This window comes from Pseudoclavibacter sp. CFCC 11306 (genome assembly GCF_008831235.1).
Taxonomy (GTDB): Bacteria; Actinomycetota; Actinomycetes; order Actinomycetales; family Microbacteriaceae; genus Pseudoclavibacter_A.
Genome location: NZ_WBKF01000001.1, coordinates 518,496 through 575,629, shown reverse-complemented (window position 1 = coordinate 575,629; position 57,134 = coordinate 518,496). Strand labels below are relative to the sequence as shown.

Annotated in this window: 49 protein-coding genes and 2 riboswitches (2 of these 51 cut by a window edge); of the genes, 26 read left to right on the top strand and 23 right to left on the bottom strand. The window is 66.9% G+C overall.

Annotated elements, in window-relative coordinates; all coding sequences use genetic code 11:
* Nucleotides 1–1,016: the 3' portion of a polysaccharide deacetylase family protein gene (locus F8O09_RS02535; RefSeq protein ID WP_158053826.1), read on the top strand. Its footprint begins 160 nt before the window's first position; only the last 1,016 of its 1,176 coding nucleotides appear in the window; its start codon lies beyond the left edge, outside the window; the stop codon is at nt 1,014–1,016.
* Between the two features lie 66 nt (nt 1,017–1,082).
* On the opposite strand, the gene F8O09_RS02530 is transcribed toward F8O09_RS02535, so the two are convergent.
* Nucleotides 1,083–2,135: a zinc-dependent alcohol dehydrogenase family protein gene (locus F8O09_RS02530; protein WP_158031153.1), complete on the bottom strand. Its 1,053-nt coding sequence runs from the start codon at nt 2,133–2,135 to the stop codon at nt 1,083–1,085.
* Between the two features lie 356 nt (nt 2,136–2,491).
* Here F8O09_RS02530 and F8O09_RS02525 point away from each other — a divergent pair, with 356 nt between their 5' ends.
* The 4 genes from F8O09_RS02525 (at nt 2,492) to F8O09_RS02510 (ending at nt 5,962) form a co-directional block, all read left to right on the top strand.
* Nucleotides 2,492–3,661 (top strand): LLM class flavin-dependent oxidoreductase, encoded by a 1,170-nt coding sequence (locus F8O09_RS02525; RefSeq protein WP_158053825.1) that lies wholly within the window; start codon nt 2,492–2,494, stop codon nt 3,659–3,661.
* Nucleotides 3,648–4,190, top strand: a complete 543-nt coding sequence (locus tag F8O09_RS02520; RefSeq protein WP_225732819.1) for a MarR family winged helix-turn-helix transcriptional regulator — start codon at nt 3,648–3,650, stop codon at nt 4,188–4,190. The genes F8O09_RS02525 and F8O09_RS02520 overlap by 14 nt, the downstream gene beginning before the upstream one ends.
* A 15-nt stretch (nt 4,191–4,205) precedes the next feature.
* Nucleotides 4,206–4,997, top strand: a complete 792-nt coding sequence (locus tag F8O09_RS02515; RefSeq protein ID WP_225732818.1) for a CE1759 family FMN reductase — start codon at nt 4,206–4,208, stop codon at nt 4,995–4,997.
* Nucleotides 4,998–5,173: 176 nt separating this feature from the next.
* Nucleotides 5,174–5,962, top strand: a complete 789-nt coding sequence (locus F8O09_RS02510) for an isocitrate lyase/PEP mutase family protein (RefSeq protein WP_158053823.1) — start codon at nt 5,174–5,176, stop codon at nt 5,960–5,962.
* An 82-nt stretch (nt 5,963–6,044) separates the two neighbouring features.
* Here the strand turns inward: F8O09_RS02510 and F8O09_RS02505 are convergent, their stop codons facing one another.
* From F8O09_RS02505 to F8O09_RS02480, 6 genes are all read right to left on the bottom strand, one after another.
* A complete protein-coding gene (locus F8O09_RS02505; protein ID WP_158042590.1) occupies nt 6,045–6,890 on the bottom strand; it encodes a GTP pyrophosphokinase family protein in 846 nt (281 codons plus the stop codon).
* A 10-nt stretch (nt 6,891–6,900) separates the two neighbouring features.
* The gene (gene dnaE / locus F8O09_RS02500; RefSeq protein ID WP_158053822.1) at nt 6,901–10,263 is read right to left on the bottom strand and encodes a DNA polymerase III subunit alpha; all 3,363 of its coding nucleotides are present in this window, start codon (nt 10,261–10,263) and stop codon (nt 6,901–6,903) included.
* Between the two features lie 5 nt (nt 10,264–10,268).
* Nucleotides 10,269–10,610 (bottom strand): DUF6504 family protein, encoded by a 342-nt coding sequence (locus tag F8O09_RS02495; RefSeq protein WP_158053821.1) that lies wholly within the window; start codon nt 10,608–10,610, stop codon nt 10,269–10,271.
* A gap of 43 nt (nt 10,611–10,653) precedes the next feature.
* On the bottom strand, nt 10,654–11,373 hold the full coding sequence (locus F8O09_RS02490) for a DUF6226 family protein (RefSeq protein WP_158053820.1): 720 nt from the start codon (nt 11,371–11,373) through the stop codon (nt 10,654–10,656).
* 89 nt (nt 11,374–11,462) lie between these two features.
* Complete coding sequence (locus tag F8O09_RS02485; RefSeq protein WP_158053819.1) at nt 11,463–12,317, bottom strand: aldo/keto reductase; 855 nt, start codon at nt 12,315–12,317, stop codon at nt 11,463–11,465.
* A 10-nt stretch (nt 12,318–12,327) separates the two neighbouring features.
* A complete protein-coding gene (locus tag F8O09_RS02480; RefSeq protein ID WP_225732817.1) occupies nt 12,328–15,135 on the bottom strand; it encodes an ATP-dependent Clp protease ATP-binding subunit in 2,808 nt (935 codons plus the stop codon).
* A gap of 172 nt (nt 15,136–15,307) precedes the next feature.
* On the opposite strand from F8O09_RS02480, the gene F8O09_RS02475 reads away from it, so the two are divergent.
* The 6 genes from F8O09_RS02475 (at nt 15,308) to F8O09_RS10385 (ending at nt 22,681) form a co-directional block, all read left to right on the top strand.
* Nucleotides 15,308–16,516, top strand: coding sequence for a glycosyltransferase (locus F8O09_RS02475; protein ID WP_158053817.1), 1,209 nt, complete (start codon nt 15,308–15,310; stop codon nt 16,514–16,516).
* Nucleotides 16,513–17,469, top strand: a complete 957-nt coding sequence (locus F8O09_RS02470; protein ID WP_158053816.1) for an exopolyphosphatase — start codon at nt 16,513–16,515, stop codon at nt 17,467–17,469. The genes F8O09_RS02475 and F8O09_RS02470 overlap by 4 nt, the downstream gene beginning before the upstream one ends.
* A 95-nt stretch (nt 17,470–17,564) precedes the next feature.
* The gene (locus F8O09_RS02465; RefSeq protein ID WP_263971098.1) at nt 17,565–18,929 is read left to right on the top strand and encodes a sugar porter family MFS transporter; all 1,365 of its coding nucleotides are present in this window, start codon (nt 17,565–17,567) and stop codon (nt 18,927–18,929) included.
* Nucleotides 18,930–18,955: 26 nt separating this feature from the next.
* Complete coding sequence (locus F8O09_RS02460) at nt 18,956–19,981, top strand: magnesium transporter CorA family protein (protein ID WP_158053814.1); 1,026 nt, start codon at nt 18,956–18,958, stop codon at nt 19,979–19,981.
* A 23-nt stretch (nt 19,982–20,004) separates the two neighbouring features.
* Nucleotides 20,005–20,664, top strand: coding sequence for a LysE family transporter (locus tag F8O09_RS02455; protein ID WP_318655741.1), 660 nt, complete (start codon nt 20,005–20,007; stop codon nt 20,662–20,664).
* A gap of 148 nt (nt 20,665–20,812) precedes the next feature.
* Complete coding sequence (locus tag F8O09_RS10385; protein ID WP_192497524.1) at nt 20,813–22,681, top strand: DUF2207 domain-containing protein; 1,869 nt, start codon at nt 20,813–20,815, stop codon at nt 22,679–22,681.
* A gap of 10 nt (nt 22,682–22,691) precedes the next feature.
* Here the strand turns inward: F8O09_RS10385 and F8O09_RS02445 are convergent, their stop codons facing one another.
* The 4 genes from F8O09_RS02445 to F8O09_RS02430 form a co-directional block, all read right to left on the bottom strand.
* Nucleotides 22,692–23,927 (bottom strand): acetyl-CoA C-acyltransferase, encoded by a 1,236-nt coding sequence (locus tag F8O09_RS02445; protein ID WP_158053813.1) that lies wholly within the window; start codon nt 23,925–23,927, stop codon nt 22,692–22,694.
* 61 nt (nt 23,928–23,988) lie between these two features.
* Nucleotides 23,989–25,227 (bottom strand): acyl-CoA dehydrogenase family protein, encoded by a 1,239-nt coding sequence (locus F8O09_RS02440; protein ID WP_158053812.1) that lies wholly within the window; start codon nt 25,225–25,227, stop codon nt 23,989–23,991.
* 71 nt (nt 25,228–25,298) lie between these two features.
* Nucleotides 25,299–27,581: a 3-hydroxyacyl-CoA dehydrogenase NAD-binding domain-containing protein gene (locus F8O09_RS02435; RefSeq protein ID WP_192497523.1), complete on the bottom strand. Its 2,283-nt coding sequence runs from the start codon at nt 27,579–27,581 to the stop codon at nt 25,299–25,301.
* 82 nt (nt 27,582–27,663) lie between these two features.
* Nucleotides 27,664–28,437: a TetR/AcrR family transcriptional regulator gene (locus tag F8O09_RS02430; RefSeq protein WP_158053810.1), complete on the bottom strand. Its 774-nt coding sequence runs from the start codon at nt 28,435–28,437 to the stop codon at nt 27,664–27,666.
* A gap of 116 nt (nt 28,438–28,553) precedes the next feature.
* On the opposite strand from F8O09_RS02430, the gene F8O09_RS02425 reads away from it, so the two are divergent.
* The 7 genes from F8O09_RS02425 (at nt 28,554) to F8O09_RS02395 (ending at nt 38,394) form a co-directional block, all read left to right on the top strand.
* Entirely contained in the window at nt 28,554–30,113 is a 1,560-nt protein-coding gene (locus F8O09_RS02425) for a succinate CoA transferase (protein ID WP_158053809.1), read from the top strand.
* A gap of 77 nt (nt 30,114–30,190) precedes the next feature.
* Nucleotides 30,191–31,267 carry an AI-2E family transporter gene (locus tag F8O09_RS02420; protein WP_192497522.1) on the top strand — a complete coding sequence of 359 codons (1,077 nt, stop codon included), beginning with the start codon at nt 30,191–30,193 and terminating at the stop codon, nt 31,265–31,267.
* 105 nt (nt 31,268–31,372) lie between these two features.
* The gene (locus F8O09_RS02415) at nt 31,373–32,692 is read left to right on the top strand and encodes a uracil-xanthine permease family protein (protein WP_158031177.1); all 1,320 of its coding nucleotides are present in this window, start codon (nt 31,373–31,375) and stop codon (nt 32,690–32,692) included.
* A gap of 69 nt (nt 32,693–32,761) precedes the next feature.
* Entirely contained in the window at nt 32,762–33,397 is a 636-nt protein-coding gene (gene upp, locus F8O09_RS02410; protein ID WP_158031178.1) for a uracil phosphoribosyltransferase, read from the top strand.
* 120 nt (nt 33,398–33,517) lie between these two features.
* Nucleotides 33,518–35,743 carry an NADP-dependent isocitrate dehydrogenase gene (locus F8O09_RS02405; protein ID WP_158053807.1) on the top strand — a complete coding sequence of 742 codons (2,226 nt, stop codon included), beginning with the start codon at nt 33,518–33,520 and terminating at the stop codon, nt 35,741–35,743.
* A 342-nt stretch (nt 35,744–36,085) separates the two neighbouring features.
* The gene (locus tag F8O09_RS02400) at nt 36,086–37,609 is read left to right on the top strand and encodes an aldehyde dehydrogenase family protein (protein WP_158053806.1); all 1,524 of its coding nucleotides are present in this window, start codon (nt 36,086–36,088) and stop codon (nt 37,607–37,609) included.
* Nucleotides 37,610–37,848: 239 nt separating this feature from the next.
* Nucleotides 37,849–38,394, top strand: a complete 546-nt coding sequence (locus tag F8O09_RS02395; RefSeq protein WP_158031181.1) for a DUF779 domain-containing protein — start codon at nt 37,849–37,851, stop codon at nt 38,392–38,394.
* On the opposite strand, the gene F8O09_RS02390 is transcribed toward F8O09_RS02395, so the two are convergent.
* Nucleotides 38,395–40,236 carry a sigma-54-dependent Fis family transcriptional regulator gene (locus F8O09_RS02390; RefSeq protein ID WP_158053805.1) on the bottom strand — a complete coding sequence of 614 codons (1,842 nt, stop codon included), beginning with the start codon at nt 40,234–40,236 and terminating at the stop codon, nt 38,395–38,397.
* Between the two features lie 25 nt (nt 40,237–40,261).
* The gene (locus tag F8O09_RS02385) at nt 40,262–41,065 is read right to left on the bottom strand and encodes an alpha/beta fold hydrolase (RefSeq protein WP_192497521.1); all 804 of its coding nucleotides are present in this window, start codon (nt 41,063–41,065) and stop codon (nt 40,262–40,264) included.
* Between the two features lie 100 nt (nt 41,066–41,165).
* Here F8O09_RS02385 and F8O09_RS02380 point away from each other — a divergent pair, with 100 nt between their 5' ends.
* Nucleotides 41,166–41,369, top strand: coding sequence for a hypothetical protein (locus F8O09_RS02380; protein WP_158053803.1), 204 nt, complete (start codon nt 41,166–41,168; stop codon nt 41,367–41,369).
* Nucleotides 41,370–41,441: 72 nt separating this feature from the next.
* Here the strand turns inward: F8O09_RS02380 and ybaK are convergent, their stop codons facing one another.
* Genes ybaK through thiE form a run of 3 tightly spaced genes read right to left on the bottom strand, consistent with a single transcriptional unit; the run spans nt 41,442 to nt 43,589 of the window.
* On the bottom strand, nt 41,442–41,957 hold the full coding sequence (gene ybaK / locus F8O09_RS02375; protein ID WP_158053802.1) for a Cys-tRNA(Pro) deacylase: 516 nt from the start codon (nt 41,955–41,957) through the stop codon (nt 41,442–41,444).
* Nucleotides 41,958–41,981: 24 nt separating this feature from the next.
* Nucleotides 41,982–42,881, bottom strand: a complete 900-nt coding sequence (locus F8O09_RS02370; RefSeq protein ID WP_158031827.1) for a fructose bisphosphate aldolase — start codon at nt 42,879–42,881, stop codon at nt 41,982–41,984.
* 60 nt (nt 42,882–42,941) lie between these two features.
* Nucleotides 42,942–43,589, bottom strand: a complete 648-nt coding sequence (gene thiE, locus F8O09_RS02365) for a thiamine phosphate synthase (protein WP_158054421.1) — start codon at nt 43,587–43,589, stop codon at nt 42,942–42,944.
* 112 nt (nt 43,590–43,701) lie between these two features.
* Nucleotides 43,702–43,835, top strand: a riboswitch (TPP riboswitch).
* Here thiE and F8O09_RS02360 point away from each other — a divergent pair.
* The 4 genes from F8O09_RS02360 (at nt 43,828) to moeB (ending at nt 47,312) form a co-directional block, all read left to right on the top strand.
* Nucleotides 43,828–45,105: an FAD-dependent oxidoreductase gene (locus F8O09_RS02360; protein WP_158053801.1), complete on the top strand. Its 1,278-nt coding sequence runs from the start codon at nt 43,828–43,830 to the stop codon at nt 45,103–45,105. Its footprint overlaps the riboswitch before it by 8 nt.
* Nucleotides 45,102–45,338 (top strand): sulfur carrier protein ThiS, encoded by a 237-nt coding sequence (gene thiS, locus F8O09_RS02355; RefSeq protein ID WP_158037698.1) that lies wholly within the window; start codon nt 45,102–45,104, stop codon nt 45,336–45,338. Before F8O09_RS02360 ends, thiS begins: the two co-directional genes overlap by 4 nt.
* Nucleotide 45,339: 1 nt before the next feature.
* On the top strand, nt 45,340–46,125 hold the full coding sequence (locus tag F8O09_RS02350; RefSeq protein ID WP_158053800.1) for a thiazole synthase: 786 nt from the start codon (nt 45,340–45,342) through the stop codon (nt 46,123–46,125).
* The gene (gene moeB / locus F8O09_RS02345; protein WP_158053799.1) at nt 46,122–47,312 is read left to right on the top strand and encodes a molybdopterin-synthase adenylyltransferase MoeB; all 1,191 of its coding nucleotides are present in this window, start codon (nt 46,122–46,124) and stop codon (nt 47,310–47,312) included. Before F8O09_RS02350 ends, moeB begins: the two co-directional genes overlap by 4 nt.
* A 71-nt stretch (nt 47,313–47,383) precedes the next feature.
* On the opposite strand, the gene thiD is transcribed toward moeB, so the two are convergent.
* The 3 genes from thiD to F8O09_RS02330 all read right to left on the bottom strand — a co-directional run bounded on the left by thiD (nt 47,384) and on the right by F8O09_RS02330 (nt 50,462).
* Complete coding sequence (gene thiD, locus F8O09_RS02340; RefSeq protein WP_225732816.1) at nt 47,384–48,247, bottom strand: bifunctional hydroxymethylpyrimidine kinase/phosphomethylpyrimidine kinase; 864 nt, start codon at nt 48,245–48,247, stop codon at nt 47,384–47,386.
* Nucleotides 48,238–48,333, bottom strand: a riboswitch (TPP riboswitch). (Overlaps the previous gene by 10 nt.)
* Nucleotides 48,334–48,368: 35 nt before the next feature.
* A complete protein-coding gene (locus tag F8O09_RS02335) occupies nt 48,369–49,094 on the bottom strand; it encodes a DsbA family protein (protein ID WP_192497520.1) in 726 nt (241 codons plus the stop codon).
* Nucleotides 49,095–49,202: 108 nt separating this feature from the next.
* Nucleotides 49,203–50,462 (bottom strand): MFS transporter, encoded by a 1,260-nt coding sequence (locus tag F8O09_RS02330; protein ID WP_158053797.1) that lies wholly within the window; start codon nt 50,460–50,462, stop codon nt 49,203–49,205.
* A gap of 142 nt (nt 50,463–50,604) precedes the next feature.
* Here F8O09_RS02330 and F8O09_RS02325 point away from each other — a divergent pair, with 142 nt between their 5' ends.
* Nucleotides 50,605–51,264, top strand: a complete 660-nt coding sequence (locus tag F8O09_RS02325; protein ID WP_192497519.1) for a M48 family metallopeptidase — start codon at nt 50,605–50,607, stop codon at nt 51,262–51,264.
* Nucleotides 51,265–51,299: 35 nt separating this feature from the next.
* On the opposite strand, the gene F8O09_RS02320 is transcribed toward F8O09_RS02325, so the two are convergent.
* Both F8O09_RS02320 and F8O09_RS02315 read right to left on the bottom strand, forming a co-directional pair.
* Nucleotides 51,300–52,097, bottom strand: a complete 798-nt coding sequence (locus tag F8O09_RS02320) for an SGNH/GDSL hydrolase family protein (protein WP_158031192.1) — start codon at nt 52,095–52,097, stop codon at nt 51,300–51,302.
* Nucleotides 52,090–52,809, bottom strand: coding sequence for a DedA family protein (locus F8O09_RS02315; RefSeq protein WP_225732815.1), 720 nt, complete (start codon nt 52,807–52,809; stop codon nt 52,090–52,092). Before F8O09_RS02315 ends, F8O09_RS02320 begins: the two co-directional genes overlap by 8 nt.
* Before the next feature lie 154 nt (nt 52,810–52,963).
* Between F8O09_RS02315 and F8O09_RS02310 the strand changes: the two genes are divergently transcribed.
* Nucleotides 52,964–53,752 carry a sulfite exporter TauE/SafE family protein gene (locus tag F8O09_RS02310; protein WP_158053795.1) on the top strand — a complete coding sequence of 263 codons (789 nt, stop codon included), beginning with the start codon at nt 52,964–52,966 and terminating at the stop codon, nt 53,750–53,752.
* A 46-nt stretch (nt 53,753–53,798) separates the two neighbouring features.
* On the opposite strand, the gene F8O09_RS02305 is transcribed toward F8O09_RS02310, so the two are convergent.
* Complete coding sequence (locus F8O09_RS02305; RefSeq protein ID WP_158031194.1) at nt 53,799–55,358, bottom strand: helix-turn-helix domain-containing protein; 1,560 nt, start codon at nt 55,356–55,358, stop codon at nt 53,799–53,801.
* A 134-nt stretch (nt 55,359–55,492) separates the two neighbouring features.
* Between F8O09_RS02305 and F8O09_RS02300 the strand changes: the two genes are divergently transcribed.
* Entirely contained in the window at nt 55,493–55,903 is a 411-nt protein-coding gene (locus tag F8O09_RS02300; protein WP_158037705.1) for a hypothetical protein, read from the top strand.
* A 242-nt stretch (nt 55,904–56,145) separates the two neighbouring features.
* Here F8O09_RS02300 and F8O09_RS02295 read toward each other — a convergent pair whose 3' ends face one another.
* Nucleotides 56,146–57,134, bottom strand: partial view of an L-lactate permease gene (locus tag F8O09_RS02295; protein WP_158031196.1) — the 3' portion only. 718 nt of this gene lie beyond the right edge of the window; 989 of the gene's 1,707 nt are visible here — the last part of the coding sequence; the start codon falls outside the window, past its right edge; it ends in the stop codon at nt 56,146–56,148.

Genomic DNA, 57,134 nt, shown 5'->3' with positions numbered 1-57,134 from the left:
CGCAGGGCGGCCTGCCTGCGGGCGCCAGAGCTGATGGAGCCGACGGAGCGGGTGGAGCCGATGCGCCGAACTCAGCGGCGTCACGGGGCAGCAGCGCCGCTGGTGCCGATCGCTGCGAGATCTCATTCGTCGGCGACGACGTGCAGGAGCCTGCGGTCACCGAGGCCGCCGGCGAGCTCTATCATGATCTGCCGGTGCCGGATCGAACCGGCTGGGTGTTCGCCGGCTGGTATGCAGATGCCGCGAGCGCCGCATCCGCCGATCAGCGCGCCCGAATCAACGGAGCGCATCTGGTCGACTGCGCTGACGGCGAGCGCACGCTGCATGCGGCGTGGCAGACGCCGGATGCGGTGCGTGCGGCCGACGTGCGGGTGCCGATTCTGATGTATCACCAGTTCACGGCGAAGCCGGAGGGCGAGCGCGGTTGGCTGCGCCTGAACTATGCGTACATCGGTGACTTCGAGGATCACATCCGCTATATCGCCGAGAACGAGTACTACCTGCCGACCTGGGATGAGCTCGAGGCGTTCATCGACGGGCGTCTGGCGCTGCCGCGCAAGTCGGTGATCGTCACCGACGACGACGCAGACTCATCGTGGCTCGAACTCGCCGCGCCGATCGTCGAGCGGTATCAGGTTCTGGCGACGTCGTTCGTGATCACGAGCGCGCGCACCGAGGCAACGCCGAACCGCTTCGTGCTGCAGCGCTCGCACACGCACGATATGCACCGTGCCGGGGCGAACGGCAAGGGGCGCATGGTGAACGAGTCGGCCCAAGTCGTGGCGCAGGATCTGCAGACCTCAGCCGACATTCTTGGTGCGAAGGAGGTCATCGCCTATCCCTTCGGCCATCACAACGCCGTCGCAGAGCAGGGCGTACGGCAGGCAGGATTCGACCTCGCGGTCACCGTCGCCGGCGGCACGGTGCATCAGGGCAGCGACAAGCTCGCACTGCCGCGTGTGCGCATCGACTACGGCATGAAGCTCGCGACGGTGAAAGCCGTGCTGGCCCAGTGACGACTCGGGGCGTGCACGCCATATGTGGCTGTGCACGCCCCGAGCCTCGTGATGCGTGAAATCTACCTACTTCGAAAAGTCGGTGATGACGGTGACGCCGTTCACCTTGAATTCGTCCATGTCGTGATAGATCTTCTCGATGCCGTGCAGGTCGGTCTCGCCGGTGACGAGGTCGCCGGGGCGCAGCTTACCGGTGGCCACCTGGCTGAGCAGCAGGGGGAATTCCGAGCGTGGCATACCGAAAGATCCGAGGTACGAGACCTCATTGGCGATGATGTCGTTGACGGTGATCGGGATGTCTCCGGCTTTGCCCATGGCAGTCATGCCAATCTGCACGGCGCGGCCTTTGCGCTGCACACTGCGCAGTGAACTCTGCAGCGTGGCATTGATGCCGAGGGCGTCGATGCTGACGTGTGCGCCACCGTGCGTGAGCTCGCGCACAGCCTCGGCAGGGTCGGTCTCCAAGCTGTTGATGGTGTGCACGGCGCCGACCTTGCGGGCGAACTCGAGTTTGTCGGCGGCGATGTCAACGGCGATGACGTTGGCACCGGCCGCAGTGGCGATCTGGATGGCCGACAGGCCGACGCCTCCGGCTCCGTAGACCGAGACCCACTCGCCGGGCTTGACTTTGCCGACGCTGAGCACGCCGTGGTAGGCGGTCATGAAGCGGCATCCCATGCCGCTGGCCTGAGTGAACTCGACCTCGTCGGGCAGCGGGATCAGATTGAAGTCTGCGGTCGGCACGTGCGCGAACTGCGCGAAGCCGCCGTTGTAGGTGAATCCGGGCATGGTCTGATGGTCGCAGACGTTCGAGTCGCCCTCGAGGCAGTGCTGGCATGTGCCGTCACCACACGTGAACGGCACGATCACGCGATCGCCGACCTTGACCCGCGAGACGTTCTTGCCGATCTCGGTGACGATGCCGCTCATTTCGTGCCCGCCGATCATAGGCAGCGGAGCGAGAAAGCCCGTCCACTCGCCGCGCCAGCCGTGCCAGTCGGAGCGGCAGATGCCGCATGCCTGCACGTCGATGATCGCACCGTCATCGGTGAGCGTGGGCTCTGGGACGTCGGTGATGTTCAGCGGAGCGTTGAACTCCTCGAGTACTGCTGCTTTCATAATGTCCTCCCTGATTCTGCGTGCGTCGCTCGCGCGCCACTGGCGAATGTATCGAGTGGATGCATCGGCCGGGCGAGTGCGAAAGAGTCGCAATTGAGGTGGTTTCGGTTCATTCGGGCGGCAGGACATGCGCGACCAGAGCAGCTCGGTGTCTCAAAGTGAAACATCTGATGTGTCGTCTGAGGATCGACTGTGCTCCGCCCCAGTCATATCTATCCACTTGCATAAGTTGCAGATACAAGTAGAATGGCACCAAGCCGATAACCCGAGACATGCCGCCCAGATATGCCGCACCGATCACCGAGATCGCTGCAGCACCACGGCATCCCTCGGCCACACGATGAGAGGCGGCAGTCATGCAGTTCGGAATCTTCTCGGTCAGCGACATCACCCGCGACCCGGTCAGCGGCGAGACACCCAGCGAGGCGCAGCGCATCAAAGCGGCGGTCGCCATTGCGAAGAAGACTGAAGAGGTCGGCATGGACGTCTTCGCCATCGGCGAGCACCACAACCCGCCGTTCTTCTCGTCGGCGCCGACCACGCTGCTCGCCAGCATCGCCGCACAGACCGAGCGCATCGTGCTGAGCACGTCGACCACGCTGATCACCACGAACGATCCGGTGCGGCTGGCCGAAGAGTACGCCATGCTGCAGCACCTCTCAGACGGACGCATGGATCTGATGCTCGGACGCGGCAACACCGCGCCGGTCTACCCCTGGTTCGGCAAAGACATTCGCGAGTCGCTGCCGATGGCCCTCGAGAACTACAACCTGCTGCATCGGCTGTGGCGAGAGGACGTCGTCGACTGGCAGGGCAGGTACCGCACGCCGCTGCAGGGATTCACCTCGACACCGCGGCCGCTCGACGACGTGCCGCCCTTCGTCTGGCACGGCTCGATCCGCACACCTGAGATCGCCGAGCAGGCGGCCTACTACGGTGACGGCTTTTTCGCCAATAACATCTTCTGGCCCAAAGAGCACTACATGCGGCTGATCCGCATGTACCGGCAGCGCTTCGAGCACTACGGGCACGGCACGGCGGCCCAGGCGATCGTCGGCCTCGGCGGGCAGGCCTACATCGCGAAGCGCTCGCAGGATGCCGTGCGCGAATTCCGCCCGTACTTCGACAATGCGCCGGTCTACGGCAACGGGCCGACGATGGAGGACTTCACCCGCCAGACGCCGCTCAGCGTGGGCAGCCCGCAGGAGGTCATCGACAAGACGCTCACCTTCCGGGAGTCGTTCGGCGACTACCAGCGGCAGATGTTCCTGATGGATCACGCCGGCCTGCCTCTGACGACGGTGCTCGACCAGATCGAGCTGTTGGGCAGCGAGGTCGTGCCGGTGCTGCGGCGCGAGCTGGCCGCACGTCGGGCGCCCGACGTACCTGATGCCCCGACGCACGCCTCGCTGGTGCGGGCGAAGTACGGCGACGCCGAACCGCGCCAGCCTCGCCCGAATGCCAACCGCGGCGATAACGTCACCGGCGGCTCGCCTTACCAGGACACCGAAGATGCGCGCCGCTGAGCCGCTCGCGACCGGCGCCGATGCGATGGCCGACGCCGGGGCATCCACCGACAGCCGAGATGACGGCCGAAGCACGGCGCACGGGTCGGCGCGCATCGCGAACGAGGCGTGGGAGGCGCTGTTCCGCGCACAGGGCCGGCTGTTGCGCGTCTTCGAGGCCGACGACATCTGGCAGCAGGCGTCGCTCAACGAATACGACGTGCTCTACACACTCGCGAAGCAGCCGCACGGGCTCAGCATGGGCAGGCTGAACGCCAGCGTGATGCTCACACAGCCGACCCTCTCACGTCTCGTCGACCGTCTGGTCGGTCGTGGTCTGGTGAGTCGGCAGCGGATGCCGGACGACAGCCGGCGGGTCTGCGTCACGCTGACCGAGGAGGGACGCCGTGTGCAGCGGGCGGTCGGCCGGAGACATGGGCGGCTGGTGGCCGAACGTCTGAGTGCGGCGCTGAGCGACGTGGAGCTGGAGCAGCTGCGCGATCTGACGCGGCGGCTGATTCGATCGGTCGACGAAGACGACGAGAGATGAGTCGAGGCGAGTGAGGTGACTGCAGTGGACGAGACGAGCGAGCAGAGCGATGCAGGGCAGATGAGAACGACTGGTCGGTGCGTGGACGCGGCCGCCGAGCAGACACGACAGATCGTGGTGATCAGCGCAGGGGTGTCGCAGCCGTCGTCGACGCACCTGCTGGTCGATCAGTTCGTGCGGCGTGTGCTGCAGCGTGCCGAGGCAGCGCAGGCGGCCGTCGAGGTGCGTCAGGTGGAGCTGCGCCCGCTGGCGCAGCAGATCGTGCAGACGATGATCAGCGGCCTGCAGAGCGCCGAGATCGCACAGGCGATCGATCACCTGGCCGCAGCAGACGCGATCGTGGTCGCGACGCCGATCTACAAAGCGGGCATGAGCGGGCTGCTCAAGAGCTTTCTCGACATTCTCGATCAGGATCTGCTGCTGGCGAAGCCGACCGCGCTGCTGGCCACGGCCGGCACCGCACGGCACGCACTGGTGGTCGACGAGCAGCTGCGATCGACGATGGCGTTCTTCCGCGCGCTGACGATTCCGACCTCGGTGTTCAGCACATCAGAGGATTGGGGCTCGGCGAGCCTCGGCGGCAGACTCGACCGTGCGGCCAACGAACTGGTCGCACTGCTGGCCAGCGACGTCGCGCGTGCGATCACCGGCGGCGCCTGGCAGCACTATCAGCACGAGTTCGGATCGGTCGCCGAGCAGGCGACGGCCGAAAAGAGAAGAGACCCCGATGCAGGTGCGGCGAGTGACGCGTCTGCCGGGCTCGACTTCGACTCGGACATGATGCGGCTGGCCGCCGGCGGTCAGTGACCACGGGCAGGTCGGACGACTGACTGCTCGCTGTATACGGTGTTCGCGCAGAGAGGACACCCTGTCAGGATGCGCATCGGTGGGGCTAGCCTCGTGGCACATGGGTCGACGGCGAGACGTCGGCTCACAACCGGCTGACTCAACCGGATCGGCCGCCTGGACGAGAGGTGCAGACCATGAGCGAGACGACGAGAGACGAGACCGCACGCCGAGCCGAGACGCTCAGGGCGCTGCATCGTGACCCGAGCATTCTGCGGGTCGTCAACGTGTGGGATGCCATCACGGCCAAAGTGGTCTCAGATCTGCCCGGCACTCAGGCCCTGGCCACAGCGGGGCACTCCATCGCGGCCAGTCATGGTTTCTCTGACGGTGAGATTCCGCTCGACCTGCTGCTCGCTGCGACGGCCCGTATCGTGGCCGCGACCGACCTGCCCGTCAGCGCAGATCTCGACGACGGGCATGGCGATGCCGCAGAGACGGTTCGTCGTGCCATTGACATCGGCGTGGTGGGGGCCAATATCGAAGATCGGCTTCGACCTGTGGACGAATCAGCAGAGATGGTGCGTCGTGTGGTCGCCGCGGGGGAGAGCGCGGGAGTCGACTTTCAGCTGAACGCACGAACCGACGCGTTCGTGCTCGGCGGTGATCGACCGATCGACGTCGTGATCGACGATGCGATCTCACGCGGCCGGGCCTACCTCGACGCCGGAGCGGCGTTGGTCTTCGTGCCCGGTGTGCTCGACCGTGAGACGACCGAGCGGCTGGTGGACGGCATCGGAGAAAGACGCCTCAGCGTCATCGGGCTGCCAGGTGCGCTGAGTGCACGGGAATACGAACAGCTGGGTGTGGCACGCATCTCGTACGGGCCGATGACGCAGCGGCATGCCCTGCGCGCACTGCGTGATCTGGGCAACAGCCTCTATGACGACGGCGTGATCCCAGAAGACACACCCGAACTCAACTGACCGCGCCTGAGCGTGTGGCGGCAGGGCTTGAGCGGCGCCACGACGTCGAGCAGGGTCAGGCAGGCGAGTCTCGGGGTGAGGCTCACGTGGCGTCGCGGCCGTACCTCTGGCGCAGGTCTGCGAGACGGCTGATGAGATGGCTGCGCAGCGGCAGGCCGGGGGCCTCGGTGTTGGTCGCCGTGTGGCTGTCTCGTGGATGCGAGTGGAACAGATCGAGGTCGTCGTCGATCGTCTCTGCATCGTCGAGATCGTGCACCTGCTGGTGCAGGTCGGCCATGAGCTCGTCGAGGGCCGTGGCCTGCTGGGCTGACTCGTGCAGCTGACGCTCGATCTGTTCGGGAACGTCATGGCGGTATTTGTAGTAGATCTTGTGCTCGAGCGATGCCCAGAAGTCCATTGCGATGGTGCGGATCTGAATCTCGACGGTCACCGGCACCGTGCCTGACGAGAGGAACACCGGCACCGAGACGATCATATGCAGGCTTCGGTAGCCGTTGGGCTTGGGCTGATGCACATAGTCTTTGACCTGGATCACGGTGAGGTCGTCTTGGCGCAGCAGAGCGCGGTAGATCTGTTCGATGTCAGAGACGAAGCTGCACGTGATGCGCACGCCGGCGATGTCGGTGATCTCGGCGCGAATGGAGTCGAAGTCGGGAGCGATGCCTTTGCGCTCGATTTTGTCGAGCAGGCTCTCTGGCGATTTGAGTCGGGACTTCACGTGCTCGATCGGGTTCTCGCTGTGCAGGTGGGCGAATTCGTCACGGAGAATGTTCACTTTGGTGAGAACCTCGTCGATGGCGAACTTGTACTGCAGCAGAAAGCCGGTGAACTGCTTTCTGAGATGACGCCAGTGAGCGACGTCGTCGTCGCCCAGCAGCGTCAGATCCTGGGTGGCGATGCGAGGTACGAGCTCGTAGTCAGCGGTCATGAGATACACGTTAGCCTGCCGTTCTCAGCAGAGACTGTGGATCGCGCTGCTGCCGGGTTCTTGAGCCCTGGTCGTCGGTCTGCTGCTGCGCCTGCACGTCGACGAGATTCCACGCCATCGACCCCGTGACGCTGATGCCTCTTGCTCCGCTGCGGCGGGTGACTCCTCGTACGAGCATCAATTGGGTGCGAAAGACTCCGCTGCGGATGCGCTCTTGGGCCTCAGCGAAGAAGACGATGTTGCTCACCCCGGTGCCGTCGTCGAGTGAGACGAACACCACTCGGCGGCCTCCGCGCATCGGAGGAGTGTTCGTCGCACGGCGCACCCCGGCTACCAGCACCTCGCTGCCACCGGGCAGGCCGACGAGATCACGCGCCGGGGTCACGCCCAAACGCCGGAACAGCGGGTGGAAGCGCGAGACCACGTGGTGCTCGACGCCGATGCCGAGATGCTCGATCTCAAGATCGGTCGGGGTGCGCGCGTGCAGGTCGGTCACGGGCGCCGCTGCATGATGAATGGTCGGCAGATCAAGGTCGAAGGCCAGCTGCCGAGGCGGAATGCGTATGGGTGTGGCGGTGATCGACCTGATCAGAGCGAGCAGCTCATGACGTCGTCTGGGATCACGCCCGATGAACGCGTCGAGCGCGCCGACTCTGGCCAGTGCCTCGAACGTGCTGCGACGAGGGCGCACGCGATCGCGAAAGTCCTGCAGATTCGCAAAAGGCTGATGCGCGACCAGTCGCTCCTGCTCGGCTCGAGTGCTGCCGACCAGCTCGGCCACCGACACCCGGATGCCCAGACTCGGGGCCTGGCGATCGGGCAGCCGCTCGACCCGGTAGTCGAGCCCGGAACGCTGCACGTCGAGCGGCAGCAGCGGGACGCCCAGGCGACGTGCCTCGGAGAGCAGCAGGTCTTTGGGCCACATGCCCGGGTCGTGGGTCAGCAGACCGGCGAGGAACTCGGCCGGATGATGGGTCTTCAGCCAGGCGGACTGATAGGTGGGCAGGGCGAAGGCCGCACCATGCGCCTTCGCGAAGCCGAAGCTGGCGAACCCCCGCAGCATCCGCCAGCAACGATCGGTCACCGACGACGGGATGCCTCGCAGCGACGCATTGCGAAAGACCATCTGCTCGATCTGGTCGAGCTGCTGATCGTCGGCCATTGCGCGGCGGAGCACATCGGCCTTCGCCAGACCGCAGCCGGTGAGCTCGTCGAGCAGACGCATCACCTGCTCGTGGAAGACCACGACTCCCATCGTCTCTCGCAGAATCGGATCGATGCGCGGGTGAATGACCGCCGGAGACACTTCGCCGTGACGAGCCTGCAGATACTGCAGCGGCATGTTGTTCTTCATCGGGCCGGGCCGGAACAGGCTGATGTCGACAGTGAGGTCGTTGAACTGCTCGGGCTGCAGCTTGCCGACCAGCTCCATCTGCCCTGGTGACTCGATCTGGAAGATGCCCAAGGTGTGCGTCGAGCGAATCGTCTCGAAGGTCGCCGGGTCGTCGAGCGGCAGGGCGTCGAGATCGAGCGGCGTCTCGTGCAGCCGATTCACCTCGCTCACCGCATAGGCCATCGCTGACTGCATTCGCACGCCGAGCACGTCGAGCTTGATGAGCCCCATCGGGTCGACACTGTGCTTGTCGAACTGCGACATGGGCAGCCCGATGCCCGAGGGTTGCACCGGGGTGCGGTCGAGCAGCGAGAGGTCGGAGACAATGACCCCGCAGGGATGCATGGAGATGTGTCTCGGCAGGGCGTCGAGACGCTCGGTGGCGTCGACGAGCAGATCAAGCTGCGGGCTGGTGCGCACCTGCTCGGCGAAGTCGGCGAGTTCGGGCTTCTCTGCCAGCGCCCGCCGAAAGCTGCCGGCGCTGAACCTCCACAGTTCTTTGGCGATCGCGTCGATGCGCTCGGCCTCGATGCCCAGAGCGAGCCCGGCATCGCGCACCGCGCCACGGGAGCGATAGGTGTTCGTCATCGACATCAGCGTCACCCGCTGGTCGCCGAACTCGGTGAAGATGCGCCGGTAGACGTCATGGCGCCGGGCAGACTCGACGTCGAGATCGATGTCGGGCAGCGTGCGGCGCTCGGGCGAGAGAAAACGTTCCCAGAGCAGCCCGTTGTCGAGCGGTTCGACGCCTGAGATGCGCAGCAGATAATTCAGCATCGAGCCGACCCCAGACCCACGGGCCTGCACCCGCACCCCCATCTCGCGAATCAGGTCGACGACTTTGGCGACGGTCAGAAAGTACGGGGCGAACCCCAACGTCTTGATGTCGGCGAGCTCATGATCGAGACGATCGTGCACCGCATGCAGACGGGCGGGGTCTGCCTGGGCGTACCGATCGGGGACAGCAGCTCGAGCGCGCATGGTCAGCGCGCGCATTGGGTCTCCTTCGATTCCGATTACATCGGCCTCGGGCATGCGCGGATGCCCCCAGCCGAGATCGACTTCGGGGTCGAGCGCGCACCGTTCGGCGAGACGCTCGGTGGCGGCGAGCAGATCTGTCGCGGTGGTCGTGTGGTCGCTCACGTCGACGACCATGCGGGCAATGCGCCGCATGGCGGAGGCCGGCTTCAGCCAGGCCTGTCCGGTGGCGGTGAGGCGACGGTCGCGGTCGAGGTCGTCGAGCGGCAGCAGCGTACGCGCAGAGTCTGAGATGTCTGCGGTGGCTGCCTCATCTGGCTCGCCGTATCGAACCTGATTGGTGAGTACGGCCGTGAGCCCATGCGCCTCGGCCAGCGAGAGCATCCGTGTGGCCGGTGTGACGCTGCCGGGCTGTCCCGGCTCGGCCAGCCAGCACACCACCTCGACGGCCAGCAGCTCGCGCGGCACCAGTCGGCACCAGGCGCGCAGCGCCGCACGAGCCTCGGGCAGCCGGCGCGCCTCGACCAGCCGGCCGACGTCGCTGGACGGGCCGAGCAGCACGCTCAGGTGCGGCCGTTCGCGCAGCAGCTCGCTGAGCGCGTCACGGCTGAGCGAAGGGGCCGAAGAACGGCGCGCTCTCGGGCCGGGATCGTGTGCAGCGGTCACCATGCGGCACAGCGCGGCATAGCCTTGGCCATGCCCGGCCTGTGCCCACTGCGTGGAGTCGCTGCGGCCGACTGCGCCATGGGCGAGCAGCACGACACGGCCAAGCGGTTCAGCCAGACTGCCATGCACGGCGAGATCTGCGCCCAGGATCGGCGCGAGCGCCGCATCTCGGCAGGCCTGCACATGGGCCACCGCACCATAGACCCCGTCTCTGTCGGTGAGGGCGAGACGTTCGGCGTCGGCGCTCGACGCCAGCTCGGCGAGGCGTCTCGGGGTGGTGCAGCCGTAGTGCGTGGAGAAGCCCGAATGCACGTGCAGGTGTGTGAACGGAGGCATGCCGGTCACTCCCAGACGAGCTGGAGTCGCCAGCCGTCGTCAGGCAGGCGCAGCAGGTCGTAGGTGTGAAAGTCGTCGCCCGTGCACGAGGCATCGACGCGCCAGAGCTCCTGATCGACGCGCTGACGGGGTGCGCAGGCTGTTGCCGCTGCGCTCGTCGTCGGATGAGCGCTCACCGCGCTCGCAGCGGGGGAGGACTGAGATGCGCACCACCAGCGCCTTCGGTGAAAGAAGCTCTGCGGCACCCCGACGATCTCGTACTCGAAACGGCGCCAGACGAAACTGCGCGGCTCGCCCTCGTGCGAGAGCTCGACGGTGATCGCCTCATCGATCTTGCGTGGCATCATGGCCTCCTGCTGTGCTCACTGGTTCGAACATATGTTCGAATGATCACAGCGTAGAGGTGCCCTCCGACATCGGCAACGACGACTGATGGTCGCACGCCTGCGCGCGCCGATCACGCTTCGGCCATGGCATCCACCGGCCGTTCGGGCTGACCGCACCGAGCACGTCAAGTCGGGCGCGGGTTCGTGCCAGCAGATCGCCAGGAACGTCTTCTGCACGAGACTGCTGACCGCTCTCGGCTGACCCGTCAGCAGCGCGAAGCTGCCAGGAGACGGTCTGGCCCATACCTTTCTCGATGCCGCGACTCAGGCTGAAGCTCCATCTGGCGCGACGCGGTTCGCTTACGTTCTCGGCGAGGCCGCCCTCTGCGATTGCGAGCGTCTGCCACCTGAGTTCGTCTGCGCAGCCCTCCCACGTCTCGGCGCAGGCGTCGCACCCGCACGAGGGATAGAACTCGTCGAAAAGCGCGCCGGCGTATATCCGAACACCTGGGAAGTCCGTGAGGACGATCACCATCGGTGCGCAGGCGTCGTCATTCGGTGTCAGCCGCACCGCTTGCACGGTCTCGGCTGCGGTCGGTGCGTTCAGCAGTTCGGCGGTGACCGCGAATCCGTCTTCACGACGCACGTCGTAGACCGACGTCAAATGCTCGATGAGCTCTGTCGCCACCGTGTGCAGCGGAGCGAATCGATCCGGGTCGCTGAAGACGCTGAGACCGACGGCTGGTGACGCCGCGGTGCGGTCAGAGCGTGAGAGCCGGAACATAGGGCCATTCTTCCGCTTTTCCGCCGGCCGCAACAGCTTCAGTGCCCGCATCCGTCAGGCGGGCTCGATTCCTCTCAAATCGTGAGAGTTCAGAACTCCTCGTATGTGGCGGGATCCTGGCCGTTGAGTCGACCGTCTTCGCGAGCCAGCCCGTCGATCGCGGCGAGATCCTCGTCGCTCAGGTCGAAGTCGAACACATCGAGGTTGCTGATCTGCCGATCGGAGTGCGTCGCCTTCGGAATCGGGACCACGCCGTTCTGCAGGTGCCACCGCAGGACGACCTGAGCCACGGTGCGCCCGTGCGCGTGAGCGATCTGCTCAAGCGTCTCGTTCTGCAGAATCTCGCTGGCTCGGCCGAGCGGACTCCACGCCTCGGTGACGATGCCGTGCTCTGTGTTCCAGCGCACCGCCTCGTGCTGCGGAAATCTCGGGTGCAGCTCGATCTGGTTCACGCTCGGCAGCACACCGGTCTCGCGCTCGAGACGTTCGAGGTGCTCGGGCAGAAAGTTGCTCACGCCGATGCGACGGGTCAGCCCGCGCTCGCGCGCCTCGATCAGCGCCTGCCATGCCTCGACGTAGCGGTCGGTCAGTGGGTTCGGCCAGTGGATCAGCAGCAGATCGAGATGATCGAGACCGGTGCGATAGACCGACTCTTCGATCGTGGGAACGGCCTGGTCAAACGCATGGTGGCGGCCAGGCAGCTTCGAAGTGACGACGATCTCGTCACGCGGCACGCTGCTGAGGCGCACCCCGGCGCCGACCGCGCCCTCGTTCTCATAGTTGAAAGCGGTGTCGATCAGCCGGTAGCCGTTGTCGATCGCCCGGGCGACCGTTTCGGCACCCGCACGCCCGTTCAGGCGGTAGGTGCCGAAACCGATCGCCGGCAGGGTGGTGCCGTCGTTCAGGGTGTGCGAGGTCTGCGTGTTCTCGGGGGAAGTGCTCATGCCAACGACCTTAGGCCGCGGCCTCGTCTCCTGCCACCTCCTCATGCACGCCGGCCGCGTTGGTCTCGACCGATGTCGAACCCGCACGACCCGTGTGGTCGTCAGCGTCTTCGAAGCGCACCTGCAGACGGGCGTCGGCCGAAGCGCCTGCCGCGTCAGCATCCGCCGTCGTCTCTGCAGACGCCAGATCGACCGTCACCACCGTGCCGCTCGCCCCCGAGACCAGCAGGTCGGCGATGCGATCGTCGACCTCGCGCTGTACCGTGCGGCGCAGCGGACGAGCACCGTACTCGGGCTCGAAGCCGCGTTCGGCAAGCCAGTCGACCGCCTGGTCGCTGACCTGCAGGCGGATGCCCTGCTCGGCCAGCCGCTCGGCCGTCGCCGCGATCATGGTGCGTGCGATCAGCCCCACCTGCTCACGGGAGAGACGACGGAACAGCACGATCTCGTCGATGCGGTTGAGGAACTCCGGTCGCATCGCCTCACGCAGACGGCCCATCACCCGATCGCGCAGCGCCCGCTCCGAACCGAAGCCCGTCGCGTCGTCGCCGGCGTTCGCGACGAAGCCGAGCGCTCCCGACCGTGAGGCCAGAAACTCGGAGCCGATGTTCGAGGTCATGATGACCACGGTGTTGCGAAAGTCGACGGTGCGCCCCTGGCCGTCGGTCAGCCGCCCGTCGTCGAGCACCTGCAGCAACAGGTTGAACACGTCGGGGTGCGCTTTCTCGATCTCGTCGAGCAGCAGCACCGAGTACGGCCTGCGCCGCACGGCCTCGGTGAGCTCGCCGGCCTCGTCATAGCCGACGTAGCCCGGGGGAGCGCCCACCAGCCGCGCTGCGGTGTGCTTCTCGCCGAACTCCGACATATCGAAGCGCAGCAGCGCGTGCTCGTCGCCGAACAGACTGGCCGCGAGCGTCTTGGCCAGCTCGGTCTTGCCGACCCCGGTCGGGCCGAGGAACAGAAAGCTGCCCACGGGCCGGTTCGGGTCGCCCAGACCGGTGCGGCCACGACGCACGGCCCGAGCCACCGCGGCGACCGCGTCATGCTGACCGATCACGCGCTCGTGCAGTTCGCTCTCGAGGTGCGCGAGCCGTGTGCGCTCGCCCTCGCTGATGCGATCGACGGGAACACCTGTGCGGCGCGCGACCACCTCGGCGATCTGTCGCTCGTCGACCACCGCCTCGGTCGGTGCCGGCGCCGAACTCGTCGTCGCGGCATGCTGATGCTCGATGCGGGCATTGTGCGCGCTCGCCGCGTCAAGAGCCGCCTGCACCTGTTCGATGCGGTCGCGAATCTGGCCGGCCCGCTCATACTGCTCGGTCGACGCCGCGGCGTTCTTCTCGGCCTCCAACTCCATGAGCTGGCGCATCAGCGCCTGCGTGTCGATGCGATCGCCGAGCCGCAGTCGCAGCCTGGCCCCGGCCTGGTCGATCAGGTCGATCGCTTTGTCGGGCAGACGACGATCGGGCAGGTATCGGGCCGACAGACGCACGGCGGCGTCGAGCGCGGCATCCGTGTACCGCACGTCGTGATGCTCTGCGAAGGCGGGCGCGACGCCGTGCAGAATGCGCACGGCGACGTCCTCCGATGGCTCGTCGACGGCGACCGGCTGGAACCGGCGCTCCAAGGCGGGATCCTTCTCGATCCTGCGATATTCGTCGAGCGTGGTCGCGCCGATCATATGCAGCTCGCCTCGAGCCAGCCTCGGCTTGAGCATGTTGGCCGCGTCGAGGCCGTCGCCCATGCCGCTGCCGCCGGCGCCGACGACCGTGTGCAGCTCGTCGATGAAGACGATGAGCTCATCGCGATGCGCGGTGATCTCGTCGAGCAGCTTGGTCAGGCGCTCTTCGAAGTCGCCGCGAAAGCGCGTGCCGGCCACCATCGACGCCAGGTCGAGCGAGACCAGGCGACGCCCGGCGATCGCATGCGGAACCTCGTCGTCGACGATCGCCTGCGCGAGGCCCTCGACGACGGCGGTCTTGCCGACGCCGGCCTCGCCGACGAGCACGGGGTTGTTCTTGGTGCGGCGCGAGAGGATCTCGACGGTCTGCTCGATCTCGTCGGCTCGACCGATCACCGGATCGAGTCGGCCGTCGCGTGCCTGTGCCGTCAGATCGGTGCCGAAGCGGTCGAGCATCGTGGTCTGCGATGTGGCGGATGCGTCAGCCTGCTCCGCATCGCCGCCTGCGTCCGCCTCCGAGGAGCCGGCGTTCGCAGCCGCAGCGTCGTCGACGGGTGCCACGTCATCGGGCTGCCGGGCAGACTGCCGCATCGAATCGATCAGCGACTGCGCGGTCACGCCGAACCCTGCCAGGATCTGTGCGGAGGGCGCATCCTGCGCGAGCACCAGTGCGAAGAAGAGATGCTCCAGATCGACATAGGTCGAACCCGAGGCACGGGCGACCTGGAAGGCATGGAAGAGGGCGCGCTGCAGCGAGGGCGTGACATCGGGGGCCTCGGTAACTGTCGCGCCGTCACGAGCGACGGGCAGCCGAGCCTCGACCTCGTGAGCGAGCTGCTGAACGCTCACACCCATGCGGGTGAGCACGTCGTGCACTGGGGCGTTCTCGGCGAGCACGCGCAGCATGTGCAGGGTGTCGACCTCGGTCTGACCTCTTCTGACCGCGTACGATCCGGCCTCGGCCAGAGCCTGCTGTGTGCGCTGGGACAGAAACCTGCTGATGTCGATGGTGCGCTGGCCTTCGGCAGCCTGCTGCCGTGCCTGCTGGGCGTTCAGGTAGCGTGCGAGAAACTCGTCGAATGATCCCTGCCCGCTCGGTTCGCGTTCGCTCCCGTTCTGGGGGTTGTTCTCTGGCACAGTACCTCCTCGTCGGTGTCTGCGAGGGCGATACCGATCTGACAGTCGTTCAGACGTCGCCACCCTCAAAGTTGAGTGCCGTACGCTCAACCTAACGTCCGGGTGTCGCAGGTATTCCCCTGCGTCGCTTCCGTTCGCGGCATCACGAGCGCCATGCCTTAAACTGAACGGCATGCCCTCCGCCAGCCCGCTGCGCATCGCCATGATCTCGCTGCACACGAATCCCTATGGCGACCCCGGCACGGGCGACGTCGGCGGCATGAACATCGTGATCCAGCACCTTGCGGCCGAACTGGCCGCACTCGGTCACCAGGTCGATGTGATCACACGCCGCAGCGCTCCCGAGCAGCCCGACGCGATCGAGCTGGCCCCCAGACTCATGCTGCGCACGATCACGGCCGGGCCCGAGCATCCGCTGCCCAAAGCCGAGCACGAAGCGTACATCGACGCCTTCGCCGGGCAGCTGCGGGCACTCGGCGACTATGACGTGATCCACGCGCATCACTGGTACTCCGGTCTGGCCGCCCTGCCCGTCGCTCGGGAATGCGGCGCGGCGCTGCTGCAGAGCTTTCACAGCATCGCGGCAGACGCCGACACCGCACTCGACAACGGCGAGCCTCCCGAGGCGCCCGGGCGTCTCTCGGCAGAGCGCACTCTCGCACGCGAGGCCGATGCGGTGATCACGGTCAGTCATGCCGAGCAGCGCACCGTGGTCGAGCGGCTGGGCGGCGAGGCATCGCGGGTGCACGTGGTGTCTCCCGGTGTGGATGCTCGGTGCTTCCACCCGGGAGAGGCTGCCGTTCCGAGATACGTCGCCGCTGCAGCCCGCATCGAGCCGCTCAAAGGGCTCGACCTCGCCGTCGCCACGATTGCGTCGACTGACGTCTCGCTGCGCCCTGATCTGCGCATCGCGGGCGGGCCGAGCAGCCAGGACGGCGGCTGTCTGACGGCTCTGCGCCGACAGGCCGCCGACGCGGGCATCGGCGACCGGGTGCACTTCGACGGCGCGATGTCGCACGCCGAGCTGGCCGATCTGATGCGCGGTGCCTCGGTGTTCCTGGTTCCGTCGCACTCTGAGACCTATGGTCTGGTCGCACTCGAGGCAGCCGCAAGCGGGGTGCCGGTGATCGCGATGGCCACCGGAGGCCTGCCCGAGGCGGTGCACGACGGCGAGACCGGTCTGCTCATGCGCGATCGCTCGCCCGAGACCTGGGCGCGCGCGCTGACCAGGCTGCTCGACGACGCCGAGCTGCGCGAGCGCATGGGGCATGCAGGCCGCGCACTCGCTCTGCAGCGCAGCTGGGCGAAGAGCGCCCGACGGCTCGTGCAGATCTACTGTCAGCAGCGTCGGATGACGCGCTCGACGGTGCAGCCGGTATGACCGCTCGCGAACGCGTCGCCGCCATCGACTGCGGCACGAACACCGTGCGCCTGCTCGTGATCGAGGGGCCCGCACCGACGCGGGAGCTCGTGCGCCGCACACGCACGATCCGTCTCGGCGAGGGCGTCGACCGCACGCATGCCTTCGCGCCGGCGGCGCTCGACCGCCTTGGCGTCGCCTTGGCAGACTACCGCCGCGATCTGAAGCGGCTCGGCGTCGCAGACGACCGGCTGCGCTTCGTGGCGACGTCGGCGAGCCGCGACGTGCATGACGCGACACCGCTGCGCGACGTCGTCGAATCGACTCTCGGCGTGCGGCCCGAGATCATCAGCGGTGTCGAAGAGGCCGACCTCTCGTACGCCGGCGCACTCACCGGAATGCCGGCACAGCCCATGACGCTGGTCGTCGACCTCGGCGGTGGCTCGACCGAGCTCGTCGTCGGACGCAACGGCCGACCGATCGCGGCGTGGTCGATGAACGTGGGCGGCGTGCGCCTCACCGAGCGACACCTCGATGCGCACCGGCCGATGTCGGCGGCACAGCACGCGGCGATGGTCGCCGACGTCGACTGCGCTCTCGACGAAGCCGAGACCCATGTGTCGTTGGCCGGCGTCGAGCGGGTCATCGGCGTCTCTGACTCGATCGGCGTGATCGCAGCGGTGACCGCCGGCGTGCGTGCCGAGCGCTTCGGCGAACTGTCGGGCGGAAGCTGGAGTCTCGACGCGCTGCAGGCCGCCTGCACCCGTCTGATCGCCGCCGACCCGCATGCGCTTGCCGAGATGGGCGTCGACCGCACACGCACTGACCTGGTCTCCGCAGCCGCGGTGATCTGGTCACGGGTGAGCGCGCGCATCGCCGCCCGCTCGCACTGCGACCACGCCGTCTACAGTGAGCATGACATCCTCGACGGCGCCGCTGAGACGTTGCTGGCAGGCGGCCGAGATCGGCGATGAGCAGTTCACGGGGGAGCACGAGTGAGGAACACCGCAGGCCGGCGGACCCGGCATCTCGATCATCGCGCGGCGGGAGCGGATCGCCCGACCGGCGTGTGACGACCATCGTGCTGATCGCGACGATGGGAGCCGTTGCCTTCGGCTATGACACGGGCGTGCTCGCGGGCGCGCTGCCGTTTCTCAGTCGGCCGCGAGACGCCGGCGGCTTGGGGCTCGATGCCCTGGCCGAAGGCGTCGTCACGTCGGCGCTCGTCTTCGCCGCGAGTCTCGGCGCCCTTGTCGGCGGGCGGCTCGCAGATCGCCTCGGACGCCGCCGAACCCTGCTCTTCGTCTCGCTCGTCTTCGCCGTCGGCGCACTGGGCACCGGGCTTGCGCCGAGCGTCGAGGCGCTGGTGGTGTGTCGGGTGGTGCTGGGCCTCGCCGTGGGAGCCAGCTCGACGATCGTGCCCATCTTCATCGGCGAGATCGCCCCGGCGCGGCGGCGCGCGGGGCTGGTCACCCGAAACCAGCTGATGATCGTCACCGGGCAGCTGCTCGCGGCCGTGGCGAACGCCGCGATCGCGCAGGCGTCGTCTGACGGTGAAGCGTGGCGACACATGCTGCTGGTCAGTGCGACCCCGGCCCTGCTGCTGTTCGCCGGGCTCTGGCTCGTCCCGGAATCGCCGCGCTGGCTGGCTACGCACGGTCACCCCGAGGCTGCGCGCCGTGTGCTCGAATCGATTCGCAGCACCGGCGAGAGCGAGCGCGAACTGCAGACGATCACGGCGCTTCACACCCGGGCCAATGAGTCTGCAGGCGCGACGCGGAGAACGGATCGGCACCCGATGCAGGCCCGTTGGGTGCGCCGTCTCGTGCTGATCGGTGCCGGTCTGGGCATGGTCTCTCAGCTGACCGGCGTGAACTCCGTGATGTACTTCGCACCGAGCATCCTCGCGACCAGCGGGCTCGGCACGCAGGCGGCGCTCACCGCGACCATCGCCACGGGAGTGGTCTCGGTGCTCGCGACGCTCGTCGGCATCCGCGTGCTGCGTCGTCTCGGCCGACGCCCGATCATGATCACCGGGCTGATCGGCGTCGCCTCGTCGCATCTGCTGCTGGGCCTCGCCTTCGCCCTGCCGTTGGGGCCAGCCCAGCCCTGGCTCGTGCTCGCCCTCATGCTGGTGCTGCTCTGCTTCGTGCAGTCGATGGTGTCAGTGGTGTTCTGGCTGATGACAGCCGAGCTGTTCCCGCTGCAGGTGCGGGGGCTGGCCGCCGGTGTGGCAGTCTGCGTGCAGTGGCTGTCGAACGGCGTCGTCGCGCTGCTCTTTCCGCTGGCCTTCGCGCACCTGGGCGGCGACGTCTACTTCGTCTTCGCCGCGGTCAACGTGCTGAGCGCATGGTTCGTCTGGCGTGCGCTGCCCGAGACGCGCGGGCTGGCGCTCGAAGAGGTCGAGAGGATGCTGCGCCGACGTCTCAGCTGAAGCGATCGACTGCGTAGACTCGGTTCATGCGCTCTGAGACCGACCCTGAGAAGACCGGTGCGAGTTCGACCGTCTGCACACCTGAGATCCGCGTCTACCGCGGTGGCCGACTCGAACGGGAGACCACCTCTCTGACCGAGATCGAGCAGCTGCAGCACGACGCCGAGCGCACCACATGGGTCGATCTGCCGACGGCCGATCATGAGGCGCTCGTGCAGATCGCGCAGACGCTGCATCTGCATCCGCTCGCCATCGAAGACGTCGAAGAGAGCCATGAGCGTGCGAAGCTCGTTCGCTACGAGACGCATCTGTTTCTGACGCTGTATGCGATGGCTGCGCCGAACGACGTCGAGTCCGAGCTCGAACGGCATCAGATCGACATCTTTCTGACCAGAAACGTCGTGGTGACCGTGCGACACGGCGACGGCTTCGATCTCGGCGGTGCGCGACTGGCCTGGGAGGCGCACCCGACGCTGCTGGCGATCGGCGGCATCACCGTGCTCTGGGCGATCGTCGATCAGATCGTCGACACCCATTTCGACACCGTGCAGCAGCTTGACGAGAGCATCGACGCTCTCGAAGACGAGCTCTTCGGCGACACGCCGGACTCCCGCGGCATCCAGCTCAACGCCTATCATCTGCACAAGCGTCTGGTCACCCTGCGTCGGCTGGCGCTGCCGACCAGAGAGATTCTCAGCAGCGTGATCAATCGTGCTGAGCCGCCGCTGCCGGATGCGCTGCGACCCTACTTTCTCGATGTCTATGATCACGTGCTGCGCGTGAGCGACTGGACTGACTCGCTGCGAGACCTGGCCAGCACCATCATCGACACGAACCTCTCGAGCCAGAGCAACCGGATGAACCTGGTGATGAAGAAGCTCACATCGTGGGCGGCCATCATCGCCGTGCCGACGCTGATCACCGGCTTCTTCGGCATGAACGTGAACTTTCCCTATTTTCAGACCGATGTCGGTGCGGTGATCGCCGTGACGCTGATCGCGCTGACCTCGGTTGGGCTCTACGCCTGGTTCAAACGTCTGGACTGGCTGTGAGCCCGGCGGTCTGGGGAGCACTGTTGGCCGCATCGATCATGGTGAGCCTCACCCCGGGCGCCGGAGCCATCTCGACGATGACGAATGCGCTGAACGTCGGGTGGCGCCGGTCGATCTGGGGCGTGCTCGGCCAGCAGATCGGTCTGCTCATTCTGCTGGTGATCGTGGCCTGCGGGCTGGGTGCGCTGCTCGCACACGCGCCGGGAGTCACCACGGCGATCCGCTACGCCGGCGCCGCCTACCTCGGCTACCTCGGGGTTCGGCAGCTGCTGCTCGCGCGCGCCGTCGGTCGGGTCGCCGAAGACGAGGGCACCGACGCCGGCACGGCTGCCGAGAACCAGGCCGCCGATTCGGGGGATGCTGCCGGCGTCAGCCGATACCTGCGACCCGGCGCGATGGTGATGCGCGGAACATGGGTGAACCTCAGCAACCCCAAGGCGATCATCTTCTTTCTGGCCTTCATGCCGCAGTTCATCGATGCGTCGAAACCGGTCGTGCTGCAGTATGCGGCGGTGATCGTCACCATGATCGTCGTCGACATCTGCGTGATGTGGGGCTTCTTCGCTCCTGCCGCCCGCGCGGTCGGGCGATTCGCGCGAAACGCGCATGGCCAGCGTGTGATGAATGCGGTGTTCGGGGTGCTGTATCTTGCGGTCGGCGTGCTGCTGATCTTTCTGCACTGAGGCCTGCCTCAGCGCGACGTAATGTGCGATTCGTCGTGCGGGTGATCGGGCGATGTCGGCGCGACGAAGTACCATGGGCGGCATGAGGCCGATGCGAACGACCCAAAACTCCGCACCGACACCAGGTATGTCGCACACGCACAGATTGGTGAGCACGTCGAGATCGCTGCGTCTGCCGAGATCGTCCCTGGCACGACTCTCAGCTCTGCTGCTGGCGGCCACGCTGCTCGCGTTGGCTCTGCTGGCGACGTCCGTCAGACCGGCAGCGGCATCCGTCGACGACTTCAGCTTCGAATCGATGTCTGTCGACTACCACCTGAGCCGCGACGCCGACGGCAGAGCACGAATCGATGTCACCGAGACTCTCGTCGCCGACTTCCCGAGCTTCGATCAGAACCGCGGTCTCGTGCGCAAGATCCCCCTCGACTATGACGGGGTGTCGCTCGACCCGACGGTCACGGCGGTGACCGATGACGCCGGCCGCGCAGTGGTGTACGACACAAAGCGCGTCGGAGGCCAGCTCGAAGTGTCTCTCGGCTCAGACGAGTTCGTGCACGGCAGGCAGACCTACGTGCTGAGCTACGCCATGCAGAACACCGTGCGTCATTTCGCCGACACCGACACCGACGAGTTCTACTGGGATGTCAACGGCGAGAGCTGGCAGCAGCCCTTCGGGGTCGTCTCCGCGACGCTCACGGTCGATCCCTCGCTCGTCTCCGCCCTGAACGGCCAGGCCTCCTGCTATCAAGGTGCACACGGATCGACCGTGCGCTGTCAGATCGTGCGTCTCGAAGACGCGGGTGACGCTGCCGCCCGGTTCACCGCGCAGACTGACGGCGGGCTCGCCCCCGCGCAGACGATGACCATCGCGGTCGGCTTCGCCCCGCAGACCTTCGTGATCCCCGAACCTCCCTCACGGGCATGGTGGACGACATGGCTGCCGCTGGGGCTGAGCGCAGTCGCTCTCGGGCTCGCCGTCGCCCTGGTCGTCGTGCGAAGCCGTCGATGGCGGGACGCCCCGGGGCGTGGAGTGATCGTTCCGGAGTACGCACCGCCCGCAGGGCTTCCGATCGTCGCCGGGGCCGACCTGGTCAACCGGATGAACAGCTGGATGCCGGCCGCAGTCATCGACATGGCGGTTCGCGGCGTCGTTCGCATGGTCGACATCGAACATGTCGGCATGTTCGGCGCCAAAAGACCGAGCTTCGCGATCGAGATGGTCGACCCCGGTCGCATGCAGGCTCATGACGCAGAGGTGCTCGCCGTGCTGGCCGGGCCTCGTCAGCTGCAGCCGGGTGAGCGCGTGGCCATTGAGACGAAGCCCGACCAGCACCGTGCCGAACGTGCGCAGGCGGTGATCGTCGATGTTCAGCAGCGGCTCATCGCCGGCGGGTTCCGAGCCGTGCCGACTTCCACGCTGCCGGTTGCCCTGCGAGTGTCAGGGTGGGGCATGATGGCGATCTCCGCCGCGTACGGGCTGTGGGCGCTGGTGCAGGCCGAACGCATCACCTGGTGGCTCATCGCAGCCGGGTTGGCCACGGTGGGGTCGCTGATGCTGCTGTTCGTGGCCCTGCCTCGCCCGAAGACGCTGACCGAAGCGGGTGCTGAGGCCAGAGACGAGGTCAAAGGCCTGAAGATGTACATGGAGCTTGCCGAGCGAGATCGCTTCGCCGTGCTGCAGAGTGTGCAGGGCGCCGAACGCATCGATCTGTCCGACGGCTCCACCAGTGTGCGTCTGAACGAAAGGCTGCTGCCGTGGGCGGTGCTCTGGGGCATCGAAGGCACTTGGGCGAAGCAGCTGCAGGTCGACTACGAGCGCACCGGCAGCCAACCGGGGTGGTATGACTCGATGACGCCGTTCGCTGCGGGAGTCCTCGCTTCCAGACTCGCCGCGTTCAACACCGCTGCGACCACCTCGGTGCAGCCGCCCACCTCAGGAGGCAGCTTCTCCGGAGGCGCGGGCGGCGGCGGATTCGCCGGCGGCGGCGGTGGCGGTGGCGGTGGCGGAGGCCGGTAGCCGACCGAGGTCACTGCGAAGACAGCACGAGGGCATCGCCCTGACCGCCGCCCCCGCAGATGCCGATCGCTGCCCAGTGCGTGTCGTCGCCGGCATCCGTGCCGACTGCGGCGTCGTGCAGCCGGCGCAGCTGCATGGCGGCGCTGAAGACGATTCGTGCGCCCGAGGCCCCGATCGGGTGCCCCAGCGCGACCGCACCGCCCAGTGCGTTGAGACGCTCGTCAGGCAGGTCGAGCAGCCGAGCGGTCTGTATGGCGACTGCTGCGAACGCCTCGTTGACCTCGAGCACATCCAGCCGAGCGACGTCGACTCCGGCTCGCCGACAGGCCAGTCGAATCGCCAGGGCCGGTTTGTCGAGCAGCCCGGTGTCCGGGCCGGCGATCTGTGCGAATCCGGCGATGCGCGCCAGCACCGGCAGCCCCAGCCGACTCGCCTGAGCGCGTGTGGTCAGCAGCAGCGCCGCTGCGCCGTCCGAGATCGGAGACGAGTTGCCCGCTGTTATCGCACCCTCAGAGGCGAATGCAGCACGCAGCCGCCCCAGGGTCTCTGCCGTGCTCTCGGGGCGTACCCCTTCGTCCGCAGCGACCTCACTCTCGCCGCGCCGCGAACGCACGTGCACCGGCACGATCTCCTCGGTGAGCAGACCGGTGCGCTGCGCGTGGTCCGCACGCCGATGCGATCGCGCGGCCAGGGCATCCTGCGCATCGCGATCGATGCCGGCGGCGCTGGCGTCGCGTTCGGTCAGCAGACCCATGGCCTCGCCCGAGAAGGCGTCGGTCAGGCCGTCGGCACCGAGCGAGTCGACGACGGAGGCGTCGCCGAAGCGGTAGCCGACACGGGCGCCGGGCAGCAGGTGCGGAGCGTTCGTCATCGACTCCTGACCGCCGGCTGCGACCAGATCGGCCTCGCCGGTGCGCAGCAGGCGCACCGCCTCGATGATCGCGCTGCTGCCTGACAGACAGACGCGATTGATCGTCGTGGCGGGGGAGGTCAGCGGCACCCCGGCGGCGACCGCCGTCTGCCGAGCCGGATTCTGCCCGCAGCCGGCCTGCACGACGTGCCCCATCATCACGTGGTCGATCGCGTCGGGCTCGATGCCCGCACGCTCGATGGCTCCGCGCAGGGCCGCGGCGCCGAGGTCGACGGCGCTGAGTGTCGCGAGCTGCCCACCCATGCGGCCCTGCGGCGTGCGTGCCCCGCTGACGATGACGACGTCGTCCGGCGACGTCTGTGGTTCGGATGTCATGGTCGTAGTGCTCCTGTGAGATCTGATCGCTCGGCTGTCTGTCGCCGACTCGTCGATCGGTTCAGCGGCCGCTGAACGCGCTGTGTCTGGTGAGATCGCGGCCGACCAGCAGCGCCTGCACGCTCTCTGTGCCCTCGTAGGTGTGCAGCGCCTCGATGTCGGTGAAGTGCCGCATCACGCCGTAGTCGAGCAGAATGCCGTTGCCGCCGAGCATGTCGCGACCGATTTGGGCGATGTGCCGGGCACCGCGGGTCGCCACGTACTTGGCCAGCGATGCCTGCTGCGCGCGCATGGTGCCGGCAGTCTCGCGATCGGTGAGCGTGCGCAGATGCAGCTGGATCGTGGTGAGCTCCGAGAGCATCTGGACGAGTCTCTCCTGCACCATCTGGAAGTCGCCGAGGGTGCGGCCGAACTGCTCGCGCTGTCGGGCGTACTGCAGCGCAGACTCGAAGATCGCCTGGGCATGACCCAGCGCCGACCAGGCGATGCCCAGACGTGTGGCCGCCAGCACCCGATTGGTGTCTTTGAACGAGCGTGCGCCGGGCAGTGCCGCATCGGCGGGCACACGCACGTTGTCATAGGTGATCTCGGCCTGATGGATGGCGCGCAGCGATCCCTTGCGGCGGATCGTTTCACTGTGATAGCCGGGCGCGTCTTGGGGCACGAGGAAGGCGCGGACGTCGCCCGCTTCGTCGCGCGCCCAGGTCACGGTGACGTCGCCGACTGAACCGTTGCCGATCCACTTCTTGCGACCCGTGATGATCCAGTCGTCGCCGGAGCGTCGAGCCGATGTGGTCAGTGCCACGGAGTCACTGCCGTGATCCGGCTCGGTGAGTGCGAACGCACCGAGCTTCTCGCCGCGGGCGAGTGGAACCAGCCACTCAGCTTTCTGCGCGTCGCTGCCGAACATGGCGATCGTGCGCAGCGCCAGCGCGCCCTGCACCGCGATGATCGTGCCCAGCGAGCCGTCGCAGCGGTGCACCTCAGCCGCAACCAGACCCGCCGCGAGCGGTGACATCGGGGTGAGACCCGGGCCTTCGACGCCGTCTGTGAGCAGGTCGAGCTCGCCCAGTCGTCGAGCGAACTCGAGGCGGTATTCGCCTTTGTCCCAGGCCTCGTCGATCAGCGGCAGCGCCTCGGCGGTGAACTGTCGCGCACGATCGAGAAATGCTCGGTCGGCAGCGGGGATGTCGGCGAACACGCCATAGTAGTCGGTGTCGAGCGCCTGCAGAACGTCGTACTCCGGCAGCGGCGGCAGGGGAGTGCGAACGGTCTCGGTCTCGGGGTCGGCAGTGGTCATGGTGATCCTTTCACAGAGCTCGACACGGGGTCGTTCGCGTGTCGAAGCGGGACTCGATGAGGTGATGCGGTTCAGCGCCGTTCGGGCACGTTCGCGGTGCCGCGCGGCAGCAGGTCTGCGCCGGTCACGCGACGGCTCGCACCGGAGCGGTCGAGCAGCGGGATGATGCCGCCGGTGTGTCGGGGATAGTTCGCCCCGAGCATGAGAGCCGCATCGACGTCCTGGGGGCTCTCAGCCGTTCCGTCGGCAAGCACGAGGTTGACCTCCTGAGCCAGACCGTCGAGCAGCAGACCTCGGGCCTCGGCCGCATCGCCGGGCCCTGCGGCTCGAGGTGCGTCGGCGGCCTGCGCGCTACGGGCTCGTGCCGTCGTGATGGCCTGGGCGGCCTCGGGCGTGAGCTCTCCGGCAGCGGTCAGATAGCGCAGGCGGCTGGGCCCGCCGATCTCGACCATCTGCTGCAGACTTGCGCTGACCGGGAACCTGGCCGGCCAGGCGTCGTGCAGCGTCTCGAAGATGTGCAGCTGCACGCCGTGCCCGATGTAGTCGAGCAGCGTCAGCGGGGTCATCGGCAGGCCGTCGCCGACCAGTGCACCGTCGACCGTCGCGACGTCCCACCCCGAATCGATGAGGTGCAGTGCATCGCCGATCAGCCGTGAGAGCAGCCGGTTGACGAGAAAGCCCGGATGATCAGCGACGCGAACAGCCGTCTTGCCCAGCCGGGCCGCGAGGCTCAGCGCGGTGTCTGCGACACGGTGCGCGGCGTCTTCGTCACGAGCCTCGGTTTCCTTCGGCAGGATCAGCTCGACCAGCGGCAGCACGGCGACCGGGTTGAAGAAGTGAAAGCCGATCAGGCGCTCCGGGTGCTGCAGCACGCTCGCCTGCTCGCTGATCAGCAGCGACGACGTGTTCGTCAGCAGCAGGGTCTGCGATGAGACCAGTGCCTCCACGTCGCGCCACACCTGCTGCTTGACCGAGAGATCCTCGAAGACCGCCTCGATCACGACGTCGCTGTCGGCGAGCCTGTCTCGATCGGCCACCGTCGTGACCAATGCCCGCACTCGGGCGTGGGCCGTCTCGTCGAGGCCGCCTCGATCACGGGCCTGCTCCAGCAGCATGTCGATGCGCGACGACGCCAGATCGGCGCGATCCTGATCGACTTCGACGACGACGACGGGCACACCGAGACGTGTGGCGAACACCACGGCGAGCTGCGTGGCCATGAGCCCGCCGCCGACCACGCCGACATGTCCGATGTCGAGCTGAGCACCGCCGGGGCGCGCCGCGCGCCGAACCCGCTGCAGCGTGAAGAAGGCATAGATGCTCGCCCGCGCCTCGTCCGTCAGCAGCAGGCGCCCGAAGGCCTCGACGGTGGCACCGGCGAGCGGCTCGCCCGGGGCGTCGTTGCGAGCGTAGGTCGCGATGCGCTCTCGTGCCGTCGCGAGACCGGCGGACGCCGTGGGCACGCCCGCCGCGGCGGTGCAGCCCGGCAGCGGTTCGGTGGCACGGCCGATCAGCTCGACGGCGGCGTCCACGGCGGGCAGATCGGTCGGAATCCGTCGCCGCACACGTGCGCGCACATCGTCGGCATCCCAGTCTCTTGAGCCCGCGGCTGGTCGACGAGAGACCACCACGCTGCCGGCGAGCACCTCCGCCGCCCACTCGAGCGATGCGTCCAGCAGCCGGTCGGCCGACACGACGGCGTCGACGACGCCGAGGTCTCGTGCACGCTCGGCCGTGAGATTTCGCCCGGTCAGCGAGTCGACGACGGCGATGCGGGCAGCGACGTCGGGGCCGACCAAGGCGGTGAGCCAGGTCAGACCGCCCCACCCGGGCACGAGGCCCAGGCTGAGCTCGGGCAGACCGATGGCGGCGACCCCGGCGGCAGCGATGCGAAAGTCGGTGTGCAGCGCGACTTCGAGACCGCCGCCGAGGGCCGCGCCGTTGAGCAGGCTGAACGTCGGCACCGGGAGGGCGAGCAGACCGGCGAACGCTCGGTAGGCGCGCGCGGCCGACTCAGTCGCCTCGGCCGGGGTCGCGACGCGCTGGAACTCGCTGAGATCGGCACCGGCGCCGAACACGCTCCCCGCAGCGGTGAAGACCAGCGCATCGACGTCGGCGTCACGCACCTGATCCGGGAGCGTGCGCAGGTATCGCTCGAACGCCGTGATCGCTGCAGCCGACCAGACCAGCAGTTTCGCGGCCGGCCGCATCGTGATGACGCCGACGCGAAACGGGCGGCTGTCGTCTGCGGCATCGAGGCGGGCATCGCGCGGATCGCTCACGGTCTGCACCTCGAAGACGAAGTCGACCGGTGCCGTCTCGGTGGTCGCGGATGCTGGGCTGGATGCTGACATGGGGGTCTGATTCCTCTCGTGCGTCATCGACTGCATCCGAGCATGGCATGAGACGGAGTCGTGCTGCAAGTGAGACGGGGTTTCAGATACGATTCTGGCGATGCTGCCGCAGTGCCTGCTGCACCACACGGCCGACGGTGGACATCGGCGCGTCGACGTCGAAGACCACGACGACCGAGCCGGCGTCGGCTGCGGTCGGCTGCTGGTCGTGGTCACGTGCGTCTGCGGCGGTCAGCGGGAGCTTCGGCTGCGCGGCGTCTTGATGGTCTGCCGCCCTCGGAGCGAAGATCGTCAGCAGGCGCGCGAGCTCGGCGGCCAGATCCCGGTGGGCCTGGTCTGGTGAGATCTGCTCGCGGATCGCCTGCCGCAGCACCGCGTTGTGCGTGGTCGCGACGATGTCGGCGAACTGCAGCGCCTCGATGTGTCGCAGTGCTGGCAGCTGCTCGCGCAGATACCGGTCGAAGACCTTCTGGTAACGCGTGATCGTGACGATCTCGCGGTCGCGCAGCTTGGGCGTCGCACGTACGATGCGATCGCGCGAGCGGATGCTGGGGAGGCGGGCGAGAAAGCGGTCGAGCACCAGCAGGGCGGCATCGATCACGTCTGTGCGAGCGTCGACGGTGACCACCTGACCGCGCAGGCGTGCGGCGAAGAACGCGTCGACCTGCTCGAGAATGTCATCGTGGTCGGCGAAGATCACGTCGTCTTTGGTGCCGAACTGGCGAAAGAACGTGCTGCGTGAGACATGTGCCGCAGTGGCGATGTCTGCGGCGCTCACCTCGTCATAGCCGCGGGCGGTGAACAGGGCGAGGGCGATATCGGCCACTTCGACTCGACTCAGCGATGCTGTGCTCATTCGGTCACGCTACCACGCAGAGGCCACCCAGGAGATGCTACCGCATCCCATCATCTATGAGACTCAGTGTCGTATAGCATTTTCGGGTGTCTCCGATTGTGCCTAGAGTGCCGAGCATGACGAACCTCGACATCTTCCCGGCTCCGACCTCCGCAACGACGCGGATCGCTGACCGACGCTTTCGACAGCTCGTGCGCACACCGCGACAGGCGGCAGAACTGATCCGAACCGACGCGACGCTGGCGGTCAGCGGGTTCGGGGGAGCGGGGCATCCCAAAGCGGTGCTCTCAGCCCTCGCCGACCTGGCCGACGCGGCCCTTCGCACCAGCCCCGACGGCAGACAGCCATACGCACTGACCCTGCTGAGCGGAGCATCCACCGCCGCCGATCTCGACGGACGACTCGCCGAATCCGGTGTCGTCGCCAGTCGCGTGCCCTACAACGCCGACCCGAAGCTGCGTCGCCAGATCAACGCCCTCGACGTCGACTATGTCGAAGTGCACCTTTCCCGGCTCGCGCAGCAGGTGCGCGAAGGCTACTTCGGTCGCGTGCACACGGCCGTCGTCGAAGTCGCCGCGATCACCGAAGACGGCGAGCTGGTGCCCGGCAGCTCGATCGGCAACAACCAGGCCTGGCTCGACGAGGCGGACGAAGTGATCATCGAGGTCAACCGGTGGCAGCCCATCGAACTCGACGGCGCCCACGACATCTACCAGAACACCGGGCTGCCGCTGCACGGCACTCCGATTCCGCTCGAGCACGTCGACCAGCACATCGGCCGGCCGCACCTCACCGTCGACCCGCAGAAGGTCGTCGCCGTGGTCGAGACCGATCTGCCGGATGACAGCCCGAGCTTCACCGCGCCTGACGAGGCCAGTCGAGCGATGGCCGGGCACATCCTCGAGTTCCTCGACCATGAGGTGAGAGCGGGACGTGTGCCGGCGGGCAGCCTGCTGCCGCTGCAGTCCGGCGTGGGCAATGTCGCCAACGCCGTGCTCGCAGAGCTCGCGAACTCGAGCTACCGGGGTCTGCAGTGCTACAGCGAGCTGATCCAGGACGGCATGATCGAACTCATCGACTCTGGTGTGGTCTCGTTCGCCTCGGCGACGGCGCTGGCGCTCAGCCCTGCGATGTTCGACCATGTCAAGCGCAACATCTCGTTCTACCGCGATCGCATCGTGCTGCGGCCGCAGGAGATCTCGAACAATCCCGAGCTGATCAGACGGCTCGGCGTCATCGCCATGAACAGCATGGTCGAGGCCGACATCTACGGCAACGTCAACTCGACCCACGTCAACGGCGTCAATGTGGTCAACGGCCTTGGCGGATCGGGAGACTACGGGCGCAACGGCTACCTGTCGATGTTCATCAGCCCGTCGACGGCGAAAGGCGGATCGATCTCGAAGATCGTGCCATTCGTCTCGCATGTCGATCACACCGAGCACGACACGCAGGTGCTGATCACCGAGCGCGGGCTGGCCGACCTGCGCGGGCTGAGCCCGGTTCGGCGCGCTCGGGTGGTCATCGACAACATCGCTCATCCCGACTACCAGCCGCTGCTGCACGACTACCTTGAGCGAGCGAGCCGGCGGGGCGGGCATGTGCCACACCTCTTCGCCGAAGCCTTCGGCTGGTACGGCCGCTTCGAGCGAACCGGAAGCATGCTTTCGCGCTGAGTGTCGAAGTCATCCCTGAGCCCCGGATCCCGAGAGGTCTTACGATGAGAGCTGACGTCTGCACTCAGGAGGATCATATGTCGACCCCGGAACCAGCGACACGCGCAAAATGGCTGCCCCGCGGCCCCGGCGTGATGTCCGGCTTCTCGACGACGGTCGGCGTGCTGCTGGCAGTGCTTCTGGCCGCTGTCGTCGTCGCGATCATCAAGCCGCTGACCCTGGTGTTCTTCGCCCTCTTCATCACGCTCGGACTGGAGCCGGTGATCCGCTGGCTCGAGAGCAGGGGGATGAAGCGCCCGCTGGCGCTCGGCACGGTGCTCGGCGTGGGCCTGCTGATCTTCGGCGTGGTCGTCTGGATGATCGTGCCCGGCATCGTGCAGCAGGTCGGCCAGTTCGTCGACACGGCGCCGAAGAGCTTCGACGAAGTCAGCCAGCGGCCCTGGTTCCTGCACGTGGACGAGCAGTTCAACGGAGCGGCGACCACGACGCTGCAGACGATCGAGACACAGGTGACGAACCCCGACTTCTGGTGGGGCGTCGGCGGTGGAGCCTTCGAGATCGGCCGCGGCGTGGTCGACGCCATGACCGGCACGATCTTCGTGCTGATTCTGACCCTCTACTTCGTGGTCTCCCTCGATCGCATGAAGCAGGCGTTCTCACTGCTGGTGCCGAAGACGAAGCGTGCGAACGTCATGGACATCACCGAAGAGATCACCGGCTCGGTCGGCAGCTACCTCGGCGGCATGGTCGTGCTGGCCTTCTGCAACGCGGTCTTCAGTCTGATCGTGATGACCGTCTTCGGTGTTCCGTTCTCGCTCGTGCTCGCCATGCTCGCGCTGTTCATCACGATGATCCCGCTCATCGGCAGTGTGATCAGCACCGTGCTGATCACTGCGGTCGCCCTGCTCGGCTCACCGCTCACCGCGTTGTTCGTCGCCCTCTGCCTGATCATCTACATGCAGGTCGAGGCATATGTCCTGACTCCGCGCATCGTCGGCAAGAGCGTCAACATTCCCGGATCGCTCGTGCTGATCGGTGCGATGGTGGGTGCGACGCTCGCTGGACTGATGGGGGCTCTCGTCGCCTTTCCCGTGGCCGCTTCGATCCTCATCATCGTCAAACGCGTGATCGTGCCCGCTCAGGAGCAGCGCTGAGACGATCGCATGTAACCTGCGTGCAATGCGGGTCGGCGTAAGATCTTCCCTCGGCGTGGCAGGCCTCCACGACTGTTCGCCACTTCACCAGACTGAGGAGACGACATGGCTCGAGGAGCTTTCGACTGGCGGCTGCACGGAGACGGCGTGCACATCGGACCGGGCGAGGCGGTGGCTCCCGACGAGCGACTGACCTGGCCGCGCACGATCGGCATCGGCACCCAGCATGTGGTCGCCATGTTCGGCTCCACCTTCCTGGTGCCGCTGCTCACCGGATTCCCACCGGCGACGACCCTGCTGTTCTCCGGCCTCGGCACCATCATCTTCCTGCTGCTGACCCGAAACCGGGTGCCCAGCTACCTCGGATCGAGCTTCGCCTTCATCGCCCCGATCGCCGCGGCGCAGAGCGAGCACGGGTACGCGGGCGCGCTCGGCGGCGTCGTGATCGCCGGTGCCACGCTGTTCGTCATCGGCCTGGTCGTGCAGCGGGCGGGCGTTCGATGGATCGAATGGCTGATGCCGCCTGTCGTCACCGGTGCGATCGTCGCTCTGATCGGCCTGAACCTCGCGCCCAGTGCCAAGGCGAACTTCGAGGTCGCCCCAATCACCGCGCTGGTGACGCTGGGAGCGATCATCCTGTGGGGCGTGCTCTTCCGTGGGTTCCTCGGTCGTCTGTCGATTCTGTTCGGCGTGGTGATCGGCTACGTCACTGCGGTCGTCCGCGGTGAGGTCGACTTCTCGGCCATCGCCGACGCGGCATGGTTCGGGCTGCCGCACTTCCAGACGCCCACCTTCCACATCTCGACCGTGGGCCTCTTCGTGCCCGTCGTCTTCGTGCTGATCGCTGAGAACATCGGACATGTGCGGTCGGTCGGCATGATGGTCGGCCGAAATCTCGACGACAACATCGGTCGTGCGCTGATCAGCGACGGTCTTGCCACGGTGCTCGCGGGTTCGGGCGGCGGCTCGGGCACGACCACCTACGCAGAGAACATCGGTGTGATGGCCTCGACCAAGGTGTTCTCGACCGCGGCCTACTGGGTCGCCGGCATCGTCGCTGTGCTGCTGAGTCTCTTTCCCAAGTTCGGAGCGGCGATCGCCACGGTGCCCGCCGGTGTGCTCGGAGGCGCCGGTGTGGTGCTCTACGGCATGATCGGTGTGCTCGGCGTGCGCATCTGGGTCGAGAACAAAGTCGACTTCTCGAAGTCGATCAACCTGACCACAGCCGGGGTCGCGCTGATCATCGCGATCGCCGACTTCACCTGGCAGGCCGGCGACCTGGTGTTCGGCGGCATCGCATTGGGAACCTTCGCCGCCATCGCCGTCTACCACGTCATGCGTGGAGTGACCCGGCTGCGCGGCGGGCGCAGCACGACGCCGGTTTCGCCGGCGAGCACGGATCGGGTGGACGAAGCCGCGCACTGATCCACGCGAGTCGACCGAGCCTGGCCGGCCGCGACATCCTCATCACCATGACACGACTAGGCTGAGAGCATGCGTCTGATCACTCCCAATCACCCCCTCATCGACCACAAGCTGACCGTTCTCCGAGACCGGAGCACCCCGCAGCCGGTGTTCCGTCAGCTCGTCGAAGAGCTCATGACGCTGCTGGCCTACGAGGGAACCCGCGATGTGGCCGTCGAAGCCGTCCGCGTCATGACGCCCGTCGCCGAGACCACCGGTGTGCGGCTGCAGCAGCCGCTGCCGCTGGTGGTGCCGATCCTGCGCGCAGGACTCGGCATGCTCGAGGGCATGACGAAACTGCTGCCGACCGCTGAAGTGGGGTTCCTCGGCATGGTGCGCGACGAGCAGACGCTGCAGCCGACGACGTATGCGAAGCGGCTGCCCGACGACCTCAGCGATCGTGCCTGCTTCGTGCTCGATCCGATGCTCGCGACCGGTGGTTCGCTGATCGGTGCGATCGACTACCTCTTCGAACGCGGAGCTCGCAAGGTGACCGCGATCTGCATTCTGGGTGCGCCGCAGGGAGTCGAGGCGGTCGAAAAGCACTTCGAGGGCCGCGATCTCACCGTGGTGCTCGGCGCCGTCGACGAGGGGCTGAACGACCAGAGCTACATCGTTCCGGGCCTCGGCGACGCCGGCGATCGGCTCTACGGAACCATCGACTGATCCCTCCCGAGGCCGTGCGTCGCCCGGCGCCGCATCCGGTATCGTGGGGTGCGGAAGTTCCACGAGTCTTTCGCAGGGCGAAAGATCTCACCGAACCTGATCAAGGGAGACAGTTCATCCATGGCGAAGATCATCTATACGCACACCGACGAGGCCCCGCTGCTCGCCACGTATTCCTTCCTGCCGATCCTGCAGGCGTTCACCGCGACCGCCGACATCGATGTGCAGACGAAAGACATCTCGCTGGCCGGCCGCATCTTGGCCGCGTTCAGCGATCGCCTTCCCGCAGAGCAGCAGGTGGGCGACGCGCTGGCCGAGCTCGGTGCGCTGGCCAAGACGCCTGAGGCCAACATTCTGAAGCTGCCGAACATCTCGGCATCGGTGCCGCAGCTCAAGGCGGCCGTCGCCGAGCTGCAGAGCAAGGGCTTCGACGTGCCAGACTTCCCGGACGAGCCGGCAGACGACGACGAGCGCAGCGTGCGCGCCGTCTACGACAAGATCAAAGGCTCGGCGGTCAACCCCGTGCTTCGTGAGGGAAACTCCGATCGTCGTGTGCCGGTCGCCGTGAAGAACTTCGCGCGCAAGCATCCGCACTCGGTGGCTGAGTGGTCGCCCGAGTCGAAGACTCGCGTGCTCACGCTCGGCGACCATGACTTCCGTCACAACGAGCAGTCGGTGGTGCTGCCGAAGGCCGACGATCTCACCGTGCAGCTCGTCGCCGACGACGGCAGTGTCACGGTGCTGAAAGAGTCGATCCCGGTGCTCGAGGGAGAGGTCTTCGACGCGACGTTCCTCAGCGCCAAGGCACTGGATGACTTCCTCAAAGAGTCCATTCAGCAGGCGAAAGACGCCGGCGTCATCTTCTCAGTGCACCTCAAGGCGACCATGATGAAGGTCTCAGACCCGGTCATCTTCGGTCACGTCGTGCGCGCGTTCTTCCCCGACCTCTTCGAGAAGTACGGTGACGCTCTCGAAGCGGCGGGCATCAGCGCGAACAACGGCCTGGGCGGCGTGATCGCCGGCATCGACTCGCTGCCAGAGGATGTTCGCGAAGGTGTGCGCGAGGCCATCGAGGCCGGCTACCAGAACGGTCCGCGTCTGTCGGCGGTCAACTCTGACAAGGGCATCAGCAATCTGCATGTGCCGAGTGACGTCATCATCGACGCCTCGTTGCCCGCGCTGATCCGCAACGGCGGTCGGCTCTGGGACATGACCGGCGCCGAGGACGACACCTTCGCGGTGATTCCGGACAGCTCCTACGCAGGCGTCTACGAGGCCACCATCGAAGACGCGGTGCGCAACGGCAAGTTCGACCCGACGACGGTGGGCAGCGTTCCCAACGTCGGTCTCATGGCGAAGAAGGCAGAAGAGTACGGCAGCCACGACAAGACCTTCGTGATCGATCGACCCGGCGTCGTGCAGGTGCTCGACCAGGCAGGCGAGGCGCTCATCGAGCAGCGCGTCGAGGCCGGCGACATCTGGCGCGGCTGCCAGAGCAAAGACGAGTCGATTCGCGACTGGGTCAAGCTCGCGGTCACTCGTGCGCGTCTGTCCGAAACGCCCGTCGTGTTCTGGCTCGACGACAGCCGTGCCCACGATCGCAACCTCATCGAGAAGGTGCACGCCTACCTCGCCGATCTCGACACCGACGGGCTCGACATCCGTGTGCTCTCGCCGATCGAGGCCACGAAGTTCACGCTGAAGCGCTTCCGCGCGGGCGAAGACACCATCTCTGCCAGCGGCAACGTGCTGCGTGACTACCTGACCGACCTGTTCCCGATCCTGGAGGTCGGCACCAGCGCCAAGACGCTGTCAGTCGTTCCGCTGCTCGCCGGCGGCGGCCTCTTCGAGACCGGTTCCGGCGGTTCGGCCCCCAAGCACGTGCAGCAGTTCCTGGCCGAGAACCATCTGCGCTGGGACAGTCTCGGCGAGTACCTCGCCATCAGCGAGAGCCTGCGCTTCCATGCTCGAAAGAGCGACAGCCCGCGCGCGCAGGTGCTGGGCGACGCGCTTGACCAGGCCACCGAGCGCTACCTCAACGAAGATCGCTCGCCGTCGCGCAAGGCCGGAGAGATCGACGACCGTGGCAGCCACTACTACGTGGCTCGCTTCTGGGCTGAGAACCTTGCGCAGCAGACCGACGACGCCGAGCTCGCCGAGCTCTTCGCCCCGGTCGCCAAGGCGCTGTCCGAGGGCGAGCAGCAGATCACGAGCGATCTGCTCGCAGTGCAGGGCAGCCCGGTCGACATCGGCGGCTACTATCGTCCCGACGACGCACTCGCCTCGGCGGCGCTGCGTCCTTCTGCCGCGCTGAACGAGATCATCGACTCGATCGGTCGCGCCTGAACGACGCACCTCTCGGTGGCGCACGGGCTGTGACCGGCGCCTGATCTCGCGAGACGCCGGCATCCACGTGCAGAACGTGTGATGCCGGCGTCTTTCGTCTCCGCAGCCCTGCCGCGCAGCCGAGCCCACAGCTCGACGCGCGGCAGATCACTCCGGCAGATGTCGGCGAAAGATGTCGGTCGGCGAACGGAAATGTGCCATTCTGACACGACCACGACCGACATCGTATACACCGGTTGTTTCCCCTCTCTGCACTGTCAGAATGAGTGATGTGCGGCCAAGGACGGTCGCGAGGCTGCCGGGTCAGCTTGGTCCGGCGACAAGCGGAATATAAGGAGCATCATGACGATCTATGCAGCGCCCGGCAGCGAGGGCAGCCTGATCACGTTCCAGGAGAAGTACGACAACTTCATCGGCGGCGCGTGGGTGCCGCCGGCAGACGGAGAGTACTTCGACAACATCACTCCGGTCACCGGCAAGGTCTTCACCAAGGTGGCACGCGGCAAAGGCGCCGACGTCGAGAAGGCGCTCGACGCCGCATGGGCGGCGTTCCCGAAGTGGAGCAAGCTCTCTGCAACCGAGCGAGCTGACATTCTGTGGAAGATCGGCGACCGCATCGACGCCAGCCTCGAGAAGCTCGCCGTCGCTGAGACGTGGGACAACGGCAAGCCGGTGCGCGAGACGCTCGCCGCCGACATCCCGCTGGCGGCCGATCACTTCCGTTACTTCGCCGCCGCGATCCGCGCGCAGGAGACCAACACCAACGAGATCGACAGCGACATGGTGGCCTACCACTTCAAAGAGCCGCTGGGCGTCGTCGGTCAGATCATCCCGTGGAACTTCCCGATTCTGATGGCTGCGTGGAAGATCGCTCCCGCTCTTGCAGCGGGAAACACCATCGTTCTGAAGCCCGCAGAGTCGACCCCGGTCTCGCTGCTCGAACTGATCAAGGTCATCGAAGACCTGCTGCCGGCCGGCGTGCTGAACATCGTCAACGGCTTCGGCGCCGAAGCCGGTGCTGCGCTGACGTCGAGCAACCGCATCCGCAAGATCGCGTTCACCGGGTCGACGACGACGGGTCGGTTCATCGCGCAGCAGGCCGCGAACCTGATCATTCCCGCCACGCTCGAGCTGGGCGGCAAGAGCCCGAACATCTTCTTCGAAGACGTCGCCGACAAGAAAGACGACTTCTACGACAAGGCGCTCGAGGGCTTCGCACTCTTCCAGCTCAACCAGGGCGAGATCTGCACCTGCCCGTCGCGTGCGCTGATCCAAGAATCGATCGCCGACACGTTCCTGCCTGACGCAGTGGCTCGGGTCGAGAAGTCGATTCAGGGCGACCCGCTCGACACGGCCACGCAGGTCGGCGCCCAGGCCAGTGAGGCTCAGCTGAAGAAGATTCTCAGCTACCTTGAGATCGGCAAGCAGGAAGGCGCAGAACTGCTGACCGGCGGTGAGCGCAATGTGCTCGACGGCGATCTTGCGGGCGGCTACTACATCAAGCCGACGATCTTCAAGGGCAACAACAAGCAGCGCATCTTCCAGGAAGAGATCTTCGGGCCGGTCGTCTCAGTGACGACGTTCAAAGACTTCGACGAGGCGCTCGACATCGCCAACGACACGCTCTACGGCCTCGGCTCGGGCGTGTGGAGTCGTAACGGCAACATCGCGTACAAGGCCGGCCGCGGCATCCAGGCCGGTCGTGTCTGGACGAACACCTATCACAACTACCCGGCGGGCGCGGCCTTCGGCGGCTATAAAGAGTCGGGCATCGGTCGTGAGACGCACAAGATGGTGCTCGATGCCTACCAGCAGGTCAAGAACCTCCTGGTGTCGTACAGCGAGAAGCCGCAGGGCTTCTTCTAAACCGACGCACACCACGTGTGACCCTGATCGCTTCGGAGATCAGGGCAGCATACGGGGGTGACCGCAGGCCGAGTCGCAGCTGTGTCGGCTCGGACATCGACGTGACGGGGCGTGCCCGATCGTTCCGCTTCGGAACGGCGGGCCGCCCCGTCATCGTCTTCGATGGCTGGCACTCGACGTGCGCGTCCGTCACGATGGGAACACCGGCATCTTCGATGCCTTCGACGAAGGAGTCAATCATGAGCCCACGCACTGAGTCAGTCGACGGCACGCCTGCCGCACTGCTCGAACAGGCGCTGCACTCGCGAGTCGTGATCACGACCGCGGCTGCGGCGGTGCTGCACACCATTCGTGAGAAGCACGGCGACGTGATCTTCCATCAGTCCGGCGGCTGCTGCGAGGGATCAGGGCCAGCATGCTTTCGAGTGGGCAGCTACATCGTCTCACCGCTCGACCGACTGCTGGGCTTCGTCCTGGACGGCAGCAGTGCGGATGCCGCGGGCACGCCGGTCTGGATCTCCAGCACGCAGTTCTCGGCGTGGGAGCACACCCAGGTCGTGATCGACGTGGCAGAGGGTGTCGGCCTGGGCGGATTCTCGCTGGAGGGGCCCGAAGGGTACGTCTTTCTGTCTCGCGGCCGTCTGTTCAGCAGCGAGGAGACCGCCGAGCTGGCTCCGGCTCCCACGAAGGCCGAAGTCGACGCAGGGGCTGAGACGCCGAGACCGCTGCCACCGGTCGATCTCGACGGCGAGTTCGGCTCGGTCTGTCAGCTGCCGACCTTCTGATCAGATGTCTTCGAGGCCGTAGGCACGCATCTTGCGGTAGAGCGACGACCGCGAGATGCCCAGCGCCTGAGCCGTCGCAGACTTGTTTCGGTTGCACTCGTACAGGTTCTGCACGATCGCATCCCGCTCGATGGCCTCCATGGCGGTGAGCACCATGAGGTCGCTGAGGCTCGCGAAGCGTGGGATGTCGCTGCGCTGCACGGTCTGCCCGGGCTCGAGGTTCGAGACCAGCGTCGCGAGCACGTCGTGCAGCTGCTTGAGATTTCCGGGCCAGCTCGACTGGCTCAGCGCGGCCATGGCGTCGTCTGCGACGCGCAGCGGCTGTCTGTCGCCGGCGAGCACCTGCAGAAACTGCGCGACGATGCCGGGAATGTCGTCCGGGCGATGTCGCAGAGCGGGAATCATCGTGGTGTGCTGAAAGAACGGGAGCAGCTGTGCCGAGGGCATCCGGTCGCTCATGTGCGACGGGTTGTACGTCGCGGCCACCAGCACGTCGGCGGAACGGGTGATCAGGAACTCGGCCAGCGGCTCGATGGTCTCTTGCGGCAGCGAGTGGATGTTGCGCAGAATGAGCAGGTCTGGCCGGCCGGCGAGCAGCTGTGCGAAGCCGCGGCCGCGACGCACGCGACGATACAGGTCTTCGGGCTCGACGATCGTGCTGCGGCCGTCGGGCTTGAGCTGGTGGAAGATCTCGTCGACGGCCGAGGTCTTGCCCGTTCCGGTCTCGCCGACTGCGAGCACCGACTCGCGTCGACGCAGTGCTGCGCCCAGATCGGTGCGAGTCTGCAGCCACAGAGGAGACCGTCCAGAGAGCAGCTGGACGTCTGCGAAGCGACGATAGTTCTCGCCCAGACGCATGGTGCTGCTCGTGCCGGTGTGGCCGATGACCCCGAGCGAGCGACTGGTGCCGATGAACTCGAGCTCGAGCACCAGACCGTCTTGAGCGAGCCCGGACGACATCAGCAGCGTCGGCTTCATCACGCACTCGGCACCGGTGTGCAGACGAACCTGTCGGCGATCGGCGCTGTGCTGGGTGATCATGCGCAGGGCGGTGCGCTGCAGCATGGCTCGGTCTTCGACGTCGAGCGTGAGCGTCGCCCAGGTGTTGCAGATCTCGAAGCCGTCGGCGTAGGCGAGCACCGGCCCGGTTGCCAGCGCGTCGCGATCGCTGAACAGGCGCAGCAGCGGCTGGCGTTCGCTGGTCGTCTCGTCCAGCAGTCGATGCTCGATGCGTCTCTTGGCGATGCTGAGGGTGTGACGCATCAGCTTGGTCGCGAGTTCGTCTCGGGTGGCCTTGGTGGTCATCTCGACGACGCCGATGAGCTGACCGCTGATCGGGTGGCGCAGCGGCAGGCCGACACAGGCGTACTGCTGGAAGGCGTCGTTGAAGTGTTCGGCGCCGATGACGGCAGTGGGCCTGCCCGTCGCAAGCGTCGTGCCGATGCCGTTCGTGCCGACCGACGCCTCGGCGAAAGAGTAGCCGGGCAGCATGTTGATCTCGCTGAGCGAGTCGCGGCCGGAGATGTCGCAGAACGCGGCCGACACGATGTTGCCGGTGGTGTCGGCGACGACGACGCCGGCGCTGACCTCGCTGAGGTCGCCGGCGAGGGTCTGCAGCGCTTCGGTCGAGTGCCGGGCCAACGGTGTCTGAGCCACGCTGCTGATCGGCGTGATCTGCTGCAGGTCGTGCGCCGAGACATCGGCCTCGCGGCAGCGTCGCCAGGATTCGGCGATCTCAGGGCGCAGCAGTGCGTCGTCGACGGCGCCGGAGGTGATCAGCCGCTCGCGGGCCCGGACGGCCCCAGAGAGGCCTTTGGGCATGCGAGGCGATGGAACTGACACGGGTGCAGTCTATGCGATGAATCTGTCAGCGAGCGAGGAAGTCGGCGGTCGCCTGGCACGCTGTCGGCGAACGCAGGATTCCACTGTGCGTGACCCCCGGGAGCAGGCGGATGCGGGCGTTCGGCAGGTATGCGGCCGCCAGCCGGGCAGCCTGCTCGCGTTCGGCATCCGCACAGCCGGCCAGAAGCAGCGTCGGCATGCGCATCGTGGAGAGCACGCGGGTCGGCACGCCGCGATCTCCGTCGGCCGCGGTCATGTAGGCGGCGAGGGCGAGCGGGTCGTTCATCCGCATGGCCAGAACGGTCGAAGCCGAGAGGGGGCGGCCGAGATGCTGCTCCCAGCGCTCGATGAACAGCTCCATAGACCCCTGTCGCAGCGTCTCGACGATGCCGGGAAAGAAGACCCGGTCGAATGCGCCGGGGGAGTTCTGCGGCGATCCCGCCACGCTCACCATCGTCGAGACTCGTGTGGGGTGGTCTGCAGCGAGTGAGAACATGATGCGACCGCCGAGAGAATAGCCCACGACTGCCGCCTGGGGAATCTGAGCGGCGTCGAGCACATCGCAGACGTCTGTGACGAAGTGGCGCATGTCGTAGGCCGTCGCGTCGTGCGGTCTGCCGCTGCGGCCGTGACCGCGGAGATCCATGGTGAGCACGTCTCGGGCCGGCAGAACCGGGTCGATCCAGCCCATGCCGCGCCAAACGGACTGCGACAGCGCGGTGCCGTGCAGCATGATGACTGGAGCCAGGTCGGTCGCTGCCGTCGCGCTGAAACGGCGGCAGCGCAGTTCGACGCCGTCGAGCGATGAGTGCACGGTGAACGACTGCATGTGTGGAGAGTACCTCATGCGCTCGATCGGCCTTCGGCGGGTCGATATATCATCTCGTGGTTCCGAGGTGAGCCGCTCGTGCTCGGCTTAGACTGCAGACATGAGCACGAACCGAGAGAAGGATCCCGGGCGAAGGGCCCGGAAGGAAGCTGGGCTCGATGCTGATCTCGAACAGATCTGGCAGGATGAGTCCCCGATGACTGCACAGAGCACCGACTTCGCCGACCAAGTCGACGGAGAGCTCGGCACGCGTCGTCGCGCTGGATCGAAGCACAACGATTCGGCTGCCGTCTCTGAGAGCTGACCTGAACTCTCACACCGGTGGTGGTGTCTCACAGCGTGGACGCCGCCACCGGTTCTCTGCGCCCGGCGCCGCTCAGTCGCGTTTGGCGATGGGGGCGTAGCATGCTCCGGTGACGCTGCAGAGGTCGTCTGGCGCCAGCTCGACGTCAAGCCCACGCTGACCGCCGGAGACCAGCATGGTCTCGATGGAGCGGGCGCCGTCGTCGACGAAGATGGGCAGCCGGCTCTTCTGCCCCAGCGGACTGATGCCGCCGACCACATAGCCGGTGCGGCGCTGTGCCAGCTGAGGATCGGCCATGTGGCACCGTTTGACTCCCAACGCGTGCGCCATGGCCTTGAGATCGAGTCGCGCATCCAGACTCACGACGCCGACGGCGAGATCCTGACTGCGCGATGCAGCACCGTCGATCTCGACGACCAGCGTCTTGAAGATGCGGTCTGCAGGCAGATCGAGCTTGTCGACGGCTTCGTCGCCGAAGTGTCGGTCATCGGGGTCATGCTCGAAGCCGTGCAGCTGATAGGCCACTCCGGCACGGTCGAGGGCACGGGTCGCCGGCGTGGCCGACCCGTGCCCTCTGTGCGCTGCCATCTGTGTCGATCTCTTTCGCGTGTCTCAGCCGGCGATCGACGCCTGGTAGATGCTCTCGATGGCGGCGTCGAGCGTCTGGTTGAACTCGTCGTCGCTCTGCTGTGCGGTGAGACCCTCGGTGAGGGCGCGGCTGAAGCTGGCGATGACTCCCGGATTCTTGGCCAGCAGCGCGTTGGCCTCGTCTCGGCTGTAGCCACCTGAGAGGGCCACGACGCGCACGACGCGGTCGTGGTCGACGAGAGCGGAGTAGAAGCCGGCCTCGGTGGGCAGTGAGAGCTTGAGCGTCACGTTGCGCCCCTCGGGCAGCGCATCGAGGTGCTGCAGAATCTGATCGCGCAGAATCGACTCGGAATCGGCCTTGTCTGCTGCGGTGATGTCGACCTCGGGCTCGATGATCGGCACGAGCCCGGCGTCGAGCACCTGATCGGCCAGCTCGAACTGCTGGTCGACGACGGCGATGATGCCCGACTCGTTGGCCTGTTTGATCAGCGAGCGCTCTTTCGTGCCGAAGACCTCGTTCGCGTTCGCCTTGTCGAGCTGCTGCTGCAGCGTCGGGATCGGCTTGAGCACCTGCACGCCGTCTTTGAGCTCGGCGAGCCCTTTGTCGATCTTCAGGAACGGCACGATGCCCAGCTCGTTCCAGAGATACTTCGCGCTCGGGGCCCCGTTGATCTCACGGTCGACCGTCTGCTCGAAGAGAATCGCGCCGAGCACACGCTCGCTGGTGAAAGCAGGGCTGGTGATGATGCGAGTGCGCAGCTCGTGAATGAGGTCGAACATCTCGGTCTCATTGCGGTACTGCGATTCGTCCACTCCGTAGAGACGCAGCGCCTTGGGCGTGCTGCCTCCGGACTGATCGAGCGCGGCCAGGAAGCCGGCACCGGTCGAGAACCGCTCGTACTGTGCATCGAACACTGATGACATGGTCACCGCTTTCTTTGTTTGGTCAGCAGGGTGCCGTCGTGCGACACGACGATCATTATCTCACGCTGTGACGAGCTCGGGCAGCGGTGGCAGCGCCGAGCGCAGCTCGCGAGCGGCGGCCTCGGGGTCGTCTGCCTGGGTGATCGCACGTACGACGACGATGCGGTTCGCCCCGGCGTCGAGCACCTGCTCCAGGGTCTCGGCGTTGACGCCGCCGATGGCGAACCACGGCTTGGCATCGCCACGGCTCTGCGTATGCACCTGTCGTACGGCGTCGAGGGTGACCGGGGCCCGACCCGGTTTCGTGGGAGTGCGCCAGACCGGCCCGATGCAGTAATAGTCAGGATCGCCCAGACGCGCCTGCTCGGCCTGCACTCGGGAATGCGTCGACAGGCCGACGAGCGTGCCCTCCGGCAGCAGCGAACGGGCGTCGGCGACGCTGAGGTCGCGCTGCCCGACGTGCAGGATGTCGGCGCCGGTCAGCGTGGCGACGTCGGCTCGGTCGTTGGCGGCGAAGAGTCGCCCATGTCGGCGCGCCGCAGCCGCGAGCAGCTCGAAGTACTCCAGCTCATCACCGGCGTCGAGATGCTTGTCGCGCAGCTGAATGATGTCGACGCCTCCGCGGTAGGCGGCGTCCACGAACTCGTCGAAGTCTCCGGTGCCCAGTCTTGCGTCGGTGCACAGATACAGCTGCGCCTGCTGCAGCATGCTCAGTCGCCATTCTCGGGTGCGAGGTGTGGCGTGCGGGTCGGTGGAGCGGTCAGCGTGCTGAGACTTGACGATCATGCGTCCAGTGTACGAACCGGGCGGTACAATTGCCCCACATGAGCACGGGAGCCGAGAACTCGGCTGAGAGTGCGCGCGATTCACCAGGCCGAAACAGGCCGGTGATCGTGTGCAGACCGTCGACCTGATCCGGATCATACCGGCGTAGGAAGCGAGCAGAATGAACAAGCATGTCATCGTCATCGGTGCCGGCGTCGTCGGCCTGGCGACCGCGTGGCGACTGCATCAGCGCGGTCACGCGGTGACGATCGTCGATCCGGCGCCCGCCTCGGGCGCCAGTCATGCGGCGGCCGGGATGCTCGCCGCCGTGAGCGAGTACGCCTTCGAAGAAGAGAGTCTGCTCGCGCTCTCCGTGCCGGCCGCGCGTCTCTACCCGCAGATCGTCGCCGAGCTGGACCAGGCGACCGTGGTCGGCACCGGCTACCGGTCGACGCCGACCATCGTCGCCACCGCCGACGCCGCCGATCGCGAGCTGCTGCGAAGCCTGCGCGCCCAGCAGCTCGAACTCGGGCTCGACGTGCAGGATCTCACCTCACGAGAGGCCCGTGCGCTTGAGCCGCTGCTCGGCCCGGGCATCAGCGGGGCGTTCCTGGCCCGCGACGACCACCAGATCACCCCGCGACGCCTCGCCGGGGCCTATATGTCGGCCCTCGAAGTGTGCGACGACGTGCATGTGGTGCCAGAACGCGCCGTGGAACTGCTCTGGCGAGACGAGCGGGTGGTCGGCGTTCGTCTCGAACCGAGCGAACGTCGAGAAGGGCCGGTCACCCATCGCTTCGACGAACAGCCCGCGTGGCCGTCGAGCGAGGTCGTGGCCGACGTGCCGCCGGCGAGCCCGATCCCGAGCGTGTCGGCGCAGCAGGTCATCGAGGCAGACGAAGTCGTGGTGGCCAACGGCCTGGAGAGCCCGAGGCTCGGCGGCCTGCCGCGAGGTCTGGTCTGGCCGATCCGCCCGGTGCACGGCGACGTGCTGCGTCTGCGCACTCCGGAGCGGCTGCGCCCGCTCACCACTCACACGATCCGCGGCCTCGTCCACGGCCGCAGCGTCTACATCGTGCCGCGCGAAGACGGAACGGTCGTGATCGGGGCGACCGAACGCGAAGACGCTCGAGACGCCGTGCTCGCAGGCAGCGTGCTGCAGCTGCTTCGCGACGCCCACGAGCTGCTGCCGGCGGTCGACGACCTCGAACTCATCGAGGCCACTGCTCGTGCCCGCCCCGGCACACCGGACAACGCGCCTCTGCTCGGCCGAGTCGCCGACGGGCTGCTCGCCAACACCGGCACCCACCGCCATGGCATCCTGCTCAGCGCTCAGAACGCCGTCGTGATCTCCGATCTCGTCGACGGCACCGCCGCAGCATCCGACTGGCAGGCGTTCGACCCCTGGCGCTTCTCGTCAGACGATCGATCCGAGACCCCCACAGGAGCATCCGCATGACACAGATCATTCTGAACGGCGAGGCCGTCGAGACCGAGGCCGACTCGGTGCTCGCCCTCGTGGCCGAACGAACCGGCACCCCGCTCGCCGCCGACGGCCGACCCGCCGACGGCTCGCGGCTCGGCGTCGCGGTGGCCGTCGACGAGACGATCGTGCCGCGCGGCCGCTGGGCGCAGACGGTGCTCACACCGCAGGCCCGCATCGAACTCGTGACCGCGAAACAAGGAGGCTGAGATGGCTGACCACGACGATGACGATCTCTTCGAGGTCGCGGGGCGGTCGTACCGTTCGCGGCTGATCATGGGCACCGGCGGCGCACCCAGCCTCGACGGGCTGGAACAGGCGCTGCTGGCCAGCGGCACCGAGCTGACCACGGTCGCGATGCGACGGCACACCCCTTCGGCGGGGCCGAGCCTGTTCGACATCCTGCGGCGCAACGACATCGAGGTGCTGCCCAACACGGCCGGCTGCTTCACCGCGCGTGAGGCCGTTCTCACCGCTCAGCTTGCGCGCGAGGCGCTCGAGACGAACCTGGTGAAGCTCGAGGTCATCGCCGACGACCAGACGCTGCTGCCCGACGGGCTCGAACTCGCCGACGCGACCGAGCAGCTGGTCAACGACGGGTTCGACGTCATGGTCTACACCAACGACGACCCGATTCTGGCGCGCCATCTCGAGCAGGCCGGTGCCGCGGCGATCATGCCGCTCGGGGCGCCGATCGGCACCGGGCTGGGCATTCTGAACCCGCACAACATCGCGGTGATCACCGCGAACGCCGGAGTGCCCGTGGTGCTCGACGCCGGCGTGGGCACGGCCAGCGATGCGGCTCTCGCCATGGAGCTCGGTTGCGACGCGGTGCTGCTCGCCACGGCGGTGACGCGAGCGGAGCATCCGGCGGTCATGGCGCGCGCATTCCGGCACGCGGTCGTGGCCGGGCGGCTCGCCGCTCTCGGCGGGCGCATTCCGAAGAGGGCGGACGCACTGGCGTCGTCTCCTGTCGAAGGCCGGCCCGACCTGTGAGTGGCGTCGATCACATCGCATCGTTCGTCGAGAGGCTCCAGTCTCTCGACGAGCTGCCCGTGCTCACCGACGACGAGCGACGCAGGTACTCCCGCCAGCTCATTCTGCCCGGGGCAGGCGAGGCAGCGCAGCGTCGGCTGAAGGCCGCCCGTGTGCTGGTCATCGGCGCAGGCGGTCTCGGATCGCCGGTGCTGGAGTATCTGGCAGCGGCCGGCGTGGGCACGATCGGCGTCGTCGACGACGACCGGGTCGACGAGTCGAATCTGCAGCGGCAGGTCATTCACGGCGTCGACCGCATCGGCGAGCTCAAAGTGACCTCGGCGGCGCAGACGGTGGCGCGCATCAATCCGCTGGTGAACCTCGAGGCTCATGCCGTGCGGCTCGATCGAGACAATGCGCTGCGCCTGTTCGCCGAGTACGACCTCGTCGTCGACGGTGCCGACAACTTCGCCACCCGCTACCTTGTGGCAGACGCGGCAGAGATCGCCGGACGACCGGTGGTCTGGGGATCGATTCTGCGCTATGAGGGACAGGTCAGCGTCTTCGGCATCGACGCGGGCTACCGCGACCTCTTTCCTGAGCCGCCAGAGCCCGGCGAGGTGCCCTCCTGCGCCGAAGGGGGAGTCTTCGGCGTGCTGCCGGGCATGATCGGAACGGTGATGGCCGGTGAGGCGATCAAGCTCATCACCGGCATCGGCGAGCCTCTGGTCAACCGTGTGCAGGTGCTCGACGCGGCAGCGGGCCGATGGCGCGAGCTGCGACTGACGCCTGACCCCGACCGGGTCAGGGTGCACGATCTCGAGGCCGACTACGTCGAGCTCTGCGGCACGCCGGGCATGGCACAGGGGACCAGTGTGACGGCTCGTGATCTGCAGTCGCTGCTGCAGCGACGAGCCGCCGGCGAGATCGACTTCGATCTCATCGATGTGCGAGAACCGGACGAGTTCGACCTCGTGCACATTCCGGGAGCGCGGCTGCTGCCGTTGGCCCGGCTGCAGCACGAGATCCGTGCCCAGGCCTTCGACGTCCCGGCCGGACGCGAGGTCATTCTGGTCTGTAAGACGGGCGCACGCTCGACGCAGGCGCTCGAAATGCTGCGTGACTCCGGACGCACCAACGTGCGGCAGGTGGTGGGCGGCACGATGGGCTGGGTGCAGACGGTCGATCCCTCGCTGCCGCGCTACTGAATCATCGCTGAGCCCCTGAACCATCGCTGCGCCACTGAACCATCTCTGCGCGACTGGCTCGGCGTCGAGCGTCAGCGCAGGTCGACGAAGTGATCGACCGGGCCGTGACCCTGCCCGACGTGCAGAGCGTCGGCGCTGCGCAGCGCCCGGGTGAGCCAGGCCTTGACCGTGATCAGCGCGGTGGGCCAGTCGTCGCCTGCCGCGAGGCGAGTCGCCATGGCCGAAGAGAGCGTGCATCCGGTTCCGTGCGTGCAGTCGGTGTCGACGCGCGGAGCGTCGGCTTCGAAGAGCCCGTCGGGCACGGGCGACCCCTCAGGGTCAGACCGGGCGTCGACAAGCGCGTCGTGCACGCGATCGCCGACCAAATGCCCGCCTTTGACGAGCACCACGGTATCGCAGCGTGCGCTGACGAGTCGGGCCTGAGCCACGGCATCCGCCCACGTCTGTGCCTCAGACGCGTCGGCGAGCACCGCGAGCTCCGGAACGTTGGGGGTGATCAGATCGGCACTGCGGCAGAGATCTCGCACGGCCGCCTCGGCGTCTTCGGCAAGCAGGCGGTCGCCGCTGGTGGCCACCATCACTGGGTCGAGCACCACGATCGGCGGCCGCACCTCGTCAAGCCAGGCCTTCACCGTCGTGACGGTGTCGGCGTCGGCGAGCATGCCGATCTTCACGCCGTCGATCTCCACGTCGTCAGACACAGCCTCCAGCTGCTCGCGCAGAAAAGAGACCGGCGGCAGGTGCACCGAGCGCACGCCCCGGGTGTTCTGCGCCACGAGCGCGGTGACGACCGCCATGGCGTAGCCGCCCATCGCCGAGATCGATTTCAGATCGGCCTGCACCCCGGCGCCGCCGGTGGGGTCGGTGCCTGCGATGCTGAGGATGCGCGGCACGCGGATGCTCTCCGGGCGTGATGCGGCATGGTTGACGGTCATTTGGACGATCCCTTCGCTCGTGCTGACGAGAGCAGGTTCGACGGGTCTCTTCTCAGCCCTCGTTCGGGGCACCCCGTGTCACACGCACAGAGTATACGCCTGCGACCCCGGAGGGTCAGTCTCAGCGAGCGTCGGCGCCGACCCGCGTCTGCACCTCGTGCAGCACCTCGTGCAGCACCTCGAGCAGGGCCTCGACCGGCTGGGCGCCGGAGGCGCCGAAGCGATCGTTGAACAGGAAGAACGGCACAGATGAGATGCCGAGCTCGGCGGCGCGTCGTTCGTCGGCCTGCACCTCGCCCGTGTGCGAATGCGTGGTCAGCTCGCGACTGATCGATGCGACATCGAGGCCCTGCTCACCGGCGATCTCCTCGAGCGTCTCGAGACGACCGATGTGGCGGCCCTCGCTGAAGTGGGCGTGAAACAGTGCCAGTGCGACTTCGCGTTCCCGGTGGTCGAGACGGGCCGCGTGCAGCAGCTCGTGGGCGAGACCGGTGTTCGACTGCTGCAGCACGTCGAAGTGGAAGTCGAGCCCGGCGTCGGCGGCGGCCACGGTCACTCGTTCGAGCTCGGTTTGGGCCTGAGACACCGTGATGCCCTTGATGTCGGCCAGATGCTGCGCCGCGCTGCGGGCGTCTGCGTCATCTGCATCGGGGTTGAGCTCGTAGCTGCGCAGGCCGAGCAGCACACGGTTCTCAGGCCGCTCTTCGCTGAAGCGCTGTACCGCTGCGAGCAGATTGCTCAGTCCGATGTAGCTCCACGGGCAGGCGAGGTCGATCCAGGTCTCGACGCGGAGCGCAGGCGCTCCGTCTGACGACGACTGCTGAGCGGGCGCGGGGGAGTCTGGCATGTTCGGTCTCTCATCCATCTGAAAAAGGGTGACTCCATGCTAGCGAGAGCTTCGTGCACGCTCACGACGACCGGCCGAGCGGTGCGACCCCAGACGAGCCGCCGGGCTTCAGACCCGACCGCGACCGGAGAGTTCCGGAGGCAGGAACTTCGGCGTGAAGTGCCACAGCAGCCAGGCTCCGACGACGCCCAGACCGGCCATGACCGCGGCAGAGGCCGCGATTCCTGCGGCGGCGGCGAGGCCGGAGAGAATCAGCGGCGAACTCGCGCTGCCGGCGTCTGCGACCAGGCGCCAGGCTCCCAGAAACGCCGCCGGGTGATGCTCCGGCGCCAGATCCGCGCCCATGGTCATGATGATGCCGGATCCGAGGCCGTTGGCCAGAGACATCAGGCTCGCCGTGACGAGCAGCCCCCACGGCCCGTGCACCGGCAGCAGCGCGAGGTGTGTCACCGCCAGACCGAGCAGCGTCGGCAGCACGACCCAGAGCCGCCCGAAGCGATCCATGAGCTGGCCCGACACGTAGAAGAGCGCGAGGTCGAGGGCACCCGCGATGCCCATGATCAGCGCGATGGTCTCGGTGTCTGCGCCGATGTGCGTGCCCCAGAGCGGCAGAATGACCTGGCGGCTGGATCGCAGCAGCTGCACTGCGGCGATTCCCAGCCCCATGGTCGCGAGCACGCGTCGCGAGCTGACGAGGGTCTGCCACAGCGATGGGGCGGATGCCGTGGTGTCGGAGGCGTGGGCATCGTGCGACTGATCTGCGGCCGGCACGTCAGACGTGGGCGCCTCGGCGGGAGGGCCAGCTCGCAGCAGTGTCTCAGGGTCGGGCATCAGGACCAGCAGCACGGCGACCACGACGCTGAGCGCGATGCTGGCCACGAAAGCCGACGTGCTGCCGAACCATGCGATCAGGGGTGCGACGAGCATGGGGCCGAGAAACAGTCCGCCTCTGACGGTGCCGCCGAGCACTGACATGGCACGGGCTCGATGTGAGACCGGCACGAGCTCGGTGAGCAGGGCGTGTCTGGCGAGGTTGAACGCGGCAGCGGCCATGCCGACCAGCAGCGTGCCGACCAGCAGCACGGTCACAGACGATCCCACTGCGGCAACCGCGGCGCCGGCTGCGCCGAGGGCAGCCGCCACGATCATCGTGCGCTGCTCGCCGAGACGAGCGACCATCCAGCTGCTGGGCAGATCGCCGATCACCTGGCCGATCATCAGCATGCCGGCGATGAGCCCCGCGAGGGCGGTGTCGGCTCCGAGCTCGACCGCTCTGGCCGGCAGCACAGGCACCAGGCAGGCCTCAGCGGTCGCGAAGAGCAGAGCTGGAAGAAAGATCGGCACGGCATACCGACGCAGCTGATTCATCCGGCCAGTGTAGACCCGAGGAGGCTGTCGGCTCTCGGTGCACTGAATCTCGCGTTGCTCGGGGGTCGGTGTCGGTGTCGGTGTCGGCCGGTCAGGGTAGAGTCAGCGCGACCGAATGAGACGAGCGAGGGCAGAAGGCACCATGGTGACGCAGCGCGGCGCACACGACGAACTGCTGCAGGTCGACGACCTGGTCTGTGTGCTTCGTCGTCGCCCCGTGCGGCGCGTGAGCCTCAGAGTGGGGCGCGTGGGCGGTGCACCCCAGAGTGCTCTGAGCGCGCTCAGCTCTGTGGTGCTGACGGCTCCGGCAGGCATGCGCGAGTTCGAGCTGCGGCGTTTCGTGCGCACCAATCGGAGCTGGATCGATCGCTGTCTGGCCGAAGAGCGGCGGCGAGACATCGCGGTTCCGCAGCTCGACTGGTCTGAAGAGCAGATCGCATGGGCGAAGGCCCGACTGGCGGAGCTCGTGCCTGCGCTGATCGCATCGTGGACCCGGCGTCTCGATCTGCCGCGGCCGACGTGGACGCCGCGTCTCATGCGCACGCGCTGGGGCAGCTGCACGCCCGCAACCCGACGCATTCGCTTCAGCCTCGAACTGGCTCGCTACGATGACGCCTATGTCGAGTACGTCGTGGTGCACGAACTCGTGCATCTGCGAGTGCACAACCACGGTGCCGAGTTCCAGGCCATGATGAGTGCCGCGCTGCCGGCGTGGCGTCGTCTGCGGGCCGCGCTCGGGCATCCGCGCGCCGACATGCTCGCACCCGGTGGCCGCGAGTGCAGGGCGCAGGAACCCGCCTGATCGCGCGTTCGCAGGCACGGCGCGACAGATGAGGCCTACTCTGAGTCGTCTGTCGGATGCACCGGGTGGTCGAGTTTGGCATGACGACCGTCTGCCGACGAGCGCCCGGTCAGCCGCCGCATCGCCCACGGCCAGAGATACTCTCTGGCCCATTGGACGTCGGCGGAGGTGACGTGCCAGCGACCGACAGGCGGCCCGGCCACATGCTCGGGGCTGAGATCGTGTTCGACACCGAGCGTCTCGAGCACGCGAATGGCCATCAGATGGTGGCCGAGGGGCGAAAGATGCAGACGATCCGGCGCCCAGCGACTGGGGTCATGGAGTGCGCGCAGCCCCCATTGGTCCACGACCAGCGCACCCCGGCGTGCGGCGCTGGCGCGCATGTTCTCGTTGTAGATGGCGACTTTGCCGCGAATCAGAGCGAAGGCGGGCATGGTGCGCAGATCGGGGCCGGTGAAGATCAGCACGGTCGCGCCGGTGGCGGTCAGCCGTGCCAGAGAGCGATCGAAGATGGCGGCCACACGGTCGGGGTCGCTGCCAGGGCGCAGAATGTCGTTGCCTCCGGCGCAGAACGTGATGAGATCCGGGCGCATCGCGATGGCCCGGTCGACCTGCTCGCGAACGATCGGCTGAATGAGCTTGCCGCGCACGGCGAGGTTGGCGTATTCGAACGTGGAAGACTGCCTGGCCAGAACTTCGGCTGCTCGGTCGGCCCAGCCTCGTACGCCGCCCGGAGCCTGCGGGTCTTCGTCTCCGACGCCTTCGGTGAAACTGTCGCCGATGGCGACGAAACGCTGAAAACGCACGGTGGCGGGTGATGAGAGCTCACTCATGCAGACTCCTTTCGTTGTTGGCCTCAGGTGCCGGTGCCGGTGACCGCCACTCGTCGGTGCGGCGGCGCATGGCATCCTCTCGAATGCGAGCACGCAGCACTCGCCGGCGGTGTCGCTGCCAGCGTTTGACCGACCAATCGATGATCACGCCCAGTGAGAGCGCGATGGCGATGGCGAGGACGGCGGCGAGAAACGGCGACTGCTTCGCCCATGCCCCGGCGAGCAGACCGATCAGCACCGAGTACACCGACCAGCTGGCTCCGGCGAGCAGACTGAGCGGGGCGAACCGGCGCCAGGGAAAGTCCGTGGCTCCGGCGGTCATGTTGACGACGACGCGCCCGACGGGAATGTAGCGGGCGGCGAGTATGAGGACGGCCGGACGGCGGTGCAGCGTGTGGCGCGCGGTCTGGATGAGCCGCTGCATGCGTGGTCGGGCCGCCCAGGCGCGCTGATCCAGATGCAGTCGCGAACCGAGCCAGAAGGCGATGTTGTCGCCGGTTGCCGCGGCAACCGCTGAGACGAGCAGCAGCATCCAGAGTTGAGGCTCGCCCTGCGCGACGGCCAGCGCCGCCAAGGCGACCACCAGAGACTCACTCGGCACGGGTGGAAAGAACGCGTCGATCGCGATGAAGAGAAACAGGAAGACGAGAACCCAGGGGCTGGACGACATCGTGAGCAGAGTCGCGTCGAACGCGTCGAACATCTCGGTCATGCACTGCCTCTCGTACCCCGACAGTCTACGGTGACTCCCGTCACGGCTCGGACAGCGTCGCCGAACCTCATGGCCAGCTCACAACGAATCGACAGCTTCGTCGCGTGACCCTCGTCGATTCGGGGGATCGGCCCGTCCGGTATGCTGACTCAATATGTTCGAGAGTCTCGACGCGATGCCGATCTGGGTGCCGATCGGCCTGGTCGTCGCTTCGCTGATCGCGGGGCTGGTCGATTCGATCGTAGGCGGCGGCGGGCTCATCCAGCTGCCGGCGCTGCTGCTCGTGCCAGGATTTCAACCGGTGCAGGCGCTGGCGACGAACAAGGTCGCTTCGGCGTGCGGCACGATCACCAGCTCGATCACCTTTGCGAGGCGGGTGCGGCCAGACTGGCGGATGCTGGCCCCCGTCGTCGTCGCGGCGTTCGCGGCTTCGTTCGGCGGGGCGGTGCTCGCCGCACGGCTGCCGGCCGGCATCTTCACGCCGATCATCGTCGTGGTGCTCGTCGGCGTGCTGATCTTCACCCTGATGAGACCGGATCTCGGCAGCCGTCCACGTGACGATGTCGGCAGCGTGTCGTTCGCGGTGCTGCGCGGGCTGGCCCTCGGCCTGGTGCTCGGCTTCTACGACGGCCTGCTGGGGCCGGGCACCGGCGTGTTCCTGGTGCTGGGCATCACGCTGGTGCTGCAGGCCGGTCTGCTTCGTGCCGCGGGTGGGGCGAAGATCGTGAACGTGGCCACCAACCTGGGCGCCCTGGCATATTTCATCCCGTTGCAGGCGGTGCACTGGCCGCTGGCGATTCTGCTCGGCGCGGCGAACCTCGTCGGCAGCTATCTCGGGGCACGGCTCACCATGCGTCTGGGGGCACGATTCGTGCGATGGATGCTGGTGATCGTGGTGAGCGCGCTGATCGTTCGCCTCGTGCTGCAGCTGTTCGGCGTGTGACCGAACAGCCGCAGGCGAGAGGCCAGGGTGCGGTTGCGCTGGCGGATCAGTCGAAGAACGTCTCGATGTCGGCACCGAGCGAGACGAGTCTCTCCTGCAGCTGCTCGTAGCCGCGGGCGATGATGTCGACGTCGCGCAGCACGCTCTCGCCCTTGGCCGCGAGCATCGCGATCAGAATCACGACCGCGGGGCGCAGCGCCGGCGGGCAGCTGATCTCGGCGCCAGACCAATGGGTCGGGCCGGTCACGTCGAGGCGATGCGGGTCGCGCAGCCGAACGTCGGCGCCGAGACGGGTGAGGTCGGTCAGATGGATGGCACGACCCTCGTACACCCAGTCGTGAATGAGGGTGTGCCCGTTGGCGCAGGCGGCGATCACCGTGAAGAACGGCAGGTTGTCGATGTTCAGACCCGGGAACGGCATGGAATGGATCTTGTCGATCGGTGCGCGCAGCGTCGAGGGAAAGACCGTGACGTCGACCAGCCGCGTGCGGCCGTTGTGCGCGGCGTACTCCGCTGAGAGCGAGTACTGCAGTCCCATCTCGTGCAGGGTCGCGAGTTCGATCTCCATGAACTCGATCGGCACGCGACGCACGGTGATCTGCGAGTCGGTGACGATGCCCGCCGTCAGCAGGCTCATGGCCTCGATCGGATCTTCGCTGGGCCAGTAGTCGACATCTGCGTCGATGTGGCTGCGGCCGGTGATGCGCAGGGTGGTGGTGCCGATGCCCTCGATCTCGATGCCCAACAGCTCGAGGTAGAAGCAGAGATCCTGCACCATGTAGTTGGGGCTGGCGTTGCGGATGGTGGTGACTCCGTCGTGCACCGCGGCTGCCATGATCGCGTTCTCGGTGACGGTGTCGCCGCGTTCGGTGAGCACGATCGAGACGTCCTGCGGGGTGTCCTGAGACACGGTGGCGTGGTACCAGCCGGCTTCGGCCTTGATGCCGAGGCCGAATGCCTGCAGAGCGATCAGGTGCGGCTGCACCGATCGCTCGCCAAGATCGCAGCCGCCGGCGTACGGCAGGTCGAAGCGGGAGTGACTGCCGAGCAGCGGCCCGAGGAACATGATGATGCTGCGGGTGCGCCGACCGGCGGCCTCGTCGATGTGGGTCAGATCGAGGTCTGCGGGAACCCGGATCTCGACGTCGTTGCCGTCATCGGTCCAGGTGACGCTGACGCCCAGGCTGCGCAGCACGTCGATGATGCGATCGACCTCGACGATGCGGGCGACGCGATGCAGGCGCGTCGTGCCGCGGTTCATCAGCGATGCGCAGAGCAGCGCGACGGCGCCGTTCTTGCTGGTCTTCACATCGATCTCGCCGTGCAGCTTCTTTCCGCCGTGCACGCGCAGATGCGTGTGTCGGGGGCGGTCTTCGAGGTTGATCAGTTCTCGTCCGAGTGCGTCGCTGATGCGGCCGAGCAGTTCGACGCCGATGTTCTGGCTGCCGTGCTCGATGCGGTTGATCGCCGACTGACTGGTGCCGACCTGTTCGGCGAGCTCTGCCTGCGTGAGATTGCGGCCCTGCCGGGCGCTGCGAATCAGCAGCCCGACCTGCTTCACGAAGGGCGAGGGGGCGTTGGGGGTGGTCTTGATCGCCTGAGTCATATGCGCGAGTGTATCTCGTATCTGAGATATTCGGAATGTGACACGCAGGGTCGGAGCAGGCGGTCGCGGTTTCGGCTCGGTAGTCTGAACCCGGTGCGGATGTGCCGCAGCCTCTGCCACGAAGGAGCATTCAGATGAACGCCGACTCCCGCAACCCGAAACCACGCATGAGCGCCTCGTCTGGACCACGAGAGCGCGGGTGGGCGGGGTGGAAGCTGACCGCCTGGGCGGCTGGCATCATGCTGGTGCCTCTGATCGTGCTGCTCTTCGTGCCGAATCACGAGATCTGGACGCTCGCATGGTTCGCCTATGTCTCGCCGATCATCGCGGTCGTGTTCGGGGCCATCTGGGGCCGGGGGCGTGAGCACCCGAGCGAGCTGTGGCAGCTGCCGGCGGCCGTCGCGGTCATTTCGGCCGTCGTGGTGCTGATCTTCATGCGGCCGTTCGACGTCATGTCGGCCACGATCATCGTGGGCGAGTGCTTCGTCGTCGGCATGATCGGAACCCTGGTCGGGCTCGGTCTGCGCAAGCTTTCGGGCAAGTAGCGCTTCACACAGACGCGCCTGGCGCAGGGCGCTGGTGGCGGCAGGCGGGGGATGCGTCGTGCGCAGCACAGAGTCTGGCGCCCCTGAGCCGGTCGCGTTTGCATCTGGGGTGCCGACGAACCACGGGCATCCAGCCAGACCACGCAGCCGTAAGGGCATATGAAAAGGCCCGGTCTGCCTCGCGAGAGTGCGAGGCAGACCGGGCCGAGTGCTGATCAGCAGTCGAGCTGATCAAGGGTGGATCAGGCGGGGATCATCCAGCCGAGCACCGGTGTCGACTGCAGGAACACGATGATGCAGACGACCAGCAGCAGGCCGAGCGACCAGGGGAGCGCCTTGCGCAGAATGGTCGACTCCTGACCCTTGAGATCGACAGACGTTGCTGCGATCGTCAGGTTCTGCGGGCTGATCATCTTGCCCACGACGCCGCCTGACGTGTTGGCAGCCGTGAGCAGGTGCTCATTGATGCCGATCTGGTGAGCAGCCGTCTGCTGCAGCTTCGCGAAGAGAGCGTTCGCCGAGGTGTCTGACCCGGTGACCGCCGTGCCGAGCCAGCCGAGGATCGGCGACAGGAAGGCGAAGAACACGCCGGTTGCGGCGAGCCACTGACCGATCCAGATGGTCTGCCCGGAGAGATTCATGACGTACGCGATCGACAGCACGGTGGCAACCGTGGCCAGCGAGATGCGCGACTTCACGATGGTGTGCCAGAACTCTGCGAGAGCCTGCCCGACGGTCATGCTGAACTTGCCGCCTGCGGTGAAGATGCTGAACACGATGGCGACGATGATTCCGGCGATCAGCAGCGTCGTACCGGGCGAAGACAGCCATGTCAGTGTGTACGTGGCCGACGAAGAGATCTTGCCATCGGCGGTCATCAGGCTCTGGCTGAGGCCGGGCCAGGGAATCTTCAGGTCCGTGCCTGCCAGCAGCTTCGGAATGTTGGCGCCCATCGTCCAGAGCTTGGTGAAGCCGAAGAGTGCGATGACGATGATGTACGGCAGCAGAGCCATCCAGACACGCACGCCGGTGAGCGGCTCTTCTTTGACCTTCGACATCTGGTCTTCTGGGGTCGTGGGCTTCCAGAACTTGAGCAGGATGGTGGCGATCAGGAAGCCGCCCAGTGCAGCGACGACGTCCGTGAGCTCGTAGACGAAGTGGTGCGCGCACCACCACTGCAGCACAGAGAAGGTGAGGCCGGTCACCAGCGCGGGGAACCAGAGCTGTCGCA

Excerpts from the sequence above, each read along its gene's own strand:
- F8O09_RS02530 (WP_158031153.1), bottom strand. The coding sequence starts at position 2,135 with ATGAAAGCAGCAGTACTCGAGGAGTTCAACGCTCCGCTGAACATCACC.
- F8O09_RS02525 (WP_158053825.1), top strand. The coding sequence starts at position 2,492 with ATGCAGTTCGGAATCTTCTCGGTCAGCGACATCACCCGCGACCCGGTC.
- F8O09_RS02520 (WP_225732819.1), top strand. The coding sequence starts at position 3,648 with ATGCGCGCCGCTGAGCCGCTCGCGACCGGCGCCGATGCGATGGCCGAC.
- F8O09_RS02510 (WP_158053823.1), top strand. The coding sequence starts at position 5,174 with ATGAGCGAGACGACGAGAGACGAGACCGCACGCCGAGCCGAGACGCTC.
- F8O09_RS02505 (WP_158042590.1), bottom strand. The coding sequence starts at position 6,890 with ATGACCGCTGACTACGAGCTCGTACCTCGCATCGCCACCCAGGATCTG.
- dnaE (WP_158053822.1), bottom strand. The coding sequence starts at position 10,263 with ATGCCTCCGTTCACACACCTGCACGTGCATTCGGGCTTCTCCACGCAC.
- F8O09_RS02495 (WP_158053821.1), bottom strand. The coding sequence starts at position 10,610 with ATGATGCCACGCAAGATCGATGAGGCGATCACCGTCGAGCTCTCGCAC.
- F8O09_RS02490 (WP_158053820.1), bottom strand. The coding sequence starts at position 11,373 with ATGTTCCGGCTCTCACGCTCTGACCGCACCGCGGCGTCACCAGCCGTC.
- F8O09_RS02485 (WP_158053819.1), bottom strand. The coding sequence starts at position 12,317 with ATGAGCACTTCCCCCGAGAACACGCAGACCTCGCACACCCTGAACGAC.
- F8O09_RS02475 (WP_158053817.1), top strand. The coding sequence starts at position 15,308 with ATGCCCTCCGCCAGCCCGCTGCGCATCGCCATGATCTCGCTGCACACG.
- F8O09_RS02470 (WP_158053816.1), top strand. The coding sequence starts at position 16,513 with ATGACCGCTCGCGAACGCGTCGCCGCCATCGACTGCGGCACGAACACC.
- F8O09_RS02460 (WP_158053814.1), top strand. The coding sequence starts at position 18,956 with ATGCGCTCTGAGACCGACCCTGAGAAGACCGGTGCGAGTTCGACCGTC.
- F8O09_RS02445 (WP_158053813.1), bottom strand. The coding sequence starts at position 23,927 with ATGACATCCGAACCACAGACGTCGCCGGACGACGTCGTCATCGTCAGC.
- F8O09_RS02440 (WP_158053812.1), bottom strand. The coding sequence starts at position 25,227 with ATGACCACTGCCGACCCCGAGACCGAGACCGTTCGCACTCCCCTGCCG.
- F8O09_RS02435 (WP_192497523.1), bottom strand. The coding sequence starts at position 27,581 with ATGTCAGCATCCAGCCCAGCATCCGCGACCACCGAGACGGCACCGGTC.
- F8O09_RS02430 (WP_158053810.1), bottom strand. The coding sequence starts at position 28,437 with ATGAGCACAGCATCGCTGAGTCGAGTCGAAGTGGCCGATATCGCCCTC.
- F8O09_RS02425 (WP_158053809.1), top strand. The coding sequence starts at position 28,554 with ATGACGAACCTCGACATCTTCCCGGCTCCGACCTCCGCAACGACGCGG.
- F8O09_RS02420 (WP_192497522.1), top strand. The coding sequence starts at position 30,191 with ATGTCGACCCCGGAACCAGCGACACGCGCAAAATGGCTGCCCCGCGGC.
- F8O09_RS02415 (WP_158031177.1), top strand. The coding sequence starts at position 31,373 with ATGGCTCGAGGAGCTTTCGACTGGCGGCTGCACGGAGACGGCGTGCAC.
- upp (WP_158031178.1), top strand. The coding sequence starts at position 32,762 with ATGCGTCTGATCACTCCCAATCACCCCCTCATCGACCACAAGCTGACC.
- F8O09_RS02405 (WP_158053807.1), top strand. The coding sequence starts at position 33,518 with ATGGCGAAGATCATCTATACGCACACCGACGAGGCCCCGCTGCTCGCC.
- F8O09_RS02400 (WP_158053806.1), top strand. The coding sequence starts at position 36,086 with ATGACGATCTATGCAGCGCCCGGCAGCGAGGGCAGCCTGATCACGTTC.
- F8O09_RS02395 (WP_158031181.1), top strand. The coding sequence starts at position 37,849 with ATGAGCCCACGCACTGAGTCAGTCGACGGCACGCCTGCCGCACTGCTC.
- F8O09_RS02385 (WP_192497521.1), bottom strand. The coding sequence starts at position 41,065 with ATGCAGTCGTTCACCGTGCACTCATCGCTCGACGGCGTCGAACTGCGC.
- F8O09_RS02380 (WP_158053803.1), top strand. The coding sequence starts at position 41,166 with ATGAGCACGAACCGAGAGAAGGATCCCGGGCGAAGGGCCCGGAAGGAA.
- ybaK (WP_158053802.1), bottom strand. The coding sequence starts at position 41,957 with ATGGCAGCGCACAGAGGGCACGGGTCGGCCACGCCGGCGACCCGTGCC.
- F8O09_RS02370 (WP_158031827.1), bottom strand. The coding sequence starts at position 42,881 with ATGTCATCAGTGTTCGATGCACAGTACGAGCGGTTCTCGACCGGTGCC.
- thiE (WP_158054421.1), bottom strand. The coding sequence starts at position 43,589 with ATGCTGCAGCAGGCGCAGCTGTATCTGTGCACCGACGCAAGACTGGGC.
- F8O09_RS02360 (WP_158053801.1), top strand. The coding sequence starts at position 43,828 with ATGAACAAGCATGTCATCGTCATCGGTGCCGGCGTCGTCGGCCTGGCG.
- thiS (WP_158037698.1), top strand. The coding sequence starts at position 45,102 with ATGACACAGATCATTCTGAACGGCGAGGCCGTCGAGACCGAGGCCGAC.
- F8O09_RS02350 (WP_158053800.1), top strand. The coding sequence starts at position 45,340 with ATGGCTGACCACGACGATGACGATCTCTTCGAGGTCGCGGGGCGGTCG.
- thiD (WP_225732816.1), bottom strand. The coding sequence starts at position 48,247 with ATGACCGTCAACCATGCCGCATCACGCCCGGAGAGCATCCGCGTGCCG.
- F8O09_RS02335 (WP_192497520.1), bottom strand. The coding sequence starts at position 49,094 with ATGCCAGACTCCCCCGCGCCCGCTCAGCAGTCGTCGTCAGACGGAGCG.
- F8O09_RS02330 (WP_158053797.1), bottom strand. The coding sequence starts at position 50,462 with ATGAATCAGCTGCGTCGGTATGCCGTGCCGATCTTTCTTCCAGCTCTG.
- F8O09_RS02325 (WP_192497519.1), top strand. The coding sequence starts at position 50,605 with ATGGTGACGCAGCGCGGCGCACACGACGAACTGCTGCAGGTCGACGAC.
- F8O09_RS02320 (WP_158031192.1), bottom strand. The coding sequence starts at position 52,097 with ATGAGTGAGCTCTCATCACCCGCCACCGTGCGTTTTCAGCGTTTCGTC.
- F8O09_RS02315 (WP_225732815.1), bottom strand. The coding sequence starts at position 52,809 with ATGACCGAGATGTTCGACGCGTTCGACGCGACTCTGCTCACGATGTCG.
- F8O09_RS02310 (WP_158053795.1), top strand. The coding sequence starts at position 52,964 with ATGTTCGAGAGTCTCGACGCGATGCCGATCTGGGTGCCGATCGGCCTG.
- F8O09_RS02305 (WP_158031194.1), bottom strand. The coding sequence starts at position 55,358 with ATGACTCAGGCGATCAAGACCACCCCCAACGCCCCCTCGCCCTTCGTG.
- F8O09_RS02300 (WP_158037705.1), top strand. The coding sequence starts at position 55,493 with ATGAACGCCGACTCCCGCAACCCGAAACCACGCATGAGCGCCTCGTCT.